Below are 55,015 nucleotides of genomic sequence, written 5' to 3'. Positions count from 1 at the left end.
ATCACTGGTCTACGCCTCGATTATCGGTGTGACGATCTATGACGAAACGCTCAGCCTCAACACGATCATCGGCTCGGTCATCGTCGTTGCCGCCGGCATCTTCACCATCTGGCGCGAGCATGTTGTGGGACGCAGGACGGCCGCCGCAGTCAAATGACGTTTCACTGCAATTTTAGCCAAGCCCCTAAAACCATTTCAATTTTCCGGCGCTATGCTCCCATCGCGATGTCCAAGGGAGATAGTATGACGCGCAACCTGAAAATTACGGCCCGGAAGGCCGACCGCAAAAACTGCCGTGTGTTCGGCAATATGAGATATCTGAACACCGAGGTGGATGTCCGCATCCTCAACCTCTCGGCAACAGGCGCCGCTCTGGAGACGAAGGGACCGGTTCACGCCGCCTCCGGCAGCAAGGTGCGGATCGAAGCGGAAAACCTCGGACTGCTGGAGGGCATCATCCGCTGGAAGCACAATGGCCGCGTCGGCATCCAGTTCGACGTGACCTCGAATGCACGCGCCCAGGTTTCCTCCTATTTCCGATTTTTCCATAAGGAAATACGGCCGGTGCTGGCGGTGCGTCCGCTGGTCAGACCGAATAGCGGCGGCGGCCGCCCGCCTCACTTGGCGACGTCGACGCTGAAATCATAAGGCTGCACCGTCTTGGCGCCGAAGGAGCGGCTGAGGTCGTTCCAGTAGCTGCGGTTGACGTTGACGTCGAGGGTGACCGGGCCTTGAGTCTGCGGCAGCTTGGCATCCAGATTCCTGACATCGATGGCGGCGCTGTTGGCGTTGGCGCCTGACAGCACGATCATCTCCGTGCCGAGGGGCACGTTGACGGCGCCGGGCGCCGGGCTTGCTGAAAGGGGCTCGCTGGCGATGATCTGGCCGTCGCTGCCAAGGAATTTGATATCGCAGGTCTGACATTCGCCCTCAGTCCAGCCCGGATTGACCCTCAGTTCGACACGGGGCGGCAGCGAGCGATTGCCGTCCTGGGCATAGGCGGCACCGGCAATGGAAAAGAGGCTGGAGACCGGTTTGACTTCGATCGGCTTTGGGTTGACCGAACTGCCTTGCGCGGCCGCCATGATGAGAGCCGGCGCGCCGATGCCGAGGAGAAGCGCCTTCTGCAGTTGCTGCTCGCGGTAGATCAGAGCGATCGCGGCGCCGATGACGAAGAAGACCGTGATGGCGCCGAGCGCACAGGCAACAGAGATCCACGGATTTGCGGTGCTTGTCAGCCATTTCTCCACGTCGCCGCTGTAGAGCGCCTGCGCCTTATCGACCAAACTGGGCGCGGTGCCTCCGAAACCTCCGACCATTGCGATGACGACCCGGCTCATGATCCAGTCCCCCGATGGATGTCAGCCCGACGACTTTACCATAAATTGTATTTTAAAACCACGCCGCCTTTCGCCCGGATTGTTTTGCCGTCCCGTCATTTTTGAAGTGTACTCCTCGCCAAATCGTCCTAATTCTGACGGGCCGGACGATGCATGATCTTTGAAGGAGAGGTTTCCATGTCTTCCATTTTCGATGTCGGCGTCATGAGCCGCCGTTCCCTGCTCGGCGGTCTCGCCGCGACTTCCGCTCTGGTGCTGCTGCACCCCTTCAGCGCGCGGGCCAGCGCCAACCAGGCGCATCTCCGGCTGATGGAAACGACCGACATTCACGTCAACGTCTTCCCCTATGACTATTATGCCGACAAGCCGAACGACACGATGGGCCTTTCGCGCACCGGAACGATCATCGACAATATCCGCGCGGAAGCCGTCAACTCGCTGCTGATCGATAATGGCGACGTGCTGCAGGGCAATCCGATGGGCGACTATATGGCCTATCAGCACGGCATGAAGGACGGCGACGTCCATCCCGTCATCAAGGCAATGAACACGCTCGGCTATTCGGTCGGCACGCTCGGCAATCACGAGTTCAATTACGGCCTCGACTTCATGTTCAAGGTGCTTTCAGGCGCGAATTTCCCCTTTGTCTGCGCCAACCTGACCAAGGGCCAGCTCGCCTCGGATCCGAAGCAGGACGACCTGTTCTTCAAGCCCTACGTCATCCTGGAAAAGCAGATCAAGGACGGCGCCGGCAAGGAGAGCCCGGTCAAGATCGGCTTCATCGGCTTCGTGCCGCCGCAGATCATGCTCTGGGACGTCAGGAATCTCGAGGGCAAGGCGCAAACGCGCGATATCGTCGAGGCCGCCAAGGCCTGGGTTCCCGCCATGAAGGAAGCCGGCGCCGATATCGTCATCGCGCTCTCCCATTCCGGCATCGACGGAGCCGCGCCCTCCGAAAAGATGGAGAACGCTTCGCTGCATCTTGCCGCCGTCGAAGGGATCGACGCGATCTTCACCGGCCATCAGCATCTCGTCTTCCCCGGCCCGAAGAGCTGGGACGGTATCGCCAACGCCGACCCCGTCAAGGGCACGCTGCATGGCAAGCCCGCCGTGATGGCCGGCTTCTGGGGCTCGCATCTCGGCCTCATCGATCTGCTGCTCGAAAAGGACGGCAACAGCTGGAAGATCGTCGCCTTCACCTCGGAAGCACGGCCGATCTATCACCGCGACGACAAGAAGAAGGTGGTGGCCGACTACGCCGACAAGAAGGAAGTGGTCGAGGCCGCCAAGGCCGAGCACGAGGCGACGCTCGCCTATGTCCGCACCCCTGTCGGCAAGACCTCCGCGCCGCTCTATTCCTATTTTGCACTCGTCGCCGACGATCCCTCCGTCCAGGTCGTCAGCCAGGCTCAGACCTGGTACATCAAGCAGATGCTCGCCGACACCGAGTATAAGGATCTGCCGGTGCTTTCGGCCGCGGCCCCCTTCAAGGCCGGCGGGCGCGGCGGCGCGGATTATTACACCGACGTTCCGGCCGGCGACATCGCCATCAAGAACGTCGCCGACCTCTATCTCTATCCCAACACGGTCCAGGCCGTGGCGATAACCGGCGCTCAGGTGAAGAACTGGCTCGAAATGTCGGCCGGCATGTTCAATCACGTTCTCGCCGGCTCGAAGGATGCGCCGCTGCTCAACACCGACTTCCCGTCCTATAATTTCGACGTGATCGACGGCGTTACCTACCAGATCGATCTGTCGCAGCCGGCGAAATATGATTCATCCGGCAAGGCGATCAATCCCGACTCCAACCGGATCCAGAACCTGGCCTTCAACGGCAAGCCGATCGATCCGGCGCAGAAATTCGTCGTCGTCTCGAACAATTATCGCGCCGGCGGCGGCGGAAACTTCCCTGAGATTACGGCTGACAAGGTGATTTTCCAGGCGCCGGATACCAATCGCGACGTCATCGTCCGCTATGTCCATGAGCAGGGCACGATCAATCCGTCGGCGGACGCGAACTGGACCTTCAAGCCGCTTCCCGGCACGACAGTGACTTTCGAAAGCGGCCCGAAGGCGAAGCAGTTTCTCGCCGCGGTCAAGAGCGTCAAGATCGAGGAGGCCGGCGAAGGAGCCGACGGCTTCTCGAAGTTCAGACTGGTTCTTTAATCAGAGTGAGATGAATGAGGGCGCGGCATCGCGCCTTCATCATTCGGCCGCGAGCGGCGGGACCGTATCCCGCAACTCCGCCATCTCGGCATGGAAATCGGCCTGGTTCGGGCACTGGGAGAGCCGCGTGCGGAAGGCGTCGATCATCCAGCTGGCGGCTGGCCCGGGCGGGTTGGCGAGCTGGCGCATCGAATAGATGGCGTATTCGCCCTGTTCATAAGCTTCCAGATCGAGATGGACGAGCGCGCCGCTGCGCAGATCGTCATGCATGATGGAAGCCGGAAGACCGCCCCAACCAAGGCCGGCCTTGATGAGCTGGTGCTTCGTGGCGATATCGCTGACACGCCACGTCTTATAGGACAGAACATTGAAATCCCGCCCCTTCGTCCGTCCCGACGCGTCGGTGACGACGAGCTGTACTTCCTCGCGCACGTCGCCGAGCGTCAGCGGCCGGCCGATCGCGGCAAGCGGGTGGTTGGGCGCGGCAACGGGCAGCATGAAGGAATGGCCGATCCGTTCCGTGACGATCGAATCCTCCTGCTTGAGGACCGCGCCGCCGATACCGATCGTCGCCTTGCCGCTCAGAACGAGATCCATCACCATTCCGAGTTCGCCGACATTGAGGTTCAACGAAACCGATGGGAATTTTTCGCGGAATTCGTGGAGCACATCGACTACGGCCCGCGAGGGCACCATGACGCTGATGGCGACGAAAACTTCCGCTTCAAGCCCTTCCCGCAGACTCTTCACGCGCGCCCGCATGACCTGCAGATCGCCAAGTATGCGACGCGCTTCCTCCAACATCGCCTTTCCCGCTTCCGTCAGCTTTGGCTGGCGCGCGCCGGAGCGCTCGAAAAGCGGCATTTCAAGCTGGGCCTCCAGATTGGCGATCGTATAGCTGACGACCGATTGCGCGCGGTTCAGCACACGCGATGCGGCCGAGAAGCTGCCGGTCTCGGCGACCGTCAGAAACACCTGCAACTGATCCAGCGTCGGGTTCGGAAGCATTTTCCATCCATTCCATCGATAGTTTCGATCGACATTATCACCGTTTTTTCGATAGCAGACCAGACATATTTTCCTCGTCGAAACTGCGGCTCACCTCCCAGCAAAGGGCCGTTAAATTCAATTCGAAAGGAAATGCACCATGTCGTCCATCCTTCTTCTGACGTCCAGCCCGCGTGCCGATTCGCTCTCGACCCCGATCGCAGTCGATCTCGCCGAAAAGCTGAAGAACCAGAAGCCGGGCAGCGTTGTCGTTCGCCGCGACCTCGCCGCCAATCCGCTGCCGCATATCGACGATCTCTTCACCGGCGCGATCCGCAAGCCGGCCGAAGCCCGCACCGCCGAGGAAACCGCTGCCGTTCAGACCTCTGACGAACTCGTCAACGAACTGCTTGCCGCCGACACGATCGTCATCAGCACCGGCCTCATCAACTTCAACATCTACTCGTCGCTGAAGACCTGGATCGACAACGTCGCCCGCGCCGGTCTGACCTTCAAGTACACGGAAAGCGGCCCGGTCGGCCTCGTCACCGGCAAGAAGGTCTATGTCGTGCTTGCTTCGGGTGGCGTCTATTCGCAGGGTCCGGCTGCCCCGCTGAACCATGCCGTGCCCTACCTGAAGTCAGTTTTCGGCTTCCTCGGCATCACCGATATCGAGACCATCTATGTCGAAGGCCTGGCCTTTGGTCCGGAAGCCGCTGAAAAGGCCATCGGCGCCGCCAAGTCGCGCGTCGAGGAAATCGCTCTCGCCGCCTGATCGGCTCTCGCCATCTCATCGAACGGCCGGCATTTGCCGGCCGTTCGTCATTTGTCGATACCGGCGACAAACTCCCGGATGGTCGCCAGGATTTCGGCCGAAAGGCCTTCATCCGCAGAAATCCTGGCAAGGCCGACGCCGCCTGCCATCATGGCAAAAGCCAAGATCGCCTTTCGCCGCCTTTCCCCATCATTGGTCCCCGCAGCCTTGCTGGCCAAAGCCTCGAAATTTCGTTCCAGCCGCTCGGTCGCAATGCCGCGCGCCGTCTCGCCGCTGCGCGCTATATCGGACGTCAGCGCCGCAAAGGGGCAGCCCTCGCCGGGATTGTCGCGGTGATAGGCGCTGACATAGCGATCGGCGATATCGGCCGCCGTCATCTCTGCCGGATCCACGCCCTCGGCCTCCAGCTTGCGCCCCCATGAATCGAAGGCGGACTGGATCGCCTCGGCAACGAGATCGTCACGGGAGGCGAAGTGCTTATAGAAGCCGCCGACGGTCAGTCCGGCCTCCTTCATCAGGTCGGCGACGCCGATGCCTTCCAGCCCCTCCTCGCGCAACCGCTTGGATGCGATCTCGACGATCTTTTCGTGCGTCTTTTGTTTTTCAAGCTGCGAACGACCCATCGCAATTCTCCGATATTGGCTCTTGACTCATGTGGATTACACTCATAATCCTTGTAGATAACGATCATAATCCAGATCGTTGCCATTTCCAAGAGGAGCATGAATCATGCGTCTAAGAAACAAGGTTGCGCTCATCACCGGCGGCAACAGCGGTATCGGTCTTGCGACAGCGAAAGTCTTCATCGACGAGGGCGCAAGAGTGGTGATCACCGGCCGCAACCCGGAAACGCTTGCGGCCGCCGAAAAGGCGCTTGGGGCCGGCGTACTGGCGCTGAAGGTCGATGTCACCGATGCCGCCGCGACCGAAAAGGCTTTTGCCGAAGCCGCGGCGAAGGTCGGCAAATTCGACATCGTCTTCGCCAATGCCGGGATCGGCGGCGCGACACCGCTCGGCGACACGTCGCCAGAGCAGTTCAACCAGATTATCAGCACCAATCTGACGGCGGTTTTCTTTACCGTGCAAGCGGCCCTGCCGCATCTCAATGACAGTGCTTCCGTCATCCTCAACGGTTCGGTGCATGCCGTGCTCGGCGCTCCCGGCTGGTCGGCCTATGCAGCGACGAAAGCCGCGGTTCGGGCGATGACCCGCAATATGGCCTCCGAACTCGCGCCGCGCGGCATCCGCGTCAATCAGGTGACGCCAGGCGGCACGAAGACGCCCATTTGGTCGCCGATGGCGCAGACCGAAGATGCGATGTCGGCGCTCGAGGCCCGCCTCGGCGGCCTGAGCCCGCTTGGCCGCATGAGCGAAGCCGAGGAAATTGCCAAGGCGGCGCTCTATCTCGCCTCGGATGACGCGTCCAATGTCACCGGTATCGAGATCACCGTCGACGGCGGCATGACGAGCGCGCCCTCCGGCGCCAAGATCTTCCGCGCCGCATAAACCAGCGAAGGCCGGGCAAACCGAGTTTGCCCGGCCTCGGTCAGCCATTCCTTGCACGGTAGACAATACGAAACAGGACGATTGCCACATTGACGACGGCAAGCAGCAGCAGGACGTGAAGCATGGCCTGGATGCCGGAGGAAACGATCAGGTTGCCGGCGATCAGCGGAAAGCCGAAGACGCCGATGAAATAGGACAGTGAGAACAGAAGAAGCGATTGCGGCATGAGGCCTGTGGGTGCCTCATTTGCGGCGAGCCCATTGATGACGGAATAGGTCAGCCCATATCCCACGCCTAGCATCGCCGCAGCTCCGAGATAGACCAGCTGACTTGATGTCACCAGCAGGAACAGCAGGATGGATGCCAGCGTCAGGCTTGTGAGCACGAGAAGCGAATAGAACGGATCCTTCTTGACCACATATCCGGCTGCGAATAGCCGGCTCAGGATGGCGGCGGACATGAAACCGATGAAGAACAGCGCATAATCGAAGCCGTGTGCCTTGGCGTAGCTGGTCTGAAAGCTGGACAGTCCGCCGAAGATTGCGCCGCCGACACCGACCATGGCGATGGAATAGATCGCCCGTGAAGCGATCACCCGACATGCTGTGGCGAACGAGATCTTGTTGACATGCGGCAGGATCTTGCCGGCAGAGGTCAGCCTGACATGGAGCAGGAAATAGAGCGCGCCACCGACAAGACTGGCCAGAAACGCAAAGGCGAAGGCCGTCTCTATCGGCAGAGACCAGCCGGTGACAATGCGGCCGATGATCGGTCCGGCGCCGATGCCCGACATCATCGATCCCGAAAGCAGAGCAAAGAACCTGATCCGGTGCTCCGATTCGGTAATCGCGGCGACCAGGATGGGGCCGAGCGCATAAAACGTGCCCCAACCGATGCCGAGGACGAAACCGACGGTCATCAGGCTCAGCCCGGCTGCGGAGACCGTGGCAAATCCCAGCCCCGATGCCGCCAGAAACAGTCCGGAAATCGCGACCGCCCGCGCCGAACCGATGGCATCGGCGATGTGGCCGGAGAAGATGACGATAATGACGGTGCTGATGGTCGCGGCCGAGATGATCAGGCCGGCGAGCGCTTCGTTGCCACCGCGCTGGCCGACCAGCATCGGGATCAGAAAGGTGACGCCATAGGCGATCGAAAGAAGAAATCCTCCGACACACAAGACGGCAAACTCGCCGCCATCGACCTTCGTTCGTGCAACCGTATCGCTCATGTCTCCGCGCCCCTCGCATGCGAAATGTCGAGGCAATGGAGATCATGTTTGCGTTATGCCAACAAGCCGTTTTTATCGTTCTTATAAGCCATTGAAAATAAATGATACTGGCATGAAGTGTTTCGATTTCGCAACATCACGAACACCGACAGCCGATCTGCTGCGCTGATCGGGTCAACCAAGCTTCACCACGCCGGAACGGCCGACGACGCAGTTGCGGCCGCTCTTCTTGGCTGCGTAGAGCCGGCCGTCGGCTGCCGAGAGCACGGCGGTGAAGCTGGCGCCGTCCTCGTCGGCTGTCGCTACGCCGATACTGACCGTCACCGGCTTGTCATCCGGTGTCTTGACGCTGGTCGCGATCATCCAGCGCAGGCGCTCGGCGAGCAACAGCCCTTCCTCATGGTCGGTGCCGGGGCAGACGGCGACGAATTCCTCGCCGCCGAAGCGGAAGATCCGGTCGCTGGACCGCAGCGTCGTACCGAGCCGCACGGCGATCGACTTCAACACCTCGTCGCCCTGAAGGTGGCCGTAGCCGTCATTGACGTCCTTGAAGTGATCGGCGTCGATGATGAGGACGGTGGCAAACAGCCCCTGCCTCAATGCTTCGTGCACCATCAGCGGCGCTTCCAGCTCCATGCGGGTGCGATCATAGACGCCCGTGAGCATATCGCGGCCGGTGCGTTCCAGAAGATCGTTGTAGCGCTCGCGGAAGGTCAGGTCGCCGAACACGTCGCTGATGGAGCGGGCGGATGCGTCGGCGCCGACACGGCGAATATGATATTCGTAGATCGCAAACATCGCCGCATAGAGGCAGACGGCGAGCATCTTGGCTTTCCAGCCGCCCCAGAAGACAGCAATCGGCACATCCAGGAAATAATGCAGCGCGGCGAAAAAGCCGACCTGGTCGAAGGTCAGGAGCGCAAAGCCCGAGATCATGAAACGCAGGACGACGCGCCGGCGGAAGAAATCGCCGAGCTTTTCGTAGAGCAGGATGATGCCGAGCGAATCGATATAGAGCAGCGCCGTTCCCCAGACCATCAACCAGCCCATCTCCTTGAGGAAATCGACATCGGGCCCATGCCCGGCCGACAGCTGCAGCGGCTGATGCAGCTGCAAAACCCAGGCGATGCCGACGGTCAAGAGGTTGCCGAGGAACAGGCCGTAGATCGGCTGGCGCACCGTCGCGGCATCCTCCTTGAGGTAGAGCATCAGGATCATCATCAGCTTGCCGGAGAAGAAGATGGATGAGCCGGGCGACACCTCTCCGAAGGGCAGCGAGACATAGAAAACCGCGGCCAGATAGGTTTCCATGAAATGCATGACGCCGAGGGCGGTCAGGAAGACTCCGAGGCCGAGCCGGTGGCGGAAATGCAGAAGCGTCACCATCAGCACGAAATAGGCGACCGCTTCGACGACGAAGAGAGCGAGGTTGAACATCGCCATCACGACACCCAGGCTTCCCGTCGATGACCGCGTCTCCCTGCCGGCGCGGCGATCGCGGCGGCGGATCCTGTGGTCGATCGTCCGAAAAAGTGAAACACGATGGCAGCCCTGCAAATCCTGCAGGCCATATCTTTCGCCGCAATCCTTTAAGATTGCGTGTGCAAGCTTACGCGGTTCGGATGAGCACTCGGCTCAGAGACTTGAAAAGCAAAGAAGTTTCCAGCCCAGTGTCCGATCCTCATCGGAGTGCCGATATCAGACCTGGCGAACCTTCTCGCCGTCGCCAAAAAGCGACGGACCGTGCTGATCGATGATTTGCTGCGCCTTGCGCACCGTGCATTCGATCGCATCGTCGGACGAGGAGAAGACATCGGCGCGGATGAAATTACGCACCAGCACCTCGTCGCCGACCTTCTTTTCGATGCGCCCTGCAAGGCGATACTGGCTGCCTTCCTTGCGCGGTTCGGCATAGATCGTGCAATCGGCATAGAGCTGCGGCTCGCCGGAAGGACCTGCCGCCTGCGCCGCCGGTTTGCCGCCGCCGGAGAACATCGAAATGATATTTGAAATGAACGAAGCCATGCTCCGCCTTTAGCACGACGGCATCGTTTCCGCCAAGTCAAATGATCAGGTTGGCGAGGATCTCGTTGTCGGTAATATCCTCGTAACCCATGCCGGCGGCTTCGAAATTCGCGATCAGCCGGGCGAAGTTGTCGGGCGCCTTGGTTTCGATGCCGATCAGGATCGAGCCGAAGTTGCGCGCCGATTTCTTCAGATATTCGAAGCGCGCGATATCGTCGTCCGGACCGAGCAGATTGAGGAAATCCCGAAGCGCGCCCGGGCGCTGGGCGAGCCGCAGGATGAAGTATTTCTTTAGCCCCGCGTAACGCATGGCCCTTTCCTTTACGTCAGGCAGGCGCTCGAAATCGAAATTGCCGCCGGAGACGACGGCGACGATCGTCTTGCCGCGGATCGTCTCCCGATCCATCGCGGCGATCGCCGTCAGCGACAGGGCGCCGGCCGGCTCCAGCACGACGCCTTCGACGTTCAACATCTCCTGAATGGTGACGCAGATAGCGTTCTCCGGCATCAGCCGCACCTGCTCGGCCGAGAAATCGCGAAGGGCGGCGAAGTTCAGGTCGCCGATGCGGGCAACCGCAGCGCCATCGACGAAATTGTCGACCTTGCCAAGCGTCGTCACCGCACCCGCCTCGATACTGCGTTTCAGGCTCGGCGCGCCGGCGGGCTCGGCGAAGACGAATGCCGATTTCGGCACGGTGCCGCCGAGATAACCTGTGATGCCTGCGGCAAGCCCGCCGCCGCCGACCGGCAGGACAACCATATCGGGCACGGTTCCCTCCGGCAGCTGCTGCATGATTTCGGCTGCAACCGTCGCCTGGCCTTCGATGATATCGGCGTGGTCGAAGGGCGGCACCATGACGCCGCCGACCGCTTCCACATGCTCGCGCGCCGCCTGATAGCACTGGTCGAAAAAGTCGCCGATCAGCCGGATGGTGATGAATTCGGCGCCGAACATGCGGGTCTTGTCAATCTTCTGCTGCGGCGTCGTTGCCGGCATGAAGACGACGCCCGGCACGCCGAAATGGCGGCAGACATAAGCGAAACCCTGGGCGTGGTTGCCGGCCGAGGCGCAGACGAAGGTTTTGCCGGCAGCCCCCTGCCCGATCGCCTTGCGGAAGAAATTGAAGGCACCGCGGATCTTGTAGGAGCGCACCGGCGACAGATCCTCGCGCTTCAGCCAGATATCGGCGCCGTAGCGGGCCGAGAGATGATCGTTGAGCTGCAGCGGCGTTGCCGGAAAGAGGCTGCGCATTGCCTGTTCGGCGCTTTCGACATCAAGTCTCGTCACGGGCGTGGTCCATTCTCAGATTTATCCACTGCGCTATCGCACGAGCGGGCCGGAAAATGAAAGCCCGTTTTGGCGGCTTCCGGTTCGCTCGCGAGCGGGCTCCATATTGCCCTTGGACAAGGTTTTCTTAAGCCAAATGCAAAATCGGCGGCACATGGACTGATTTTAACTGTCAATGAAAGCGGCGGCCATTAATATAGCGCGCATGACTATACTCAAATTCGCAAAGCCGCTTGCCTGGCTGCTGCTCGCTTTCATCCTCTTCGTGACAGTTTCGCCGATCGGGCTGAGGCCGGAGACCGTCACGACGGTCAATACCGACCGCGCAAGCGCCTATGTGCTCCTCGGCCTGGCCTTTGCGCTCGCCTATCCGAAACAATGGAAGACGGTTGCCGTGCTGGTGATCATAGGCGCAGTCGCCATCGAATATCTGCAATATCTCGTGCCGACCCGTCATGCGCGCCTGCACGATGCCGGCATCAAGGCCATGGGCGCCGCGATCGGACTTGTGGCCGGCTGGGTGATCAACAGATGGCGCGACGCAAAAGTATCGAACGCGCTTCCGCTGGCAGAACGGTGATTGTTGTCAGGAACAGGCTGCACATCGTCCCGAAAATCGATTTCGGGACGATGTGCTGATTGAATATCGATAGAGCGTCCTTAGCGCGTCATCTCGGACGCACTAAGGACGCTCTAAAATCCGCGCAATTGAACCGCCCAGAAGAACAGCAGTATCGCGGCCATCGCAGTTCCCAGAACAAGCGCGGCACTGGTTTTAAAGATCCGGATGCGCCGGGCCCTAGTCCCACTCCAATCGTAAACCATCGTCTTACTCCCAGAAGACAACACTTACTCCACCGTCGCGGCGCAATGCTTGCACCGAAAATGTCTTTGTCAAGCGACAACCAACCTTTATGCACAATATATGTGCATATTCAATAGCAGCGTATTCAAACCGGAGTATGAAGGTGGTGCGGGCGACGGGGATCGAACCCGTATAGCCAAGGCCGAGGGATTTTAAGTCCCTTGCGTCTACCAATTTCGCCACGCCCGCTTGCTGCGTTTTCAATATCTTGCGTCATTGGCGATGGGAAGAGCTGCGAGGCGTAAAAAATCACCTCTCAGTTGACGGCAACGACGATCGGTGGACGCCAGGCGTCATGGGGTAAAAGAAAAGACGCGGCGGGCTCGCACCCGCCGCGCCTCTAACATTCCGCAGCAAAGATCAGGCGAGCTTGGCGGCAAGCTTTGCGACATGGGCGCCCTGGTATTTCGCGCCTTCCAGTTCGATCTCGGAAGGCTGGCGGGAGCCGTCGCCGTTGGTGATGGTGGAAGCGCCGTAGGGGGAGCCGCCCTTGACTTCTTCGGTGCCCATCTGGCCCTGGAAGGCATAGGGAAGACCGGCGACGACCATGCCTTGGTGGAGGAAGGTCGGGATAAAGCCGAGGATGGTCGATTCCTGGCCGCCGTGCTGTGTTGCCGAGGAGGTGAAGACCGAACCGATCTTGCCGACCAGCTTGCCGGCGAACCAGAGGCCGCCCGTCTGATCCCAAAAATTACGCATCTGCGAGGCAACCGTGCCAAAGCGGGTGCCGGCACCGACGATAATGGCATCGTAGTCCGCAAGTTCGTCCACGGTGGCGATCGGAGCGGCCTGGTCCATCTTGTAATGGGAAGCCTTGGCCACCTCTTCCGGAACCAGCTCGGGCACGCGCTTGACGGTAACCTCTGCGCCGGCCGACTTCGCGCCTTCGGCAACGGCGTAAGCCATGGTTTCGATATGGCCGTAAGCCGAATAATAAAGGACGAGGACCTTCGCCATCTTCAATCTCCCTTGGAGCGCTGGTTAAAATTCATGGGTCGGGGGAGTTCTAGCAGCGAGCCCCGTTGAACACAGCCCTGCCGTCGGGAACGCACTGTTCAACGGCCGTAGACGAAAATTCACTTGCTTTGCTTCTCTGAGACGAAGCAACGCACCGGCGGCTGTTTGCAAAGTGGCGCAAGGGCGCTACCTATTTGCGAGCTTCACATCACGGAACATCCCATGAGCCATGACATCGTCGTCACCGCCGCCATGCTCGCCATTGGCGACGAACTTCTCTCCGGCCGCACCAAGGACAAGAATATCGGCCATCTCGCCGATCTGCTGACGCTCTCCGGCATCGACCTGAAAGAGGTGCGCATCGTTGCCGACGACGAGGAGGCGATCGTCGACGCGCTGAACGCGCTTCGCGGCAAATACGACTATGTCTTCACCTCGGGCGGCATCGGGCCGACGCATGACGACATCACCGCCGATGCCATTTCCAAGGCTTTCGGCCTGCCCTGCGAATATGACGAAGCGGCGATGGCCCTGCTTGCCGATATGTACAGGCGCCGCGAGATGGAATTCACCGAGGCGCGTCAACGCATGGCGCGCATGCCGCGGGGCGCTGCCCACATCGCCAATCCTGTTTCGACGGCGCCGGGCTTCATCATCGGCAACGTCTATGTCATGGCCGGCGTGCCGCAGGTCTTCCAGGCGATGGTCGATAATGTGCTGCCGACGCTGCGGACCGGTACGCCGGTGCTTTCGCTGGCGATCCCCTGCCCTTACGGCGAAGGCGAGATCGGCACTCCGCTGACGGCGATCCAGAAAGCGCATCCGGAAACCAGTATCGGTTCCTACCCCAGATATGTCGGCCAGAAATTCTTCACCGAGATCGTCGTTCGCGGCCGCTCGCAGACGGTGATCGATGCGGCCGGCGCCGAGGTGCATGCAATGATCGACGCCATCCGCCGGAGGAAGGACATCGCCGAAAACCATTCCGCCGAGGCTTAGGAGAGCCGGCCGTCCTTGATATCGGTCAAGGAACAGCAGAAGGAGCCGGTGCATTCCTCCCTCGCGCAAACCATTTCAGCGCAAGGAGAATTGATATGTCTTACAAAACCATTCTCGCCATTCTCGATACGACAGACAATAGCGGCGCCGTTGCCGATTTCGCCTTTGCCCTCGCCGCCGAAAACGACGCCCATGTGATCGGCCTGCATGCCGAAATCATCTCCGCCGTGCCACTCGTGGCGCCGATGGAAATTCCCGACCCTGTAGCCGTGCAGGCGCTGCAGGATATGGCGCATAGTGAAACGATCGCAGTCGAGCGCATCTTTCAAGAGAAAGCGGCGGCGGCAGGCGGCTCTTCCGAGTGGCGCAGCTTCGCCACATCGACCGGCTACGGCGCTTCGCCGCTGATCGAAAGCGCCCGCAGCGCCGATCTGCTCCTTGCGTCGCAGGCCGACCCCGCCAAACCCTCCGACAGCCATGTCGACGTCAACAGTTTCCTCTTCGAGACCGGCCGGCCGGTGCTGATGATCCCTTATATCATCCGCCAGCCCAAGCCGATCAAGCGCGTGCTGATCGCCTGGAATGGCTCGAAGGAGGCAGCCCGCGCGACCTTCGACGCGCTACCGATCTTGAAGGCGGCGGACGACGTGGAAATTCTTTCGGTTGATCCGGCCGATACGGCGCTGCAATCGCCTTTGACGTCAGGTGCCGAGATCGCCGCCACACTTGCCCGCCATGGCGTGAAGGCGACGCTTTCGACGGCGGAAACGATCGACAAGCACACGTCCGACATCATCGAGAACCGGCTTTCGGACCACAGCATCGATCTCCTCGTCATGGGCGCCTATACGCATTCCTGGCTCTGGCAGACGATCTTCGGCGGCACGACGAAAACTTTGTTGCAATCGATGACGGCGCTGACCCTGCTATCGCGCTAGCTGGTCGCTCTTGCCTTTTGCCGGCAAATCCCGCTAATTGCGGCGACCGATGACGGCTTTGAGCCTCGGCCACGTCGCGCGCAGTAGCAGCTCGCGCAGTTGCAGCTTACGCGTTTCTCGTCTGCCGATCGCCGTTTCAAACCCGTCCGGTCGCCGGCAAACGGCGTGTCATCTCTATCATGCCGCGGAGCAGCCCGATGTCCCTTCCCGATAAAGCCTTTCCCGTTTCCTGGGATCAGTTCCACCGTGATGCGCGTGCGCTTGCCTGGCGGCTTGCCGGCATCGGTCAGACTTTCAAGGCGATCGTCTGCATCACCCGCGGCGGCCTTGTTCCGGCCGCGATCATTTCGCGCGAGCTGAACATCCGGCTGATCGAAACCGTCTGCGTCGCCTCCTATCATGACTATGCGAACCAGGGCGACATGGTGCTGCTGAAGGGGATCACACCCGAGCTGACGGAAAATGACGGCGAAGGCGTGCTCGTCATCGACGATCTGACGGATACCGGCAAGACCGCGGCACAGGTGCGCGGCATGCTGCCGAAGGCGCATTTCGCCTGCGTCTACGCCAAGCCGAAAGGCGTGCCGACGGTCGATACCTTCGTGACCGAGGTGAGCCAGGATACCTGGATCTACTTCCCCTGGGATATGGGCTTCACCTATCAGGAGCCGATCGCCAAGGGCGCACGCTGAGCGCCGCCACGGCGGCGCGCGCTCCTTGTATTTACTACTTGAAATTGTTCCAGATTTTGTCAGCGGGATCTCCCGATTCCGCTATCGGCTTGCCCCCACCTATTTTAACTTATGCTCATAGACTCGGGCGGCGTGAGAATCGTGTCAGGTTGCGCCTAAAAGGTGCAGTTGGAAATATGGTACGAGGAAGCAAGATGGCGCAGTGGGGGCATCTCAGAGTGAGTATGGCTGTCGGGCTGGCGGCATGTCTTCTTCCGTTGCCCCCCGCCCGCGCCGAGCCTGCCTATGTGCCCCTCGTGCGCGACTATGTCGAACGACGGGTGAGGCCGATCGTCGAAACGCCCCTAGTGCTAAATGCCATTGCCGAGCAGAATACGGAATTCGGCAATGTCAGCGAAATGGATATGCGGGTTCTCGATGAGGCCTACCGGTCCGAGATCGGACAGCCTCACCCGCATATGGTCAAGCTGCTGCTCGACAAGTCGGTCTCGCACTATCTGAAATCCAAGCAGGACGCCTCGCAGGGCGCGATCGTCGAATTTTTCGTCACCGACAGTCATGGGCTGAATGTCGGGCAGAGTACGATCACCGCCGACTATTGGCAGGGTGACGAGGAAAAATATCTCAAGACCTTCGCCAACGGCTCCCGCGAGATCTTCATCGACCGGGCGGAACGCAACGAAACCACCCAGATGCTCGAAACGCAGGCGAGCTTCGTCGTCCTCGACGAGCAGGAAAAGCCGGTCGGCGTGGCGACCGTCACCATCGCCATCGATGCGCTCTGAAGGGTGTTTGCGCAGGCGCGAATCGGCATGCGCATTTGCACTGAAAATGCCATCACAAGATTTGCCTCGGGGCGCTTTTTTGCCGCCGCGCCGTTTTTCTTAGCCGGCATCACCTGCAAGCCCTTGTAATTTCAGGGCTCCCCGGCTTTCCCCAATCTCCACAGGCGCATCCACAAGATGTTGTGGTTAGCAATCAATTAACGGCCAGCCCTTGACGGAATCACCCGTTTCAAACTTTATTGTTACTGATGTTGCGGCGGCGACAGGACCGGAGGTAACGAGCCCGGTTCCCTTTGAAAAACAAGACGCAGAATCAAGGTTTTGCAACCGGGAACGGTTCAGACCCACTAGGGTTTTTGCGCGGTTTTCAGCCTCCAAAAAAAGTGACGTCGGGACTGGCGATAATAAGCTGTTAATACTATATTTAGCGTTTGCAGCCACCATCACCACAAGATACAGGAAGGACATCTCCGGATGACACCCCTGTGACAATACGGAAACGAGACTGGCTGCACGACGATAATGTGCCGCCGGATAGAAATTTTGCGCCCCGGTCGCGGGGACCGGGCGCCAACACGAGGTCAAGACCATGCGCATCGAACGTCGTTTCACGAAGGCCGGGCAAGGCGCCTATGCGGATATCGAATTCCGCAAGGCGACGAGCGAGATCAAGAACCCCGACGGTTCGATCGTGTTCCGCCTCGAGAATATCGACGTTCCCGCGCAGTTCTCCCAGGTCGCCACCGACGTTCTGGCGCAGAAGTATTTCCGCAAGGCCGGCGTCCCCACCCGGCTGAAGAAGGTCGAGGAAAACGACGTTCCATCCTTCCTGTGGCGCTCCGTTCCCGACGATGCGGCGCTGAAGACCCTGCCCAAGGATGAGCAGACCGGCTCCGAAATCGATGCGCGCCAGGTCTTCGACCGTCTCGCCGGCACCTGGACCTATTGGGGCTGGAAGGGCGGCTATTTCTCTTCGGAAGAAGATGCTGCCGCCTTCAAGGACGAGCTTGCCTATATGCTCGCCACCCAGCGCGTCGCCCCGAACTCGCCGCAGTGGTTCAACACCGGCCTGCACTGGGCCTACGGCATCGACGGCCCCGGCCAGGGCCATTTCTACGTCGATCCCTTCACCGGCAAGCTGACCAAGTCCAAGTCGGCCTACGAACATCCGCAGCCGCATGCCTGCTTCATCCAGTCGGTCGAAGACGATCTCGTCAACGAAGGCGGCATCATGGATCTCTGGGTGCGTGAAGCGCGCCTCTTCAAATACGGCTCCGGCACCGGCTCGAACTTCTCCATGCTGCGCGGCGAAGGCGAAAAGCTTTCCGGCGGCGGCCGTTCCTCCGGCCTGATGAGCTTCCTGAAGATCGGCGACCGCGCCGCCGGCGCCATCAAATCCGGCGGCACGACGCGCCGCGCCGCCAAGATGGTGGTCGTCGATATCGACCATCCCGATATCGAGGAATACATCAACTGGAAGGTCAAGGAAGAGCAGAAGGTTGCCGCCCTCGTCACCGGCTCCAAGATCGTCGCCAAGCACCTGAAGGCGATCATGAAGGCCTGCTTCAATTGCGAAGGCGACAACGGCGATTGCTTCGACCCGGCCAAGAACCCTGCCCTGAAGCGCGAAATCCGCGCCGCCAAGAAGGACCAGGTTCCGGAAAATTACGTCCAGCGCGTTATCCAGTTCGCCCGCCAGGGCTACAAGGATCTCGAATTCAAGACCTACGACACGGATTGGGATTCGGAAGCCTATCTCACGGTCTCCGGCCAGAACTCCAACAACTCCGTCTCGATCAAGGACGACTTCCTGCGCGCCGTTGAAAATGACGGCGAATGGAAGCTGACCGCCCGCAAGGACGGCAGGGTCATGAAGACGCTGAAGGCGCGCGACCTCTGGGAAACGATTTCCTACGCCGCCTGGGCCTCGGCCGATCCGGGCATCCACTTCAACACGACGATGAACGACTGGCACACCTCGCCGGCCGGCGGCCCGATCCGCGGGTCGAACCCGTGCTCGGAATACATGTTCCTCGACGACACGGCCTGCAACCTTGCCTCGCTGAACCTCCTGCAGTTCAAGGACAAGGCCACCAAGCGCATCAACATCGCCGACTACGAACACGCCGTTCGCCTGTGGACCGTCGTGCTCGAAGTCTCGGTCATGATGGCGCAGTTCCCGTCGAAGCGCATCGCCGAACTCTCCTACGAATACCGCACGCTCGGCCTCGGCTACGCCAATATCGGCGGCCTCTTGATGTCGTCGGGCATTCCCTATGACTCCACTGAGGCCCGCGCCATCGCCGGTTCGCTGACGGCAATCATGACCGGCATCTGCTATGCGACCTCGGCCGAAATCGCCGGCGAACTCGGGCCGTTCCCGAATTTCGCGCCGAACCGCGAGAGCATGCTGCGGGTCATCCGCAACCATCGCCGCGCCGCTTACGGCGAAACCTCCGGCTATGAGGCGCTGTCGATCGACCCGGTCGCGCTGATCCATTCGGAAAACCCGGACCAGGATCTCGCCGCACATGCCAAGTCGGCCTGGGACAAGGCGCTGGAACTCGGCGAAAAGCATGGCTACCGCAACGCGCAGGTCTCGGTCATCGCGCCGACCGGCACGATCGGTCTCGTCATGGATTGCGACACGACCGGCATCGAGCCGGACTTCGCCCTCGTCAAGTTCAAGAAGCTCGCCGGCGGCGGCTACTTCAAGATCATCAACCGCGCCGTGCCGGAAGCGCTGCGCACCCTCGGCTATTCGGAAAGCCAGATCGCCGAGATCGAGGCCTATGCCGTCGGCCACGGCAACCTGAACCAGGCGCCGGCGATCAACCCGTCGACGCTGAGGGCCAAGGGCTTCACCGACGAGAAGGTGGAAGCAGTCAACGCCGCGCTGAAGAGCGCCTTCGACATCAAGTTCGTCTTCAACCAGTGGACGCTCGGCGCCGACTTCCTGAAGGAGACGCTGAAGGTTTCCGACGAGCAGCTCTCCGACATGAGCTTCAGCCTGCTCGACCATATCGGCTTCTCGAAGAAGGACATCGAAGCCGCCAACATCCATGTCTGCGGTGCGATGACGCTGGAAGGCGCGCCCTTCCTCAAGGCCGAGCACCTGCCGGTCTTCGATTGCGCCAATCCCTGCGGCAAGATCGGCAAGCGCTACCTCTCGGTCGAGAGCCACATTCGCATGATGGCGGCCGCCCAGCCCTTCATCTCGGGCGCGATTTCCAAGACGATCAACATGCCGAACGAGGCGACCGTCGAGGATTGCAAGAACGCCTACATGCTCTCCTGGAAGCTCGGCCTGAAGGCCAACGCGCTCTATCGCGACGGCTCGAAGCTGTCTCAGCCGCTCAACGCCTCGCTGATCGAGGATGAGAGCGACGAGGACGCACTGGAGGAGCTGATCCAGCAGCCGCTCGCCGCCCAGGCCGTCACCATCACCGAAAAGATCATCGAGCGGGTGATCGAACGCGTCTCGCGCGAACGCGAGAAGCTGCCGAACCGCCGCCAGGGCTATACCCAGAAGGCCGCCGTCGGCGGGCACAAGGTCTATCTCCGCACCGGTGAATTCGGCGACGGCCGCCTCGGCGAGATCTTCATCGACATGCACAAGGAAGGCGCTGCCTTCCGGGCGATGATGAACAATTTCGCCATCGCCATCTCGCTCGGCCTGCAATATGGCGTGCCGCTCGAGGAATATGTCGAGGCCTTCACCTTCACCAAGTTCGAGCCGGCCGGCATGGTCATCGGCAACGATGCCATCAAGAACGCCACCTCGATCCTCGACTACGTCTTCCGCGAGCTTGCCGTCTCCTATCTCGGCCGTCATGACCTCGCCCATGTCGATACGTCGGACTTCTCCAACACGGCGCTCGGCAAGGGCATCCAGGAAGGCAAGACCAACCTGCTCTCCACGGGCTGGACCCGCGGCTACAAGCCGACGCTGGTCTCCGGCACCGGCGGCGAACGCCAGGCGGGCGAACCCAAGGGAGCGGCGACCGCCGCCCCTGCCCGCGCCGCTTCCACCGGCACCGTCACCGCCTTTGCCGGCGCCGCCGCCCGCAAGCTGGAGCCGGCCACCGCCATCTCCACCTCCGAAATCGTCGCCTTCAAGCGCGATTACGAGGAGCGCGCCAAGGAATTGGCCGAAGAGATCGCCGAAGAGGTGATCGAGGAAGTTACCAGCGACGCCACCGCCCTCTTCTCCGACAAGGCGGCAGCGGACGCCGCAACGGCGAAGACCGAAGCCAAGAAGATGGAAGCCGAACGCCGCCAGCGCTCGATCATGCAGGGCTATACCGGCAACATGTGCTCGGAGTGCCAGAACTTCACGATGGTGCGGAATGGGACCTGCGAGAAGTGCGACACGTGTGGGGCGACGAGTGGGTGCAGCTGAGCCGACCCTTCAGGTAACTGAGTGTGCTGAGAAACCTAACCGAGTATTGGCCAAAAGGCTTTAGAACTGGCCACTTTGGAAGGTAAAACTGGCCAACAACACATTCTATATTTCCGGGCGCTAAACAGTGCCCGGAAAATGCCCTGAGGAACAAAGGGGGAATTCGATAGTTTTCAGGGGGTTGTCTGTTGGTATCGGTCGCGAATGCTTCGGCCTAACGGGGAGTGGTTCAATCGGTAGCGGAGAGCGATATGGGGACAAGCGACGAACTGGATAATCCCGCCGTGCCGCGGAGAAGCGAACACGAGAATTTCGTCTTGTGGAACGCGCAGCAGTTCGCTTTTCCGCCGTCCGAATGGGAGGCGAAGACTCTCGCTGAGGTTCTTGCACTTCCCCGCGTCGCGGTGACCCGCCCACCGAAACACGATCTGCTGGCTGTGGGCATGGTACCGCATGACTGCCACGCGAACTGCGCCGCTCAGGAAGCGAACGATCCCGATGGCGAGAGCCGACACGTCTGGGGTTGGCTGATCAATGGCTCGGACGTTATCCTGCATTCCGTCGTGGAGATCCGCGGACAGTGGCTTTGCATGACACCTCAGCACCGTGAAGGCCCTGCAAGATTCCACTTCATTCCGGACGCGGCTATTGAATGGCGGGACACGGAAAACGGGAAAGAGCCTTTCCGCGGCGGCATGCAGGTTCCTCAGGGGCTTCGGAGCCATCCTGAACAACATATCCGGATGTGGGAGCAATTCCGAGACCTGGTTGCGTCGGGCGTGCCAGTGGCCGAGGCCAGGCAGCTTGTAGACGACACTCTCGGCGCCGAGCTTCGCCAGATGCCTCAACTGGTCTGACCTGTTGAGAAATCGAAGCTAATTCTGGCCAAACACCTTTAAAACTGGCCATTGACGGCGACAAAACTGGCCAACGCCATCTGTGGCACTCGCCCCTTCCGACTATCGATCGGCCAGTGCCTGCGGCATCTCTGGCGATCGACCTCCAGGACTTCGTTAGGGCAGTAGCCCGTCTGGCAGCAGGTCTGAAGGGTGCCTTTCGAGGTCCACCAGGAATTTCTCGGATTATGTAGCAGTACCACCGATGACCAGTTTGGGCCCATTCCGGAAATCGGAGGCTCGATCGCTGTTGCCCGTTCGAGAGACGCACCAGCGGAGGCTTTGGTCAAGAAATGACGCCGCTTGGATTCTGTTTCATCATCTCCGCATAGGCCTCTGCCATCCTCTCGGTCTCTTCGAGATACGGAGTAGCGGTCGCACGAGTGCGAACCAGATCATAAAGCTTAGCAATCGACGGAAATTGCATGCAGACGGATTTGCGGTCGAGGTACGCAACCCAAAAGCTCAAATAGAAATCTGCAAGAGAAAAGCGAGCTCCCAGGACGTAAGGACCCTTTCTTGCCAGTCTGGTGTTCATCACGCTCAATCGACTCAGCACGAGCGACTTTGCCAGATCCTGAATTCCGGCATTGTCTTCGCTTCTTAGGGAGAAGCGGTGGGGAAAATGGAAGCGCTTCGTCTCGGATTGTATGTCGCCCGCGATGTGGAATATCGCGGAGAGAAAATGCCCCCTGTCCGGATCGTTCGATGACGGAGCAAGTTCTGTGAGCTGGTGCCGGTCAGCCAGGTAAAGCATCAGTGCAGCTACCTCATATAGCGCGTCACCGTCTGGGGTGATCAGCACCGGGACCAAACCGGCCGGGTTTATGGCGAGGAATTCCGCCGAACGGTGCTCACCATTCAGAATGTCGATTTTTCTGAGTTCGTACTCAATCTTGCCTTCTTCAAGTACCCATTGAACGAGCGTTGCACGTGTGAAGTCACCGCCAAAAAGAATGTACATCGGGCTCTCCGTCGTTAACTATGCGTCTGCGAATGGTGAGGCGATCCCAAGTGCAGGGCCCACCCAGGGAGATCGTACAGGGATCACACCATATCCGCTTGCGGAGCAGATTGTCTCCTTGGAGACGGTGATGGACCGGATCGGCGAGATCATGCAGCCGATCGCGTCCGGCGCCATCGAACGCTCCCATATCAGGGGAGATCTCTATGACCTCGTGGCAGTGGGCACGACAAGCTGCCAGTCCCACCACCAGATCACGATCTTCAAGAATGGCGGCGGCGCGCATCTCGATCTGATGGTGGCCAGCTACGTCGTCGATGCGGTCAATGTCTAGCCACTGCCCTCGGTACTGACGGTTGCAGGCCGGGATCGTGGCATACCGAATATGCCAGTCCGGGATCGTCGGCGAGCGCTCCCGCAACTGCGGTCGAACGGTATCGACGGTGCGCCTGAAATCGGTCATATCAACTCCCGAGCGGCGGCTATCTAATCTGTGCAATGATATCGGCTATGTCGCGTGCATCGGCGCATTTGACCAACGAGGCACTTCGTGACTTTTGCCTATGACACTCCCTCCCTCGATCTGACGCTCGATCCCGATTTCTTCTCCCTCCTCACCGGAAGCTACGCGCGCCTCGTCCGCCGCCCTCTCGTCGGCGACGGCCAAGGCGCAGACTGGCTTTACAACCATGCCCCATTCGTGGTCCTCGCCCACAACACCGAGCCCGACCCGCGCTTCATCTACGCAAACCGGACCGCGCAAAACTGCTTCGAATATAGCTGGGACGAATTCATCGCGCTGCGTTCGCAGTTTTCAGCCGAGCAGCCTGATCGTGCCGAGCGGCAGCGGCTGCTGGATGCCGTCACGCGCGATGGGTTTGTGGAGAATGGGCGCGGTATCAGGATTGCGAAATCGGGGCGGCGTTTCTGGATCGAGGACGTGACCGTCTGGCAGTTGATCGATGAAAGCGGGCAGCGGTTGGGTCAGGCGGCGATATTCTCTTCATGGCGGGAATGCCTAGTCTTGCAGCCGGCCGCTGGGCCTCAGCCTGATATGGTGCGCACCGGCGATGAAGCTTCGGCGACGCGGTCGGGATGGGCGGCCTGGAAGGCCGGCAGTTCGGCGCATCGGGCGTCGATCGCGACGATGCGCTTGAAATCCGTGAGATCGACGCCCCAGCGGCGGGCGTTGTAGACTTGCGGGATCAGGCAGAGGTCCGCCAGTGTCGGCCGATCGCCATAGCTGAATTCTCCAGCGTATTCGCCGATCATAGCTTCCAGTTTCCCGAGCCCGGCGCCGATGAAGTGCTTCATCCATTCCTCGCGGGCGTCGGCCTTCTCGGTCATGGTCGTCAGATGAGCGGCGACATGCATGTTGCAGATCGGATGGATGTCCATGGCGACGGCATATGCGAGGGCGCGGACTTTCTGGCGATCGGCGATACCTGCCGGCAGCAATCCGGATTCCGGCCGAAGCTCGGCGAGATATTCGATGATTGCCAGCGATTGCGTCAGAACCTGCCCGTCGATCACCAGGGTCGGCACGAGCCCCTGCGGGTTGAGGGCCAGATAGTCCGGCTTCCGGTGCGCTCCCTCCAGCAGATTGACCGGTACGGTCCTATGGTCGATGCCCAGCATGTTGAGAGCGATGCGGACGCGATAGCTCGCCGACGATCGCCAGTAGTCGTAGAGAACGACCTCGCTCATTGCGGCTCAGTTCCTGCATATCGTTCCACGGTCTGCTCGATCGCGCCGAAGATCGAATGGCCGGCGCGATCCTTCATCTCGATGCGGACCTGATCGCCGAACCGCATGAATGGCGTCTTCGGCGAACCGGTTTCGATCGTCTCGATCATGCGTATCTCAGCGATGCAGGAATAGCCGTCACCGCCGTCTTCGACCGGCCTGCCCGCGCCGCCGTCGCGCTTGTTGGACACCGTTCCCGAGCCGATGATCGTTCCGGCCAAGAGGTTGCGGGTCTTGGCGGCATGGGCGATCAGCCGGCCGAAATCGAAGGTCATGTCGATGCCGGCATTCGCCTTGCCGAACGGCTTGCCGTTCAGGCTGACAAGCAGCGGCAGATGCAGCTTGGCGCCATCCCAGGCGTCTCCCAGCTCGTCCGGCGTCACCGCGACGGGAGAAAAGGCCGAGGCAGGCTTGGATTGGAAGAAGCCGAACCCCTTGGCCAGTTCATCCGGTATGAGGCCGCGCAGCGACACGTCGTTGACGAGCATCACCAGACGGATGGCGTCGCGAGCGGCTTGCGGGCCGGAACCCATTGCAACATCGCCGGTGATGACGGCGACCTCGCCTTCCATGTCGATCCCATAGGCCTCGTCGGCAGCAGGGATCGGATCGCGCGGCGCGAGGAAACCGTCCGAACCGCCCTGGTACATCAGCGGATCGGTCCAGAACGTCGCCGGCATCTCGGCACCCCTCGCCTTGCGCACCAGTTCGACATGATTGACGTAGGCCGAACCGTCGGCCCATTGATAGGCGCGTGGCAAAGGCGATGCGGCGTCGTGTTCGTGAAAGCGGATCGTCGGCTGGGCGCCGGTCTCGATGCCTTCGGCAACCTCCGCAAGCCTTGGCGCCACATGCTTCCAGTCATCGAGCGCCGCCTGCAGGGTGCGGGCGATGTGACCGACCTCGGAGCAGCGGGTGAGATCGCGGGAGACGACGACGAGCCGGCCGTCCCTGGTGGAGTCCTTCAGCGTTGCAAGCTTCATATCCGGTCCCCGACCTTCACTTGATACCGGGGGTTCCGTCGAACTTGCGTTCCAGACCGTCCCAGCATTTGAGGTAATCATCCTGCAGCGTTTCAAGCTCGGCTGCGTATTTCGTCAGTTGCTGCGGGTATCGGGTCTCGAACATGAAGGCCATCGTGTTATCCAGCTTCACGGGCTTGAGTTCGGCATTGGATGCCTTTTCGAAGGCGAGCGCGTCCGGCCCGTGGGCAAGCATCATGTTGTGCAGGCTCATGCCGCCGGGCACGAAGCCCTCCTCTTTGGCGTCATACTGCCCATGGATCAGGCCCATGAATTCGCTCATGATGTTGCGGTGGTACCAGGGCGGACGGAACGTGTGATCGGCCACCAGCCAGCGCGGTGGAAAGATCACGAAATCGACATTGGCCGTGCCGGCATCTTCGGTCGGAGCGGTCAGCACCGAGAAGATCGACGGATCGGGATGATCGAAGCTGATCGCGCCGACGGGAGAAAATGTCCTGAGGTCGTATTTGTACGAGGCATAGTTGCCGTGCCAGGCGACCACATCGAGGGGCGAATGGCCGATATCGGTGACATAGAATTTCCCGCACCATTTCACATGCACGCGGCAGGGCTTTTCCTTGTCCTCGAAGGCGGCGACTGGCGTCTTGAAATCGCGCGGGTTGGCCAGGCAGTTGGCACCGATGGGGCCACGGTCCGGCAGCGTGAATTTCGCGCCGTAATTCTCGCATATATAGCCGCGCCAGACGGGCTGCTCGCCGATGCGCAGGATCTTGAACATCATGCCGCGCGGGATCAGGCATATTTCCAGCGGCTCGACATCCATGATGCCCATTTCGGTGAACACCCTGATGGCGCCAAGCTGCGGCACGATCAGCAGTTCGCCGTCGGCGTTGAAGAAGTAGTCGTCGACCATGTCTTCGTTGAAGACATAGGCATGGGCCGACATGCCCACCTGGGTGGTGACATCGCCCGCCGTCGTCATGGTCCTCACGCCTTGAAGGAAAGTCAGCTTCTCCGCGGGCGCGGGCACGGGATTCCAGCGAAGCTGACCCAGGGGAAGCGAATGCTCGTCGAGGCAAGGCGCGGTTTTCCAGTGCGGATAGGAAGCATTCGAGAAGCGGCCCGTGTGGCGCACGCTTGGGCGGATGCGGTAAAGCCAGGACCGTTCATTCGTCCCGCGCGGCGCGGTGAAGGGCGAGCCGGAAAGCTGCTCGGCATAGAGGCCGTAATTGCATTTCTGCGGGCTGTTCTGGCCCTGAGGCAAGGCGCCCGGCAGCGACTCCGTTTCGAAATCGTTGCCGAAACCCGGCATATATTTCGGCCTGTTTGCCGTCGCGGCCTCAGCCTCGGCAGGCTGGATCGATGTCTGGTCCATTGCTCACTCTCCTCCCCGAAAACTGCCAGAATGCCCGCGCGCCTTCTTCGGGCGCGCGAGATCGCCTGGAGTTTACTCCGCTGCAGTGCCGATGACACCACGCTTGATCTGATCGGCCTCGATCGACTCGAAAAGCGCGCGGAAATTGCCTTCGCCGAAGCCCTCGTCGCCCTTGCGCTGGATGAATTCGAAGAAGATCGGGCCGATGACGGTTTTCGAGAAGATCTGGAGCAGGATCTTCGTCATGCCGCCATTCACGACGCCTTCGCCGTCGATGAGGATGCCATGCTTCTTCATGCGGTCGATCGGTTCGCTATGGCCGTTCACGCGCTCATAGGACATGTCGTAGTAGGTCTCCGGCGGACCCGGCATGAAGCGCAGGCCGTTATCGGCAAGCCTGTCGGTCGCCTTATAGATATCCTCCGTTCCAACGGCGATGTGCTGGATGCCCTCGCCCTTGTACTTCTTCAGATATTCCTCGATCTGGCTGGTATCGTCCTTCGATTCATTCAAGGGAATGCGGATCTTGCCGCAGGGCGAGGTGATGGCGCGGCTGACAAGGCCGGTGATGCGCCCATCAATATCGAAGAAATGGATCTGCTTGAAATTGAACAGGTTGCGGTAGAAATCCCACCACTTGTCCATGTTGCCGCGAAAGACATTGTGGGTGAGATGGTCGAGATAATAGAAGCCGATCCCTTCGGGGCGCGGATTGGGCTCGCCGAGCCAATCGAACTCGGCATCGTAAGCCGACCCCTTCGCGCCATAGATCTCGACGAAATAGAGCAGCGAGCCGCCGATACCGACGATGGCAGGGACGTCGAGCACCTTGTCATCCCCTTCATAGACAACCGCGCCATTCGACACCGCATGGTCGAATGCGTGCCTGGCGTCGACCACACGCCATGCCATCGACGGGGCGCAGGGACCGTGTTGTGCGACGAAGCGAGCGCCATGACTGCCGGCTTCGGCGTTCAGAACATAGTTGATGTCACCCTGGCGCCAGACGGTGATGTCTTTCGTCTTATGCCTGGCGACGGCGACGTAGCCCATGCGCGTGAAAAGCTCGCTGAGCTTCTCGGGCTCCGGGTGAGCGAATTCGACGAATTCGAAGCCATCGGTACCCGCCGGATTGTCGGCGGTGATTTCCGAGGGCGGCGCATCATGCGGAAAAGGGCCCATTTTCTCCTCCTTGAGGACTGAACTTTGACTGTGCAAAGTGTGGCCCAAAACGCATGCAAAGTTCTTGCATTCTTTATATCGGGGGAAGATATTATGCACGTTTCGTGAGCATATCGGAGATTTCGTGCAATGGATGAGCAGCTCGACAAATTGGATTTTCGCCTGCTTCAGGAGCTCCAAAAGGACGGGAGGCTGACGAACAACGAGCTGGGTGAACGGATCGCGCTTTCGCCCTCACAATGCTCGCGCCGGCGCACGCGATTGGAGGCTGAAGGTTACATCCGCAGCTATAGCGCTTACCTCGACCGGCAGAAACTGGGCCTGGATATGCTCGTGGTCATCTCCGTGACGCTCGCGACCCACAACCGTGACAATGCTCGCAGGTTCTCCCAGCTGATCAACGGTCTGCCGGAGGTTCTCGAAGCCTATGCGCTGACCGGCGAAATGGATTACCATCTCAAGGTCGCGACCCGCGGGCTCGCCGACCTCTCCAAATTCGTCAACGATGTTTTGCTGCCGCATGAATCCGTGCAGCACGTGAAGACATCGATCGTGCTCGATACGCTGAAGACATTCGAGGGCTTTCCAATCCATATGCCGGGCAGCGCACATGGCGACGCGCGGTAACGCCTGGCCTCGTTTCAAGCGTCAGATCGGCAGTTCGGTCGAGAATTTCAGCTCGCGCAGCACGAAGCTCGAGACGACGGTGCGCACATGCGGGTTGCGCATGAGATAGCGCGTCATGAAGGCTTCATAGCTTTCGACGTCGCGCGCCCGAATCTTCAGCATATAATCGAAGGCGCCCGACAAGGCGTAACATTCCATGATTTCAGGACGATCCAGCACTACCGACGCGAAGGAGGCGACCGCCTCTTCATGGTGATCCTCCAGGGTCACATGCGCGATCACGCAGAGCTTGAGATCGAGTTTACCGGGATCGAGCAGCGTCACCCGCTTGCGGATGACGCCGTCTGCTTCCAGTTCCTGGATCTTCCGCCAGGCCGAGCTCTGCGACATGCCGGCCTTTTCCGCCAGGTCCGCCAAGGAGAGGCTGCCGTCGGCCTGGATGAGCTGCAGAAGCTTGCGGCGAAAATTCCCAGTTTCTTTCATTTCTTGACCTATCTTCGGGAATATTTCCCAGCACTATGGCAATAGCCAGCACGAAAGAAAAGAAAATCCTCCAAAGCCGGATCATAATGGCAGCAATAGCGCCGTGCCTGGGAGGATCAGCCTATGACCAAGGAAAGCAGCTACACCGCCAAACTGCCCGCACCGGACGGTCTCTATGACTACACGCTCGAAGAGGATGCGATCTGGGGCGAACTCTACCGGCGCCAGATGAAAATCCTCGCCAACACGGCCTGCCGCGAATATCTGGATGGCGTGAAAATGCTGGGCCTCAGCCCGGACAAGGTTCCCCAGCTTCTCGACGTGAACAGGCGCCTGAATGACACCACCGGCTTCGGCGTTGAAGGCGTGCCGGCGCTCATACCGCCCTCGCGCTTTTATGAGCTTCTGTCGCAAGGCAAGTTCCCGCTCGCCACATTCCTGCGCCGTCGCGAGCATATCGACTATATCGAGGAGCCGGATCTGTTCCACGAGGTCTTCGGCCATTGCCCGATGCTGACCAACCAGAGCTACGCCAATTTCGTCCGACATTTCGGCGAAACCGCCCTGCGCCTCGGCAAGGGCTATTCATGGCATCTGTTCCGCATCTTCTGGTTCACCGTGGAATTCGGCCTGATCAATACGCCTCAGGGCCGCCGCTGCTTCGGCGCCGGCATCGTCTCGTCGCCCAGCGAAGCAAAAGCGGCGATGGAAGGCACGGCATGCGAATTCCGGCCTTTCGATCTCATGAGCGTGCTGAGAACACCCTATCGGATCGATATTCTACAGCCGATCTACTACGTCATCGACAGCTTCGCCGATCTGGAAGAGATCGTGGAGCAGGATATCGAAGGCATGATCCTCAAGGCAAAATCGCTCGGTGACTTCGCCCCAGCTTTCGAAGCCAAAGCTTCGTGAACCACTGACGATAGGCGGCGAGAAAGGCCGGCAACCGCATATGGATGCCGGCCTCAAAGCGTGAGCGCAGGCGCGTACGCCATCCGGCGCTACTCCTCCGGCAGGATAATCTTCTGATTGGTCGTGTTCTTGACCGGTTTTTCGCCGGGGACGTGGGACATGGTTCGGGTCGTGCTCTGCAGCGTGTCGCCGTCCACACTGGTCTTGGTTCGTGATTTGCTGAACGTGCCCTGATCGACCGCCTGCGCTTTCGTCTGCGCCTTCAGCTTGTCGCCGCCATCGTTGATATGGGTCTGGCTCTTGGCCTTCCCATCGACAGTCGCAGCACTTCCGCCGGATCCGATCGATGAGGTCGTTCCGCCATCCGTCCGGCATGTTCCGGCCGTACCTACCGAACTTGCCGAAGTGCCGCCGGCAGCGGCCGTTCCGCCGGTGCCGACTGTTCCGGCGGCATTGCATTCCTGCGCAGACACTGAGGCCGTGGAGGCCAGCAGTGCTATCGAGATGGCTCCGATCATATTCGAAAGTTTCATGGCGATCTCCTATTTGTTCGGTTTCATCACCGAGCAGGTTCCGTCGGAACGCTTGGTAATGATCGTGCCATCAGGGCGGGTGACGCTGGCCGTCGAGAAACTGTCGACGCTTCCAGATCCCGCCGAAGCGCCGGCCGAGGATGTCGATGAGGAACCGGAGCTCGTCGCTGCGCCACCTGTCGTCGTCGATGACGAGACGTGACCATTGCCTGCTGTCACCGTCGTGGAAGTACCGCCGCTTGCGGAAGCCTCGCCCTGGACCACCGTGCAGCTGGTGCCGTCATCGAGTTTTATCTCTTCGGACATCGCCTGCCCGGCGGCCAGGATAGTGGCGGCGGCCCATGCGGCTTTAGAAAAACGTGTCATTGTTCATCTCCTGGGTTGGCCGACGCCTGTCGAGGCGCCGGCCGGGACGTTCAGCAGGACTTGTTGTCTGCGCCGTCCTTCTTGAGCTGACCGGGGGCACAGCCCTTCTTGCCCTTGCTGTCGGACGAGCCGGCCGAGCTGGCGCCGGTGCCGACCGTGCTGCCGGTCTTGTCTCCGTCCGCAGACGAAGCACCTGTCCCGACGCTGGAGGCCGAATTGGCATCACCGGAGCCGGCTGCGGAGCCGCCCGTGCCAACCGAGCTGCTGGAGGTGCCGCCGCCCGCCGACGAGCCGCCCGTTCCAAGGGTCGAAGCCGAGCCAGAGCCAGAGCCGGCCGCGGAGCCGCCGGTGCCGACAGTGCTGCTCGAAGTACCGCCGCCGGCCGATGAGCCACCTGTGCCGACCGTAGAGGAGGAGCCGGACGGGCAATTGGTGGATCCTGCCGCGCAGTCGCCGCCGGCGGAGCTGCCACCAGTACCGATCGTGCTGCTCGCAGTTCCGCCGCCCGCCGTCGATCCGCCGGTGCCGACAGTGCTCGACGACTGTGCGAATCCCGACACCGCCGTACCTGCCAGAAGTGCTGCTGCAAGTGCTACATGCGTTACCTTCATCATCGTGTATTCCTCCGTTTGTCATGAGTGCCGTCGCATCCGTTCTGGATGGATAGCTCTTTGGCAAACTACGGTTTTTGCTGACTGTTCCTCTGATAGGCATTCAGTCGGAGGAGCATCGGACTTAGGTCCAGCGTGTCACATCTGTGGGCAAAGTATGCCCGTTTGACGCACCGCCACGGGCTGCGCCAAGTAGGAGATTCCTGCTCGTTTGCTGGGGTCGTCTCGGTCAGATCGATGGAGCACGCGCCTTCGCTCCTTTGGAGAATTGGGCCACGTCGCTCGCCGTTAGAGGGAATCCGCGGAGATTGCATGCCGGGGCAACCGGAAGTGCGCGGCGTCTCCTCTCAATGAACGGTCTTCGGCACCTTCCTCGCACGGGAAATGCCCTGGAGCGTCGCCATCAGTTTTTCAAACTCGTTCAGGACACGATTGAACTCGGCATCCTGCATTCCGGCAATTTCGGAGATCGTCGAGGAAACGGACGAGATCAGCGTGTCGATCCAGACGCAGTGGTCGGCTGGCACGTTTCCGAGAACCTCCTTCCGATGCGTTTTCAGCTCGTGAAGGATGCGCACGATCAGGGCACCTCGCTCCGCCCTGCTCAAAAATCTGAGCCTTGTCTGCGCCTGCTGGATTTCTGTTAACAGCGTCGTTGCCATTCCGATCTCCCGACCTGGAACACAACCGGTAACACAACCGCAGCGTTTGGAACATGGACCTTAGTCTGACCGTGCGGATCCGTCCGTTATGGTACGTCGACCGCCACCGTCACCTATGATCAGTTCCTGGCGGCGACGATCTCGGCCACGGCATCCGGAGCCTCGCAGACGCGTCTCGGCCCATCCCATGGCTGATAGGTGTTGTCTTCCGGCCGATAAGATCTGTACCGGGCGGCACACCAGGCTGCAGCCTGCGGGTTTAAATTCCCACCCATGTGTACATCGGCCGCAGCGACAGTCTGCTGGAACGGCGAGGAACATTCGCGCACCTCGCCGCTGTAGGCTCGGTAACTGTTGGTCTCGGGATCGAAGGACCGATAGCGCTCCCTGCACCAGGAAAGGTGCTGGACCGAGAGCTTCGGCTGCGATGTCTGAGGTTCAACTAGAGAATGCACGGGCTCTGGCGCCGCTCGCGACGCCACGACGGCCGGGGCCTCCGTGACATAACTGGAATAGAGGGGGGCAATACGTTCGTAACCCTGCTGCCGAGGGTCGACTTTCATTGGCTTCGTCGTCCACAAGTCGGGCGAGGCCAGATCTTTGAAGGTGTGAGGTCTGGTATCGGCCACGACATGCGATGCGATGGATGCGGCAGCTATGCAGGCTCCGACCGAACTGACGATGCCGAAGGCGACGGATGCGATGGCGTTCATTTTCCCGGCCCTTGCTGTTGAACCTGGGGGACCCAAACCCGGCCGGCCGTGCTGCTTTGACCTCCGGTGGCGACGAGTGCTGCGAGAATGCCGGCGATCGCCAGCAGGATGGCGATCAGCGGCATGGCCAGCCCGGTGGATTTTTCTTCGGAATAGATCATGCTTCCTCTCCTCGGTCCCGGCGGCGGAGATAGCCGCCGGGGCGCCGGCTGTTATGCCGAGATGATGTAGACGATCGTGAATGCAGAGGGATCGACGATGACGATCCGGCCATCCGCGAGGATGAAGAAGCGGTAGGCCTTGTACTGCGGTACGATCTCCACGATCCGCGGCGGCAACGGCTCGAGCCTGATCGTCTTCGGGATGCTCGTGCCGACAGAGACCGTGAAGTCTACTTCCCGAACCGGCTCGACCTGAACTTCCTTCACCACCTGACGGATTTCCGTCTGCTGCTCGACCGAAATGTTCACATTGGTGGTGTTGCCGGTTTCAGTCTTCGTGTTGCTGTCGACCGACGTGTTGCTGTTCTCGACATTCGTCTTGCTGTTCGTCTGGGTCTCGGTCGAGCCGCTGGAAGACTTGGTGTCCCCGGACTTCTGAGCGTCGCCGGACTTCTGGGTCTCGCCGGAACCGGTCGATGTGCCGGTGTCCTGGCTGCCGGCAGGCTTCTGGCCTTCCGTCGAGGACTGTCCCGACTCAGGCGTCTTCGAACTTCCGCCTGATGCATCGGTGCCGGTGTTACCGGAGTCGGTTTCGGTGGCAGTTCCGGACTGCTTCTTGGCATCCGGTTGGGTCCCGGTCTGGCCTGCAGAACTGTCCGAAGAGGTTCCAGTCGAAGTGTTCGGCGCGCTCGCGCCTGAGTCGGAAGGCTGTTGCGCTCCCTCGCCGCTCGATGTGGCTGCGCCGCCCGAGGAGGAAGCATCGCCGGCGTCGGGCTGCTTGGTCGCACCATCGCTGGACTGGCCGCTTTGTGCGGCGCCTTTTTTTGGAAGGATCGGCGCATCCTGAGCCGAGGCGGACATGATACCGATTGGCGAGACGCCGATCGACAATGCCGCCATGAGGACGGCGAGTGTCTTGATCTTCATAACAATCTCTCTGTTTTGGCCGCACGACGACTTCACCGTCATCGTGCGGCGGTTCTCAGGTTCTAACGGTGAGTTCCGGAGGGAGGACGCGGCAGGCCGCGTCGGGGATCAGGTCATTTGATAACCTGGATCACCTTGCGAGACGACGGTTCGACGATGACACGTTCATCATTGACCACCGCGTAAGCATAGGTCGGGTCATCCGGAATAGGCGTAACGACGACTGTTTCCGGCAGGGGCTGGCCGACCACGATCTTTTCCTTCACGACTACGCGGGCCGAAGGTGCCGGAGCCTCGCGGACATAGGTGACCACCTTTTCCGGCGGCGGATCGATCGCCGTACCAACGACCGCACCGGCAACACCGCCGACGGCAGCGCCGACAGGCCCACCGACGATCGCACCGGTGACCGCACCGCCGGCCGCGCCATTCACCGTCGAAGACTGGGCGAACGCCACGCCCGACATGAGGGTCGCGGCTGTTGCCGCACCGATGAGTAGCTTGGAGATCATATTTTCCTCCTTTTGTTTCGTTTGCGATCTTCGTAATCGCTGCCAACCCAACTAGTTAGAGCTGGCGTCGTTCCATGACTCAGACCTCAGTCTGATGTGCACCGGCCATAGGGCCTAATTCCATTTCAATAAGCGCGCCGGACGCTATCTCAGGATTCAGAGGCCCAGCCTCGCAATCCAGGAGGAGCCTGAAGAAAGATGTCACGATCCAATCGTCGGGAGGCTGGACGCAGACGGCTGGCGATGCGCCTACCAAAGATACGGAAACTGATCATGGAGGCGCGCGACCCATGGCAACTCGAGCTCTTTGAAGCCTACCAGATTGCGGTCGAAGCGCGCGAAGCCCTACGCGGACAATCGTCGCATGCGCACCAGGTCAGGGAGTATGATGAAACTTGCAGCGAAATCGAGCAGGACCTCATCCGCACGATGAGTGAGCCGTCTCGCGGGCAGATCTCCAGCGGATAGACCGCGCTTCCAAGCTGTCATCTCCCGGCGGATAAAAGCTTTTCCTCGCCCCATCTGGTCAGCATGGCAACGGGCTCGCCCGGTCTCCCGAAGAGATAGCCCTGCCCCATCCTGCATCCGAGCCGACGCAGCGCTTCTGCCTCCGGCTCGCTTTCGACGCCTTCGGCGATAACCTGCAGGTTCAGGCCGTGCGCCAGGGAAATGATCGCCCGCACGATCTCGAAGGCGCCCGTATTGCCGCTCATCCGCCTCACGAAGGACTGATCGATCTTGAGCTTGTCGAGGGGAAGATCGGCCAGATAGCTCATCGAGGAGTAGCCTGTGCCGAAGTCGTCCAAGGCAATGACGACCCCTCGCTCGCGGAGGGCGCGCATTTTTGCGATCGCAGGCCCGCCTTGGTCGATAAAGGCGGATTCCGTCAGTTCGATGCACAATCGCGAAGGAGGAAGCCCGCTCGAGGAGAGCGCGGCGCTCACGTCGGCCTCCAGGTCGGAGCGCTCGAATTGAAGCGCCGAGACATTGACGGAGACGCTGAGTCCGTCAGGCCAGACCGCCGCCTCAGTGCAGGCTTCGATCAGCGTCCAGCGGCCGATATCGCAAATGAGGCCGGAGGATTCGGCGATCGGTATGAACTCCGCCGGAGATATCAATCCGAACTCCGGATGGTTCCACCGGATCAAGGCTTCCGCGCCGATAAGACGGCCATCGGCAAGTTCGACCTGCGGCTGGAACAGCAGAAAGAACTGGCGGCTGCGGAGAGCCTCATGCATCTCCCGCTCCAGCCGGCGAGAGCGTGCCTGGCGAACGGCGGTAGAGGGATCGAAGGATGACCATCGCCGGCCAGGCGTCGCCTTGGCAGCATCCAGCGCCGATTGCGCGGCGCCCGGAAGAGCGCCCGGAGCAGCATCCCCCGAGCGCGCTATGCCAAGGTGGACGGAGATCGGCACAGCAACGTCTCTGATCAGGACAGGTTCTCCGAACAGCTGCAAAAGAGCATCCGCAAAGTCTTCGATCGGATGTGCGCCGGTTGCGGGGATGGCAATGCCAAAATGATCGCCATCTAGCCGCGCCAGCAGATCGCCGGCGAAGGCATTTTCCAATCTCGCCGCTACGGCCTCGATAAGCTCGTCCCCGGCATCGCGCCCAAGCGTGGCGCACAGCGAGGAGAAACGCTCGATATCCAGCACGCAGACGAGGATCTCGCCCTGAAGAGCGCCCAGCCGGGCGGCGAATTCCCGACGATTGAGCAGTCCGGTGAGTTCGTCCAGCTCGGACAATCTCTGCAACCGCTCTTCATAGTCATGCCGTGCGGTGACATCCCTTATGATCAGCCAACCGGCAAACCGCGAGCGCGCCGCCGCCCGATGCGCAATCGGCTGTTCGAGCGGCGAGACCGTGATCGAGGCTTCGTAGTGAGCGGGCTCCGAGCTTCTGCTGCTGGAGAACTCCACGCGGGCCATATGCACCTTGTCCGGCTCGGCATCGTGTTCGGAAACCAGTCTGCGCACAGCGTCGGTGATGGCGGCGCCAGCGTCACCGAGAAGAGACATGCCGACATCGGCTTGCAGCAGCGCCTTGGCGGATTGGCTCGCCTCGACGATCCTCAGATCACCGTCGAAGGCGACGACGCCGTCCGAACTGTCGGCGACAATCCGTTTCATGAGACGCCTTGTATTGCGCGTCTCGGTATTGGCCATGGCCACCAGCATCCGGCCAAGGTCGATACGCTCGTTGAGGGCAAGCATCCAGGCGAGCAACAGCATCGACCACGGAACCGCGGTTCCGATAAGGAGGCCGTATCGCCATTGCAGCTGGAATGCGGCGACCTCGCCGGTCACGGCGATGGCCAGTCCGGCCGCCACGAGCGTGATCATTCCGGCCGAACGGCTGCAGATCACGCCGAGAATGAGCAGGGCTGCAAACAGAAGCTCCAGCGGCGCCTGATCAAATGTCCTGAGAAAGCGGTTCTGAAGCAGCGTTTCGGCAGCGAGCACGTGAATGAGCGGACCGGCAATCGCTCCATGCACGGGCACGGCGAAAATGTCCTTCAGCTCAGCCGCAGATGCTCCCACCACGACAGAGCGGTCCTTGATCGCATCGGCCGGGACGGTTCCATCAAGCACGCCGGACAGGGAGAAGGTCGGAACGGTGTCGGGCCTGATCGAATGATCGATCAGCAAGGAACCGGCGCTGTCGTCGATCCTGCCGAGCGCGGCAGCCGCGGACTGGATGGGATTGCCATCAAACTGACCTCCCAGATCGAAGCGGCGAATGAACCCGTCCGCATCCATCGCGACATTGGCAAATACCGGCCAGGCATTCTGCAGGAACTTCGGAATCGGCTTTGTCACCGCCGTCTCAGACGATGACGCCGCCTCCTGCTGCCGGAACACCGGCAAGAGAACGCCGCCTCCCGACCTTTCCAGCGCCGCGGCGAGGAGATCGTCCTCCTGCTTGCTGGAAGATGCACTGAAATCGATGTCGAGGAAGATATCCCGAGCGCCCGACGCGATCAGCTTGTCGAGCAGTGTCGCATAGGTGCTGCGCGTCCAAGGCCACGTTCCGACGGCGTCGAGGGAACGTTTGTCGATGGCAATAAAGACGATGTTGCCGGTGGCTTGGCGGGGCGCCCATTCGAACCGCTTGGCAAATAGGCTGTTGTTCACCCCCCGGAGGATATCCGCCCCGGCCAGCGGCAGCGCCAGCATTGCGGCGATAAGCAGAATACGAAGCGTGACGGTGCTGATGCTACCGGAGAGATAATCTCCAGCCGCCTTAGCGATGGCTTTCACTTGTCCTTGCCTTTGCCGCTTCCGCCTGAATTGTCCTTACCCTTGCCGCCGCTATTGTTGTCGCCCTTCCCGCTGTTGCCGTGGCCGCTGGAACTGCCGCCGCTATCATTATCGCCCTTCCCACCGTTACCGTGACCGCTGGAACTGCTGTTACTTTTGCCGCCGCTATTGCTGTCGCCCTTCCCGCTGTTACCATTACCGTTGCTGCCGCTGTTGCCGTTTCCACCAGTGCCATTGCTGCTGCTTCCACTCCCCTTGCCGTTTCCGCCCACGCCGGCCTTGCTGGAGTTGGTGTTCTTGGCTGCTGCCGAAGGCGTATTCTTGGCTGCGGATGCTTCGACTGCGCCGGCAAGCTTGGTGGTGGCGACGGCCGGAACCTTGGCGACCGATGGAGCAACCGTGGTGATTTTCGGTTTGGACAGCTCGCCCTTCACCGTCATGCCCGCCTTGCTGTCGACGGTCGCGCTCTGGCGCGGCCCGACATTCGACAACTGGCCGCTCGCGAATGAAGTGACCTGGACGAGGCCGCGATCCACGGAGACGGACGCCTTCGTCTTGCCGACGGTTACGTGGAAGACGGTTCCTTTTACGACGGCCGCGAGGTAGGGCGTCTGGACCGTTGTATGAGGCTGGCTGCGCTTCTCGATTTCAAGATCCATAGATCCGACCTGCTGGACGACCTCGGTCTTCCTCGACATGACCCCGCTGGTGGTTATCGAGGCGAGCGTATTCGGCTGGAATGTGATGCTCTCGACGCCCCTGGCAAGCTGAAGGCGCCCGCGCGGACCAGTCGACACCCATGCCCGGTTCGGGACCACCTCGCCGACGTGTAGATCCAGCCAGTTCGCCCTATCGACGGTATATTTTGCTTGAGTAGTCGCCTTGACCACCCGCCAGTCATCGGCAGCCGCGAATGCTGCTGTCGTCAGCAAGATCGACGCCGCGAACAAAAGTCGGAATATTATCGACATGAAATGATCACCCCAGATTTCGCCTGAGTGAACCATGTTCGAATTAAGAATGATTATAAGAAAGAGCGTGGATTTTCGGTATCGCTGATTGGTACGCCGGCGTACGCAGCCAGCGCTATGCAATACGGCCGACGACCACGAAGGCGCTCATGCTGCCGCATGGCCGAACCCCGTAGCGCGATTCCACCTGCTCGGCGACCGTATCGACGATCTCGCCGATGCGCCCCGGCGCCCGCCCTTCGATTTCCGCCCTGAGCGGAGAGCCCAGGCAAAAGGCAGCAGCCACATCATGGGCGGCTGCGATGGAGGTCAGCTCGACTCGATCGCAGGATACTGCGTCAAACCCTGCCGAAGACACCTGCGCCTTGATCGAACGGGGTTCGAAATAGGAATATGGCAGGCGCCTCAGAAAGTCCGGCGGATCGGACGGGAAGAGATTTGCGAGACATTCGTCCACGCATCTTCCGAAATCGTTGGCTGCGATCGAATCCCACGTCGCGAATAGAAAATGGCCTCCGCTGCGCAGCACTCTTGCGGCCTCGCGAAAGGCCTTCGGCTTATCCGGAAAGAACATCACGCCGAACTGGCAGACGACAAGATCGAACATCTGGGGTGCGAAGGGAAGATCCATGGCATCCGCATGCATCCAGTGCGTTCTCGACAGCGTCAGCGTCGGCGCGCCGACGTCGATCATGGCCTGACTGAGGTCAGTCGCCACGATCTCCGCTGCCGGATCGAGCCTTGCCCGCAGAGCCCGCGTCAGAGCGCCGGTCCCCGCCGCGACCTCCAGAACGCTGGTCGGCTTCAACCGTTCGGCAATCGTCGCCAGCTCTAATGCATAAGGCTCGAAAAGTATCGGCACGAGAAGGCTCTCGTAAAAGTCGGCAACACCTTCTCCGAACGGCGCGGAAGACGCGGCGGGCGCGACGCCGGCGTCATATTCGATATCTGCGGAGATCGTCACTCAGAGGCCTCCAAACTCAGCTCATTCAACTTGAAATATGCCTGGATCTGCTGATGTCCACAGGGCTCAGACCATGGTCCTACCGCTGCCCGACCGAAGTCCATCGCGTGGAACGCGCAACGATTGGCTCCGTTTTCGAAAGAGACCGAAGGAGATCCTGATATGGCTCAGAGCAGCAGATCCAGAGTGAACAATGCCTGGAGCGCGTCCGTCGTCGCCCTCGTTATCGTTCTCGCCGCCCTTCTTTATATCTTCGGCGCAGCCATGTCGGGCGATACCGGTCGATTGACCGAGAGCGTCAAGGGCGCCGATATCTTCGATACCAGAAATATCCCATGACACTGTTTGGAAAAACTCTAAAGGCGCGATAGGTTAGCGGGAAATCCTTGCCGGTATCAAAATGAATTGGCTTCGCCGCTGGAATGCCCGCTCCCTCGCCTCCCAGTTCTTCATCACGGGTGGACTGATCTCGATTGCCGCCATGTTGCTGGTCGGCATTTTCGTCACTCACCTCATCGAGGAGGCCGTCATCCATAATTCCGGCGCGGCGACGGCGCTGTACGTGGATAGCGTGGTTGCGCCGCTGCTTCCCGACATGCAGAAGGAATCCATGCTGGACGAAGTCAGCGCTCAGGCGCTCGACGAGACGCTCGGCCAAGGGGCGCTCGGCAAGCGCCTCGTTTCGTTCAAGCTTTGGAGAAGCGACGGCACCATCCTCTATTCGAACGAAAAGGAGCTGATGGGGAAAAAGTTTCCGGTTAACGACAAGCTTCAAAGGGCGTTCGCGGGATCCCTCGTCGCGCGCTACGAGATCGCCGACGACCCGGAAAGCAGTAAGGAGCGCGCACTCGGCAAGCCGCTGATGGAAATCTATAACCCCGTGCTCCAGCCATGGTCCGGCCAGGCTGTCGCCGTACTCGAATTCTACGAGACGGCGGAAGGGCTCGGCGACAGCCTGGCGCACGCCAGGCTCCGGAGCTGGGCCGCCGTTGCCACCCTCACGGCAGTCTTTTTCCTTGTTCTGTCTATTTTGGTGTTTCGCAGCAGCCGCATGATCGAGGCGCAGCGCAAGGATCTGAGAGGACGGGTCCAGGAACTGTCAGCGCTGCTGGCGGAGAATCGCGGGCTTCAGCGGCGGCTGCAGCGCGCTTCCCAGCGGGCGGCGGCGCTCAACGAAACCTATCTGCGCAGCATCGGCGCCGACCTGCACGACGGTCCGGCCCAGCATATCGCCTATGCCTCGCTGCGCCTGGACAGCGACTTGCTGGTCAACCCCTCCACGCAGCCCGAGGCGCGGGAAAAAGAGCTTGCCTGGATCCGCTCCAGCCTTGCCGAGGCAATGACGGAGATCCGCAATATCTGCAGCGGGCTGGTGCTGCCGCAAATCGAAAAATCCTCGATCACCGAAATCGTCACCCGGGTCGTCGAAGTTCATCAGCACAAGACGGAAACCCATGTCGAGACTGATGTCGATGAGGATGGACCCGAACTTGCTACCGCCGTGAAGATCTGTATCTATCGCTTCGTCCAGGAAGCCTTGAACAACGCCTATCGTCACGGCGGCGGCATTCAGCAGGCTGTCAAGGCGGTCTCGCACAATGGTCACGTTCGCGTGGAGGTCAGCGATCGCGGCGACGGCTTCGACCCGAACGAGGTAAGGCCGTCAAGCCTTGGCCTGGTAGGACTTCGGGAGCGGATCGACAGCCTGGGAGGGTCCTTCGACGTGAGGACGGGCGAAGGAGGGACGACCGTGACCATGATCTTCGAGCCTATGGAAGTAGGAGATTAAAGATGGCATCAATCACTATCGGCGTCGTGGACGACCACCCGCTTTTTCGCGAGGGCGTAACGCGCAGCTTGTCCGAGATCAGCGACTTCGTCGTCGTGGGTGAAGGCGCCAGCAGCGATGACGCGGCCATGATCGCGGCGAATAACCGCCCCGACGTCATGCTTCTCGACGTCTCGATGCCCGGTGGCGGACTGTCTGCGATCGGCCAAGTTCTGACGCGCAGCCCCTCGACGAAAGTGCTCATGCTGACGGTGTCGGAGGAGGTGGACACGCTGGTCGGCGCTCTGCAACGCGGCGCGAAGGGCTATGTTCTCAAGGGTGTCGGCTCTCGCGGTCTCGCCGAGGCGATCCAGACCATCATGGGCGGAGCGCGATATATTTCGCCGACGATGTCAGCAAAAGTCATGGAGAAGTCGTTAAAGATCGAACCCTCCGAAAAAAACAGCCTGACGCCGCGGGAACGCGAGGTGATGGATCTGGTCGCGCAAGGCTTGTCGAACAAGCATATCGGCTTGCGTCTGGATCTGCAGGAAAAAACGGTGAAACACCATATGACACAAATTCTGAGCAAGCTCGGCGTCACAAACAGGACCGAAGCGGCCCTGCGGTGGCGTGAACAGAACTAGAGCCGGAGTTGCCTTAGCGGAAGAAGCGGCTCAGTCGCCTGGCATCGTTAGTGGTTGCCTGCCGGTTTATGATCGTCCTGCCTTTCGAGTCCTTCATGGTGTAGCGGCCGCTCTGGAGGGTTTCGGTGATACCGTTCGCATGACGGACATCGATCGAACCATCGGAATCCTCGGTTGCTCTCGCTGCTGACGATCCTTTCGACGAGGACGAAGATCCGGAGTTTCCGCTGCTGCTGCTGCCGGAACTGCCGCTTCCGCTCCCTCCTCCGTTGCCGTTGCCGTTGCCGCCGCCTCCGCCGTTGCCATTCCCCCCGCCGTTTCCTCCGCCATTGCCGTTGCCGCCGCCATTGCCGTTATTGCCGTCCTTTGCTTCGGCGCGTTTCGTTGTCACGACAGGAAGAAAGCCGGTAAGATTCAGTGTCGCTGGAGATGCGGCAGCCACAAGCGCGACGGCAGCGCCGCCGCTCAATCTCAGAAAATCGCGTTTCGAGATACTAATCACACAGCCTCACTCATGCGTACTCAGCCTTATTACAACTCTCTATATTTTCGTTTTTTTTAGCATCGAATGCAACCGGACCTAAGTGCCAAACATTGCAAGACTTTGGTCTGGTTTGCCTGATGGAGAGCCCCCGAGCCGGCAAAAACCGCCGGATATGCCGGCGACGATGGACAGCGTACGGGCACTTCGGCTGCCCCTCCGATAGCCGTTATCGTCGAAGGCGAAAATGCATTCTTCCGGAACTTCTTTCCTCGTCGTCGCTTTCATTGTCGAAGAACAATGGAGGAAACCCTGATGGCAAATCCCAACGAATCCCCGGCAGTCCAATCCCTGCGCAAGGAACAGGCAGAACAGCGGAGCCGGGCTCGAAAAGGTGAGCTCGACAGAGGAATCGAGGCCACTTTTCCGGCGTCCGACCCGGTGTCGGCCACTCACACGTCCATACCCGCCGGCCGCGCCGACACCGAGGCCGTTGATCGCGTGGCTCGGGAGCCGGATCTCTCTCAGCTCGACGAGGAATTCCCGCTCGTGGATCAAGCTTTGCGCTCCACCGGCGAGACCGATGGCTCCTCCGACGGTTTCAAAACCGATCATCAGGAGATGCGCGCGCTTCGAAAGGAAGCTGGGCGGATAGCAGAATCTGCTTCGGGGCTGGCTTCAGGAACTGCGCGCGTGGCAAAAGCTGAAGCGCGCAGCGTCGTGCGCGACATCGAAGACAGGATCCGCGAGCAGCCGCTGACGGCGGTCGCAATCGTCGCCGGCATCGCCTTCGTCTTCGGCGCAACGCGTTGAGCCCGGCTATGGCGATGCATTGGACCGGCGGCTGCCTGTGCGGCGCCTGCCGATACGAATTCGCAGGCGAGCCGGCGCACTCGGGATACTGCCACTGCGACATGTGCAAAAAGGCGACCGGCGGTCCCTTCGCGGTGCTCGTCCAAGCCAGGATCGCCGATCTTGTCTGGACACAGGACGCGCCGGCCTCCTATCGATCGTCGCCGATCGCGACCCGCGGTTTCTGCGGCAAATGCGGAACGCCGCTCTATCTCCAGTATGACGGCGACGAACTGATCCGGCTGACGGTCGGTTCCCTCGACACGCCGGAGAAAATCCGGCCGGCCGGGCATTACGGCGTGGAAAGCCGTCTGGATTGGGCCGATTGCGGGCGCGGGCTTCCGGAGGAAGAAACTCAGGAGCGTTTCTAGAGCGCGGGGCAAGGCGTCGACCGGCGGGGGTCACATGAGGATCGCGACATACAATGTCAACGGGATCAACGGCCGCCTCAACATCCTGCTGCGCTGGCTCAAGGAGGATACTCCCGATATCGTCTGCCTCCAGGAATTGAAGACGGACGACGCCAGATTTCCGCGCAATGAGATCGAGCGGGCCGGCTACGGCGCCGTCTGGCACGGACAGCGATCCTGGAACGGGGTCGCCATCCTTGCAAGAGGCCAGACACCGATCCTGACACGGCGCGGGCTTCCCGGCGATCCCGACGACACCCACAGCCGCTATATCGAAGCCGTTATCGACGGCGTCGTGATCGGGTGCCTGTATCTTCCCAACGGCAATCCGTTCCCGAGCGCGAAATTCGACTACAAGCTCCGCTGGTTCCGCCGCCTCGATGGCTATGCCGCCGAACTCCTCGACCTTGGCGTGCCGGCGATCCTGGCCGGCGACTTTAATGTCATGCCGACGGAGATCGACGTCTACAAGCCGGAGCGCTGGCTGGACGATGCCCTTTTCAGGCCGGAAGTCCGTAAGGCCTATGCTCATCTGGTTGCCCAGGGCTGGACGGACGCCGTCAGGCACCTGCACCCGGGCGAACGCATCTACACGTTCTGGAAATATTGGCGCAACAGCTTCGAACGCGACGCCGGGCTCCGGATCGACCACTTCCTGCTCAGCCCGACAGTCGCACCCTGGCTCCGGTCGGCAAGCGTTCGGAGAAAACCCCGGGGCTGGGACCATACGAGCGACCACGCGCCGGTTATGATCGAGCTCGACGTCTCCAAAGCTGAAGGCATGTGAGCTGCGCTGCCGCCGACAACAAGGGAGACAGGGAACCCACGATGGCGGCTGGAGTTACGCATGAAAGGAGATTGCCGATGCCAATCAATTCCACCCCAGATTCCGCGAAGCTCCCGCCGAAGTCACTGAATGAGGACACCCAGGACGACGAGCTGCCTGTAACCGATATAGACGACCAGCGTAAGCCGCCGATCGATATGGGCAGCAGCCGCCAGGCGGGCGAAGGTCCCACCGAGGCCGATCCTCGCACCGGCCGCGCCGATCAGAAGGGCCGCATCCCTGCCCCGCAATTCTCCAATCGGAAGTGACTGCCATGGCTGAGAGCAAAAATTATCTGAACACCGACGAGATCCAGGCCGACGACCAGCTTTCGCCGAAGCCGGTTGAAGGGAAGGATCCGCCGAGGCATGTGCGCAAAAGCGAGGAAGCCGTCGCCGAAGGTTCCGACGACACCGAACGTGTCCGGGTTCCGCCGCCGGTTTCCAATCCCGATTGATCGGCAGACGTCATTTATCCCTCGCAAGATCATAGGTGCGGCCAGTCAGCCAGGCCGGCCAGTCACGCTCGAAGAAGGATCTGGCCTTTTCATCGAAGGTCCTATTCGCACGGGTCGAAAGCCCGATTTGATCCCCATCCAGCCGAACGACGATCTGCTCCTCCCGATGCGCGGGGCGCTCCTTCCGGAACCGATAATCCTGCAGCGGGCCAGCGCGCGCCAGCGGAAGAGACTCGCCCTGCCCGTCGCATATCGCCCGCGCGCCGCGGCTGCCGCCGCCATTGCGGATGAAGAAGTCGAGCGCGCTGAGCACAGCTTCCGATGCCAACGCCATATGCCGCCATTGCACCCCTCGAACCGCTTCCGCTCCGCGGCTGTAGGCGACGCCTTTCTTGCGGATTTCAGCATTCAGCTTGCGCGCTTCGATCAAGGCGCCGCCGACGCTTTCCTGATCGCAGAGGATGCCGGCTTTCTCGCTCATGCGCGCCTGGATTTCCGTGCGGAGCGATTTGGCGGTCAGCGGGCTCTCGGCGCGGAGGGCGGCTAGAAGGCTGCCGATACCGGCCTCCGCGATCGCTGTTATATCCTCCGCAGCGGCCCGCTTCGCCCTGCCGCTCGCGCTGATGTGCTCGGCCGCCCGCGTGCCGAACACCTGCCCGGCATTCAGCGCCGCCCCACCGGGCCTCGTCACGCCATGCGTGCCTGCCGCTTCCCCGATCGCGTAACAGCCCCCGATATTGCTGCGGCCCCAGGTATCGACCATGATGCCGCCGTTCATGTGCTGATTGTTGACCGCAAATTCCAGCGGCTCCTCGGCAATATCGATCTTGTAACGGCGATAGAGTTCGATCGAGAGCGGGTTCATGTGCTTCAGCCGGTCGATCGGCATGGCCTGGCTCGCGCCGGCATTGCCGAGATAGGCTCGGACATCCTCGTCCAGCCTTTCCAGGCCGAACGGCAGGTCGCCCGGCACCGGCAGCGGGTTGCGGTTGAAGTCCATGAAGACGCGTCGGCCGGCGGCTGTCTCGCGGTAGATGGCGAGGTCGACCAGGCTCGATCCGAAATCGAGCATGCGCGTCGCGTGAAAAGGCCATTGGTAGCCTTTGCGGAAGACGTTCGACGCCAGCTCCTGCGTGCTGCGATAGTATTCGGCCAGAAAATGATGCTCGGCACCTTCGGCATCGACCGAATAGATATGCGGGATCGCCTGGACATAGGTGCCGGAGAGATTCCATGGGAACCCTTCCCTCCGGGTTCCGATGCCGAACTGGCTTTCGGTCAGGTTCACGAGCTCGACGCCAGCCTCCAGGGCGAGCCCCAGCGAGCCGAAACAGCCGTTTGGATAGACGCTGTCACGATAGAGCTCACCCGGTCCGCCGGCCGCAAGCACGATGACATCACTGACCAAGAGCGCGATGCCGAGCGGGTTTTCCTCGGTACGGTCGCCGGCGCGCATGGCGAGCATGCCAACGACATGACGGCCCGCTCCATCGCCCTCGGTGAGGATCTTGACGGCGGTGGTCTGGTTGTAGAACGGCACGCCCAGCCGGATCACCTCCTCGGCCAGCACCTTGACCATCAGCCGCGAGGTGCGTGGCCCACAACTCGTGGCGCGGCCAACCTCGTCATGGTCGGTTTGATATCTCAGCGTTCCGCCAAGCGGATCCTGCGGCAGCGGCAATCCCAGGAACTGCAGCGATGCCATCATGCGGGACGAGCCTACCGCCTCGACATAAGCCGTATCCTCGTCCATGGCGCCGCCACTGCGGATGGCCCGGGCCATAGCCTTGTAATTATCGCCCTGGTCGGCCGTGTTTGCAGTGTGGAGGGTCTGCTTGTCCGATCCCGAGCAGGCCGAGGTTCCACCCCATGCGCTCTGGCTGACGATGACGACATCATCGCCGCGCCGCTTCATTTCCACCGCCGCGCGCAGACCCGCCGCACCCGATCCGACGACGACGCAGCCGGCTCGATAGACCGGCACTTCGACGCAGGCGAGCCGGCTTACTTCCGAAGGCGCAGCCTCGGGAGGAAGCCGCGGCATGTCGACGTCGGTCAGCGCGTCAAGAATGTCTTGCGGAACGTCTATGGTCATCGGCGCGTCTCGATCAGTTGAGCGGGATATCGATCCAGCGTCTCTGCCGGGAGGATTCCATGCAGGCGTCGACGATCTGGCAGATGTAGTGGCCCGTATCGAATGTCGGCCACATCGGTTTCATGGCGACAATCGAGCGGATGACTTCGGCAACCTCGATGATCTTGCTTTCGTTGTAGCCTATGCCGAAATTCGGCAGAGGAAGGAAAGCACGGAACGTCGGATTCTCCGGTCCTACGTCGATCTCCCGGAAGCCGCGCCGTCCCGTCCGATCGTCATTCGAATAGAAGCGCAGCCGGTTTATCTCGTCATAGGCATAGGCGATGCTGCCTTTCGTTCCGTAGACTTCGTAGGTCTGCATGAACTTGCGGCCAGTCGCGACACGGCTGAAATCGACGATGCCGCCGGCGCCGTTTTCGAACCGGCACAGCACATTCGTTGCGTCCGGGTTGGTGATATCGGCCCAGGATTCGCTTCCCGTAAGCTTCACCTGCTCCCCATAGGCAAGTCCTTCGACAACAGGTCTGCGCGGGGTGACGATGAGATTGTCGGCGATCAAAGAGCTGACGCGGCCGACCAGGAAATCCATGAAGCTGAAGATATGCGAACCGGTATCGCCAACGATCCCCGTCGGCGCGAGCTTTCCATCGGCACGCCACATGAAGGGCGCCATGGGATCACCATACATGTCGACGTGTTGGCAGCCGCGAAACAGCTTGATCTCGCCGATCTCCCCTGAATCAATGATGTCTTTCGCCAGATCATGAACGGGGTTGCGGGGAAAGGCGTGTCCGACACGCGTGATGACACCCTTCTCTCGCGCGATATCGGCAAGCTCCCGCGCCTCATCGGCGGTGTTCGCCAGCGGCTTTTCGCAATAGACATGCTTGCCGGCCAGCAAGGCCGCCTTGGCCACGGGATAATGAAGATGATCAGGCAAGCAGATGTCGACCAGGTCGACATCTGGATCGGCAACGGCCGGGTGCCAATCCTGCAGAATTTTTGCACCCGGCGCCCTGCTGGCAAGGTCCTTTGCGACGTTCGGATTGCCGTCGACAAGGGACACGATCCGCGCCGTTCCATCCGACACGCCGAAGAAATGCGGAAAGGTCTGATAGGCCATGGTGTGGACCTTGCCCATCCAGCCCGAGGCGCCAAGCACTGCAACCGTCACTTCAGACATTGTCATACCTCCTCTCGAAAGGGTTTACTGGATTTCGGCACGGGCGCGCGGCCTCGTATCGTTGCGTTCGTGGGCGAAGATGGCGGACGGCAGCGGCGGCAGGCCCCGAATGAGATCGGAACCCTTTTCGCCGACCATGATCGTCGGCGCATTGGTGTTGCAAGAGGGCACGCGGGGCATGACCGAGGAATCGCAGACCCTCAGGCCTTCCAGGCCTTGGACCTTGAGATCGAGCCCGACAACGGCGTCCGGCCCCGTTCCCATCTTGCAGGTGCCGACGGGGTGGTGGTCGGTCTTGGCGTTGGCGCAGCCATAGTCGAAAAGCTGCTCGTCAGTGATGACCTTCGGTCCGGGCAGCCTTTCCGCCAGGACAAAGGGTTTCAAGGCCGCCTGCTGCATGATCTCGCGCGCAACCTTGAGCCCTTCCAAGGACATCTTCCTGTCGTGGGGATCGGACCAGTAATTCGGATCGATCAATGGAGCAGCACTCGGATCGGATGACGACAGGCGCACCGTGCCGCGCGAACGCGGATGCAGATAGGCGGAGTTGAGCGTCACGCCGGCATTCTTCAGCCGCTCGACGCCCGCTTCGATGCCGGAGCCCAGACCGAGATGGAACTGGATGTCGGGAGACCGTGCATCAGGATCGGCGTACCAGAAGCCGCCGGTCTCGAAGAGCGACGAGGCGACCGGACCGGTGCGGAACAGGACATATTGGATCCCCGCCCAAAGCGTGCGGTGGAGCTTTGCGACACCATCATAGGTGTGGTCGCCGGTGCATTCGGCAATGACGAAAAGATCCAGGTGATCCTGCAGGTTGCAGCCGACACCGGGCAGATCGTGCAGCACCTTGACTCCGGCCGACGTCAGATGATCGGCCGGCCCTATGCCGGATTGCAGAAGAAGCTTCGGCGATCCGATCGCGCCCGAGGAGACCAGGACCTCGCGTTCGGCGCGGACGATCTCCGAGCCGCTTGATGTTACGATTTCAACGCCGACCGCACGGTTTCCCTCCACGATGATCCGCGCGACCCGCGCGCCCATGCGCACCGTCAGGTTCTTCCGGTCCTTGATCGGCGAGAGATAGGCGAGCGACGCCGACGACCGGCGGCGGTTGCGCTGCGTCAGCTGATAAAATCCGACGCCTGCCTGCTGTCGACCGTTGAAGTCGTGATTATAGGGAATTCCGAGTTCCTGCCCCGCGCGGATATAGGCGTCGCAGATCGGCAGCGGCGCGGCAGGCATGGAGACGCCGAGCGGGCCGCCATAGGCATGGTAATCGTCGGCAAAACGCTGGTTGTCTTCGGCCCGTTTGAAATAGGGCAGGATCGAACGGTAATCCCAGCCCTCGCAGCCGTCTTCGCGCGCCCAAAGGTCGTAATCCGCCGCGTTTCCGCGGGTATAGAGCTGCGCATTGATGGACGAGCCGCCACCGATAACCTTCGCCTGTGTGTAGCGCAGCACCCTGCCCTTCATGTGCTTCTGGGGGACGGTTTCCCATCCCCAGCTGGCCACGCCCTTGGTCATCTTGGCGAAGCCGGCCGGCATGTGAAAAAGCGGACTCCAGTCGCCGCCGCCCGCTTCGAGCAGGAGAACGCGGATATCAGGGGCTTCGCTCAGACGGTTCGCAAGCACACATCCTGCAGGACCGGCGCCCGTGATGATGTAGTCGAATGCCATTTTACTGTCCTATTTGAGGCCGGCACGCGCCAGTGGATCGGCTCGCGCCTGCAAGTCTTTCGATGCGATATGGTCGGCCACTCTCAGCGCCTGGCTGGCAACGGTGAGCGCAGGATTGACCGCGGCCGACGTCGGCAGGAAACCGGCATCGACGACGAAGAGGTTCTCATGGTCGTAGGAACGGCAGTAGGGATCGAGCGGCGCGGTCGCCGGATCGTTGCCGATGCGGATCGTTCCGCATTGATGGGAAGGCGTGCGCTTGTCGAAGGGCCTCGACAGCACGATCGGAAATCCGATCGATTTCAGAATCGCCTTCAGCTTGGCAACAAGGGCGAGATGGGCGTCCCAGTTGGTTCGCTGCCACTGCAGGACGATCCGGTCTCCATCCACCATGACGCGGCTTTCGGGATTGGGCACGTCCTCGCTCATCGCATAGAAGTCGATGGCATGGTTCGTGATGAAGCGTAAGAGCCATTCCGGCGCTTGCGGCAGGGAGCCCTTGAGAACCCTTTCGGAGATGCGGCCCAAGAGCTGCACGTTGCCGAGCGGCGGTCCTCCCTCCCCGTCGGAGAGATAGAAGTCGTTGAAGGCAAAGGTCTTCTGGTAGACGGCGGTGTTCCTGAACTTCGGCGAGACCGCGATGACCGCGGATGCATTGTGGTTCATGAAGTTGCGGCCCACCTGATCGGAAGAGTTCGCCAGCCCTCTTGGGAAGCGGTCGTTTTTCGAGCGCAGGAGAAGCACGGACGACTGGACCGCGCCGGCCGAGAGGATCACGATGTCGGGTGAGATGGTCAGCGTCTGGCCGTTCCTGACGTAGGTCACGCGGTCGATCCGGCTCGCCGCTGCCGTCTCGAGCTTCGTCACGCGCGCATTGGTTTCGAGCCGCACGTTTTCGTGCTCCAGCGCCGCCGCCAGTGCTGCGGTTTCGGCATCCATCTTGCCATCCCGGGAATTCGGATGCGCGTCCCATGGCGTCCGCGCCTTCGAAAGCCAGGCATCGAGATCCAGGCCGAGCGGCAGGGAAGAGGGATGCAGGCCTTTCGCCTGGAGACGGGCCCTGACATCGGCAATCGGCTCCTCATCCGGAACAGGCGGGTATTCGTAAGGAGCCGAGTGATACGGCTCGGTCGGGTCTTCGCCGAGGCTGCCGCGGACATGGTAGAGGCGTTCGGCCTTCGAGTACCAGGGCTCCAATTCCTCATAGGGAAAGGGCCAGGCTGGCGAGACGCCTTCCCGGTGCTCGATGACGCCGAAATCCTCTTTGCGGTAGCGGGACAGGACAGCGCCGTAGAACTTCGAATTGCCGCCGACATTGTAGTAGTTGCCGGGGTTGAAGCCCTTGCCGTCCGCTTCGTACCAGGTCTCCTTCGGCCGGAAATGGCCACGCTGAAAGATTGCGCGCTGGTCGCGATTGACGGGAAGGTCGGCGATGTGGTCGCCCGCCTCAAGGATCAATATCCGGGCGCCGGTGGCGGCAAGGCCGGCGGCGACCGTGGCGCCGCCGACTCCCGAGCCGATGATGACGATGTCTGGTGCACTGCTCATATTCGTACCGATCGTCACGCGATCCGGGCCTGTGTCTCAGGATCGAAGAACACGGCCTTGTCGAGATTGAAGGCGAGCCGTGCCGTCTGGCCGGCGCTGATGCGCGCGTCAGCCCGCAGGCGGGCAACGACCTCCTTGCCGCCGAGCTTCGTCACCGCGAAGGTATCGGAACCCGCAGGCTCCACCACGTCGATCAGGCAATCGCTTTCCGCGAGGGTCCGGGCGTTCCGATCGGCGCCCTCCGGATCGGTGAGCGCCTCCGGCCGGATGCCGAAGACGATCTGCTTGCCGGCATAGGAGGTGAGGCCGTTATTGCCCGCCATGACGGGAAGCTTGAGCGGCGCGGCATTCGGCCGCTCCAGCGAAACCGTGAGCCCGCCCGCGCCGTTTTCAATTGTTCCGGCAAGCAAATTCATCGCGGGTGATCCCATGAAGTCGGCGACGAACATGTTTGCGGGATTGTTGTAGATCTCGGCGGGTGTTCCGAACTGCTGGACGATGCCGTCCTTCATGACGGCGATGCGGGTGGCGAGCGTCATCGCCTCGATCTGGTCGTGGGTGACATAGACGATGGTCTTGCCGGTCGCCTGATGCAGCCTTTTGATCTCGATGCGCATGTCGACGCGCAGCTTGGCGTCGAGGTTGGAAAGCGGCTCGTCGAACAGGAAGAGCTTGGGATCGCGCACCAGCGCCCGGCCCATGGCGACGCGCTGGCGCTGGCCGCCCGACAGCTGGCTCGGCTTGCGGTCGAGCAGATGACCGATCTGCAGCACCTTGGCGACCTTGTCGATCGCCTGCTTGCGCTCCTGTGGCGGCACGCCGCGCATCTCCATGCCGAAGGCGATGTTACCCGCCACCGTCATGTTCGGATAGAGCGCATAGGACTGGAATACCATGGCGATGTCGCGCTTGGAAGGATGCAGACCGTTGACCGGGCGCCCGTCGATCCGGATCTCGCCCGACGTGATCGTTTCCAGTCCGGCAATGGTGTTGAGCAGGGTCGACTTGCCGCAGCCGGACGGGCCGACCAGCACCAGGAAGCCGCCCTTTTCGAGTTCGAGGTCGATCCCCTTGAGGATGTCGACGGCGCCGAAGCGCTTTCTGAGGCCGGAGATTTCGAGGAAAGCCATGGGTTACCCTTTGACTGCGCCCGCCATCAGGCCACGCACGAAGTAGCGGCCGGCGAGGATGTAGACGATGAGCGTCGGCACGGCGGCGATCATCGCCGCCGCCATGTTGACATTGTATTCGACCACCCCGGTCGAGGTGTTGACGACATTGTTGAGCGCCACCGTCATCGGCATGGAATCGCCGGTGCCGGCATAGGCCGAGGCAAACAGGAAGTCGTTCCAGATATTGGTGAACTGGTAGATGACGGTGACGACGATGATCGGCAGCGAGTTCGGCAGCATGATGCGGCGGAAGATCTGGAAGAAGCTGGCGCCGTCGACCTGGGCGGCCCGCACCAGCTCGGTCGGAAAGGCCTCGTAGAAATTGCGGAAGAACAGCGTCGTGAAGCCGAGGCCGTAGACGACATGGACGAAGACCAGATTGGCCGTCGGATTGCCGAAGCCGAAGGTAAAGCCGGTGGCGTTCTGCAGCGTCATGCCGAAGCGGCCGAGCGAACCGAGGATGGTCGCCATCGGCAGCAGCACCGACTGGAACGGGATGAAGCAGGCAAACAGCATCAGCCCGAACACCAGCGTGTGGCCGGGGGAGCGCCACTTGGTCAGGACATAGCCGTTCAGCGCCCCCATGATGGTGGAGATGGCCACCGCCGGCACCACCATCTTGATCGAGTTCCAGAAGTAGCCCTTGATGCCGGCGCAGGTCAGCCCGACGCAGGTCTCGCCCCAGGCCTTGATCCAGGGATCGAAGGTCGGGGCCTCAGGCAGCGCCAGCATGTTGCCGCCCTGGATCTCGTCCATCGTCTTGAACGAGGTGGTGAGCATGACGAAGAGCGGCATCAGATAGAGGACGGCGAAGATGACCAGCAGGCTATAGATGACGATGCGGCCGATAACGCGTCCTGCATTGCCGGAGGCGGCGGGAGAGGCAGCGGAGATGCTCATCGGGCCTTCTCCTTCAGTTCGGAATAGAGATAGGGCACGATGATCGCCGAGATCGTCATCAGCATGATGATGGCGCTGGCCGAGCCGACGGCCATCTCATTGCGCTTGAAGGTGTATTCATACATGAAGTTGGACGGCAGCCAGGCCGAGCCGCCCGGCCCGCCGGAGGTCAGCGCCACCACGAGGTCATAGGACTTGATCGCCATATGGGCGAGCACGATGAAGGCGGAGAGAAAGACCGGGCGCAACAGCGGGATGATGATGCGGCGATAGAGCTGCAGGGTCGAGGCGCCGTCGATCTCGGCCGCCTTCATGATCTCGCTGTCGATGCCGCGAAGCCCGGCCAGAAACATCGCCATGACGAAGCCCGAGGCCTGCCAGACGCCGGCGATGACGACGGTGTAGATGACGAAGTCCTTGTTCTTGATCCAGTCGAAGTGGAAGCTCGTCCAGCCAAAGTGATGCAGCGTCTGCTCGAGCCCGAGGCCGGGATCGAGGAACCATTTCCAGGCCACCCCGGTGACGATGAAGGAGAGCGCCATCGGATAGAGGAAGATCGGCCTCAGCAGCCCCTCGCCGCGGATCTTCTGGTCGAGCAGGATGGCAAGCAGCAAGCCGAGCGCCAGACAGATGCCGACATAGAGGAAGCCGAAGATCGCCATATTGGTGATCGAAGTATACCAGGAGGACGGCGGATCGCTCTCGAAGGTCCAGCGCCACAGCCGCTGATAGGCCCGCGCCCCGGTCAGCTGATAGGAGGGGAAGGTCTTGGAATTGGTAAACGACAGATAGGCCGTCCAGACGATGAAGCCGTAAACGAAGACGAGCGTGATGACGAAGCTTGGCGCCAGCACGATCTTCGGCAGCGCATCCTGCAGCCGGCCCCTCAGCGAGATCGGCGTCGCTTGCCCGGGGGTCAGAACCGGATCGGTGGTGGCAACTGTGCTCATGGATATCTTCTCCCTTCCCGCAGGATCGGCCTTGCCGATCGTCTCCACTCAATCGTCGCGGAGCCTGACGCTTCCCCGCAAAAGACGCGGGGAAGCGTATTCATCGGCTGGTCTCAGCGGGCGTCGTCGATCGCCTGGACGAGCTGAGTGACGGCTTCGTCGGAGCTCTTGATCTGGCCGTGGACGAACTTCGAGACGACGTCCTTATAGGCATTGGCGATCGCCGGCGGCGCGCC

Annotated in this window: 57 protein-coding genes, 1 tRNA gene and 2 pseudogenes (1 of these 60 cut by a window edge); 24 read left to right on the top strand and 36 right to left on the bottom strand. The window is 61.0% G+C overall.

Features of this window, described 5'->3' with window-relative positions; all coding sequences use genetic code 11:
• Positions 1-157, top strand: partial view of a DMT family transporter gene (locus ATY77_RS09740; RefSeq protein ID WP_088687156.1) — the end only. 728 nt of this gene lie to the left of the window's left edge; 157 of the gene's 885 nt are visible here — the last part of the coding sequence; the start codon falls outside the window, past its left edge; it ends in the stop codon at positions 155-157.
• A gap of 86 nt (positions 158-243) precedes the next feature.
• The gene (locus tag ATY77_RS09735; RefSeq protein WP_088687155.1) at positions 244-648 is read left to right on the top strand and encodes a PilZ domain-containing protein; all 405 of its coding nucleotides are present in this window, start codon (positions 244-246) and stop codon (positions 646-648) included.
• Here the strand turns inward: ATY77_RS09735 and ATY77_RS09730 are convergent.
• Positions 618-1,340 carry a hypothetical protein gene (locus tag ATY77_RS09730; protein WP_088687154.1) on the bottom strand — a complete coding sequence of 241 codons (723 nt, stop codon included), beginning with the start codon at positions 1,338-1,340 and terminating at the stop codon, positions 618-620. The two genes, ATY77_RS09735 and ATY77_RS09730, sit on opposite strands and share 31 nt — an antisense overlap.
• 177 nt (positions 1,341-1,517) lie before the next feature.
• Between ATY77_RS09730 and ATY77_RS09725 the strand changes: the two genes are divergently transcribed.
• Complete coding sequence (locus ATY77_RS09725) at positions 1,518-3,506, top strand: bifunctional 2',3'-cyclic-nucleotide 2'-phosphodiesterase/3'-nucleotidase (protein ID WP_088687153.1); 1,989 nt, start codon at positions 1,518-1,520, stop codon at positions 3,504-3,506.
• Between the two features lie 39 nt (positions 3,507-3,545).
• On the opposite strand, the gene ATY77_RS09720 is transcribed toward ATY77_RS09725, so the two are convergent.
• Entirely contained in the window at positions 3,546-4,514 is a 969-nt protein-coding gene (locus tag ATY77_RS09720; RefSeq protein WP_088687152.1) for a LysR family transcriptional regulator, read from the bottom strand.
• 139 nt (positions 4,515-4,653) lie between these two features.
• Here ATY77_RS09720 and ATY77_RS09715 point away from each other — a divergent pair, with 139 nt between their 5' ends.
• The gene (locus ATY77_RS09715; protein ID WP_088675238.1) at positions 4,654-5,268 is read left to right on the top strand and encodes an FMN-dependent NADH-azoreductase; all 615 of its coding nucleotides are present in this window, start codon (positions 4,654-4,656) and stop codon (positions 5,266-5,268) included.
• Between the two features lie 47 nt (positions 5,269-5,315).
• Here ATY77_RS09715 and ATY77_RS09710 read toward each other — a convergent pair whose 3' ends face one another.
• Complete coding sequence (locus ATY77_RS09710; protein WP_088687151.1) at positions 5,316-5,891, bottom strand: TetR/AcrR family transcriptional regulator; 576 nt, start codon at positions 5,889-5,891, stop codon at positions 5,316-5,318.
• A 106-nt stretch (positions 5,892-5,997) separates the two neighbouring features.
• Between ATY77_RS09710 and ATY77_RS09705 the strand changes: the two genes are divergently transcribed.
• Positions 5,998-6,774, top strand: a complete 777-nt coding sequence (locus tag ATY77_RS09705; protein ID WP_088687150.1) for an SDR family oxidoreductase — start codon at positions 5,998-6,000, stop codon at positions 6,772-6,774.
• Between the two features lie 40 nt (positions 6,775-6,814).
• Here ATY77_RS09705 and ATY77_RS09700 read toward each other — a convergent pair whose 3' ends face one another.
• From ATY77_RS09700 to ilvA, 4 genes are all read right to left on the bottom strand, one after another.
• Positions 6,815-8,005, bottom strand: a complete 1,191-nt coding sequence (locus tag ATY77_RS09700; RefSeq protein WP_088687149.1) for an MFS transporter — start codon at positions 8,003-8,005, stop codon at positions 6,815-6,817.
• A gap of 174 nt (positions 8,006-8,179) precedes the next feature.
• Entirely contained in the window at positions 8,180-9,451 is a 1,272-nt protein-coding gene (locus ATY77_RS09695; protein ID WP_190237612.1) for a GGDEF domain-containing protein, read from the bottom strand.
• A gap of 252 nt (positions 9,452-9,703) precedes the next feature.
• Entirely contained in the window at positions 9,704-10,030 is a 327-nt protein-coding gene (locus tag ATY77_RS09690; protein ID WP_088687147.1) for an HlyU family transcriptional regulator, read from the bottom strand.
• Positions 10,031-10,067: 37 nt separating this feature from the next.
• On the bottom strand, positions 10,068-11,318 hold the full coding sequence (gene ilvA, locus ATY77_RS09685; protein ID WP_088687146.1) for a threonine ammonia-lyase: 1,251 nt from the start codon (positions 11,316-11,318) through the stop codon (positions 10,068-10,070).
• 205 nt (positions 11,319-11,523) lie between these two features.
• Here ilvA and ATY77_RS09680 point away from each other — a divergent pair, with 205 nt between their 5' ends.
• Positions 11,524-11,898, top strand: coding sequence for a VanZ family protein (locus ATY77_RS09680; RefSeq protein WP_088675232.1), 375 nt, complete (start codon positions 11,524-11,526; stop codon positions 11,896-11,898).
• A 389-nt stretch (positions 11,899-12,287) separates the two neighbouring features.
• Here ATY77_RS09680 and ATY77_RS09675 read toward each other — a convergent pair.
• Both ATY77_RS09675 and wrbA read right to left on the bottom strand, forming a co-directional pair.
• Positions 12,288-12,372, bottom strand: a tRNA-Leu gene (locus ATY77_RS09675).
• Between the two features lie 171 nt (positions 12,373-12,543).
• Positions 12,544-13,140 carry an NAD(P)H:quinone oxidoreductase type IV gene (wrbA, locus tag ATY77_RS09670; RefSeq protein ID WP_088687145.1) on the bottom strand — a complete coding sequence of 199 codons (597 nt, stop codon included), beginning with the start codon at positions 13,138-13,140 and terminating at the stop codon, positions 12,544-12,546.
• Between the two features lie 222 nt (positions 13,141-13,362).
• On the opposite strand from wrbA, the gene ATY77_RS09665 reads away from it, so the two are divergent.
• The 6 genes from ATY77_RS09665 to ATY77_RS09635 all read left to right on the top strand — a co-directional run bounded on the left by ATY77_RS09665 (position 13,363) and on the right by ATY77_RS09635 (position 21,813).
• Positions 13,363-14,139 (top strand): competence/damage-inducible protein A, encoded by a 777-nt coding sequence (locus tag ATY77_RS09665; RefSeq protein WP_088675230.1) that lies wholly within the window; start codon positions 13,363-13,365, stop codon positions 14,137-14,139.
• Positions 14,140-14,234: 95 nt separating this feature from the next.
• Entirely contained in the window at positions 14,235-15,077 is an 843-nt protein-coding gene (locus tag ATY77_RS09660; RefSeq protein WP_088687144.1) for a universal stress protein, read from the top strand.
• 197 nt (positions 15,078-15,274) lie between these two features.
• Positions 15,275-15,769: a xanthine phosphoribosyltransferase gene (gpt, locus tag ATY77_RS09655; RefSeq protein WP_088687143.1), complete on the top strand. Its 495-nt coding sequence runs from the start codon at positions 15,275-15,277 to the stop codon at positions 15,767-15,769.
• A 194-nt stretch (positions 15,770-15,963) separates the two neighbouring features.
• Positions 15,964-16,554: a hypothetical protein gene (locus ATY77_RS09650; protein ID WP_088687142.1), complete on the top strand. Its 591-nt coding sequence runs from the start codon at positions 15,964-15,966 to the stop codon at positions 16,552-16,554.
• A gap of 589 nt (positions 16,555-17,143) precedes the next feature.
• The gene (locus tag ATY77_RS09640) at positions 17,144-20,956 is read left to right on the top strand and encodes a vitamin B12-dependent ribonucleotide reductase (protein ID WP_088687140.1); all 3,813 of its coding nucleotides are present in this window, start codon (positions 17,144-17,146) and stop codon (positions 20,954-20,956) included.
• Positions 20,957-21,207: 251 nt separating this feature from the next.
• Complete coding sequence (locus ATY77_RS09635; protein ID WP_245314316.1) at positions 21,208-21,813, top strand: hypothetical protein; 606 nt, start codon at positions 21,208-21,210, stop codon at positions 21,811-21,813.
• 325 nt (positions 21,814-22,138) lie between these two features.
• On the opposite strand, the gene ATY77_RS09630 is transcribed toward ATY77_RS09635, so the two are convergent.
• Positions 22,139-22,816 carry a glutathione S-transferase family protein gene (locus ATY77_RS09630; protein WP_088687139.1) on the bottom strand — a complete coding sequence of 226 codons (678 nt, stop codon included), beginning with the start codon at positions 22,814-22,816 and terminating at the stop codon, positions 22,139-22,141.
• A 130-nt stretch (positions 22,817-22,946) separates the two neighbouring features.
• On the opposite strand from ATY77_RS09630, the gene ATY77_RS09625 reads away from it, so the two are divergent.
• Together ATY77_RS09625 and ATY77_RS33145 are read left to right on the top strand one after the other, a co-directional pair.
• Positions 22,947-23,150 (top strand): hypothetical protein, encoded by a 204-nt coding sequence (locus ATY77_RS09625; protein ID WP_245314315.1) that lies wholly within the window; start codon positions 22,947-22,949, stop codon positions 23,148-23,150.
• Between the two features lie 216 nt (positions 23,151-23,366).
• Positions 23,367-23,831 (top strand): annotated as a pseudogene (locus tag ATY77_RS33145) (MEKHLA domain-containing protein); the annotation flags it as partial.
• A gap of 29 nt (positions 23,832-23,860) precedes the next feature.
• Here the strand turns inward: ATY77_RS33145 and maiA are convergent.
• From maiA to hppD, 4 genes are all read right to left on the bottom strand, one after another.
• The gene (gene maiA / locus ATY77_RS09615) at positions 23,861-24,523 is read right to left on the bottom strand and encodes a maleylacetoacetate isomerase (protein WP_088687137.1); all 663 of its coding nucleotides are present in this window, start codon (positions 24,521-24,523) and stop codon (positions 23,861-23,863) included.
• Complete coding sequence (locus ATY77_RS09610; protein ID WP_088687136.1) at positions 24,520-25,545, bottom strand: fumarylacetoacetate hydrolase family protein; 1,026 nt, start codon at positions 25,543-25,545, stop codon at positions 24,520-24,522. The genes maiA and ATY77_RS09610 overlap by 4 nt, the downstream gene beginning before the upstream one ends.
• 16 nt (positions 25,546-25,561) lie before the next feature.
• Positions 25,562-26,923 carry a homogentisate 1,2-dioxygenase gene (hmgA, locus tag ATY77_RS09605; protein ID WP_088687135.1) on the bottom strand — a complete coding sequence of 454 codons (1,362 nt, stop codon included), beginning with the start codon at positions 26,921-26,923 and terminating at the stop codon, positions 25,562-25,564.
• 72 nt (positions 26,924-26,995) lie between these two features.
• The gene (gene hppD / locus ATY77_RS09600) at positions 26,996-28,105 is read right to left on the bottom strand and encodes a 4-hydroxyphenylpyruvate dioxygenase (RefSeq protein ID WP_088687134.1); all 1,110 of its coding nucleotides are present in this window, start codon (positions 28,103-28,105) and stop codon (positions 26,996-26,998) included.
• A gap of 129 nt (positions 28,106-28,234) precedes the next feature.
• On the opposite strand from hppD, the gene ATY77_RS09595 reads away from it, so the two are divergent.
• On the top strand, positions 28,235-28,732 hold the full coding sequence (locus ATY77_RS09595) for an Lrp/AsnC family transcriptional regulator (protein WP_088687133.1): 498 nt from the start codon (positions 28,235-28,237) through the stop codon (positions 28,730-28,732).
• Positions 28,733-28,753: 21 nt separating this feature from the next.
• On the opposite strand, the gene ATY77_RS09590 is transcribed toward ATY77_RS09595, so the two are convergent.
• Entirely contained in the window at positions 28,754-29,215 is a 462-nt protein-coding gene (locus ATY77_RS09590) for an Lrp/AsnC family transcriptional regulator (RefSeq protein WP_088675331.1), read from the bottom strand.
• A 123-nt stretch (positions 29,216-29,338) separates the two neighbouring features.
• Between ATY77_RS09590 and ATY77_RS09585 the strand changes: the two genes are divergently transcribed.
• Positions 29,339-30,130 (top strand): phenylalanine 4-monooxygenase, encoded by a 792-nt coding sequence (locus tag ATY77_RS09585; RefSeq protein ID WP_088687132.1) that lies wholly within the window; start codon positions 29,339-29,341, stop codon positions 30,128-30,130.
• Between the two features lie 89 nt (positions 30,131-30,219).
• Here ATY77_RS09585 and ATY77_RS09580 read toward each other — a convergent pair whose 3' ends face one another.
• The 8 genes from ATY77_RS09580 to ATY77_RS09550 form a co-directional block, all read right to left on the bottom strand.
• A complete protein-coding gene (locus ATY77_RS09580; protein WP_088687131.1) occupies positions 30,220-30,663 on the bottom strand; it encodes a hypothetical protein in 444 nt (147 codons plus the stop codon).
• A gap of 9 nt (positions 30,664-30,672) precedes the next feature.
• Positions 30,673-31,029, bottom strand: coding sequence for a hypothetical protein (locus ATY77_RS33140; protein WP_088675215.1), 357 nt, complete (start codon positions 31,027-31,029; stop codon positions 30,673-30,675).
• Positions 31,030-31,079: 50 nt separating this feature from the next.
• Positions 31,080-31,643, bottom strand: coding sequence for a hypothetical protein (locus ATY77_RS09570; protein ID WP_088687130.1), 564 nt, complete (start codon positions 31,641-31,643; stop codon positions 31,080-31,082).
• A 344-nt stretch (positions 31,644-31,987) separates the two neighbouring features.
• Positions 31,988-32,302, bottom strand: a complete 315-nt coding sequence (locus ATY77_RS09565; RefSeq protein ID WP_088675213.1) for a hypothetical protein — start codon at positions 32,300-32,302, stop codon at positions 31,988-31,990.
• A gap of 119 nt (positions 32,303-32,421) precedes the next feature.
• Entirely contained in the window at positions 32,422-33,015 is a 594-nt protein-coding gene (locus ATY77_RS09560; RefSeq protein ID WP_088687129.1) for a BA14K family protein, read from the bottom strand.
• A complete protein-coding gene (locus tag ATY77_RS32805) occupies positions 33,012-33,176 on the bottom strand; it encodes a hypothetical protein (protein ID WP_190237611.1) in 165 nt (54 codons plus the stop codon). Before ATY77_RS32805 ends, ATY77_RS09560 begins: the two co-directional genes overlap by 4 nt.
• Positions 33,177-33,227: 51 nt before the next feature.
• Positions 33,228-34,103, bottom strand: a complete 876-nt coding sequence (locus ATY77_RS09555) for a DUF1236 domain-containing protein (RefSeq protein ID WP_088687128.1) — start codon at positions 34,101-34,103, stop codon at positions 33,228-33,230.
• 113 nt (positions 34,104-34,216) lie between these two features.
• Positions 34,217-34,615 carry a DUF1236 domain-containing protein gene (locus tag ATY77_RS09550; RefSeq protein ID WP_088675210.1) on the bottom strand — a complete coding sequence of 133 codons (399 nt, stop codon included), beginning with the start codon at positions 34,613-34,615 and terminating at the stop codon, positions 34,217-34,219.
• A 198-nt stretch (positions 34,616-34,813) separates the two neighbouring features.
• Here ATY77_RS09550 and ATY77_RS09545 point away from each other — a divergent pair, with 198 nt between their 5' ends.
• A complete protein-coding gene (locus ATY77_RS09545; RefSeq protein ID WP_088687127.1) occupies positions 34,814-35,083 on the top strand; it encodes a hypothetical protein in 270 nt (89 codons plus the stop codon).
• A gap of 17 nt (positions 35,084-35,100) precedes the next feature.
• Here ATY77_RS09545 and ATY77_RS09540 read toward each other — a convergent pair whose 3' ends face one another.
• From ATY77_RS09540 to ATY77_RS09530, 3 genes are all read right to left on the bottom strand, one after another.
• Positions 35,101-37,875, bottom strand: coding sequence for an EAL domain-containing protein (locus ATY77_RS09540; protein ID WP_088687126.1), 2,775 nt, complete (start codon positions 37,873-37,875; stop codon positions 35,101-35,103).
• Positions 37,872-38,846, bottom strand: a complete 975-nt coding sequence (locus tag ATY77_RS09535) for a FecR domain-containing protein (RefSeq protein WP_088687125.1) — start codon at positions 38,844-38,846, stop codon at positions 37,872-37,874. Before ATY77_RS09535 ends, ATY77_RS09540 begins: the two co-directional genes overlap by 4 nt.
• Before the next feature lie 115 nt (positions 38,847-38,961).
• Complete coding sequence (locus tag ATY77_RS09530) at positions 38,962-39,810, bottom strand: methyltransferase domain-containing protein (RefSeq protein ID WP_088687124.1); 849 nt, start codon at positions 39,808-39,810, stop codon at positions 38,962-38,964.
• A gap of 162 nt (positions 39,811-39,972) precedes the next feature.
• On the opposite strand from ATY77_RS09530, the gene ATY77_RS32800 reads away from it, so the two are divergent.
• From ATY77_RS32800 to ATY77_RS09520, 3 genes are all read left to right on the top strand, one after another.
• Entirely contained in the window at positions 39,973-40,149 is a 177-nt protein-coding gene (locus ATY77_RS32800) for a hypothetical protein (protein ID WP_190237610.1), read from the top strand.
• Positions 40,150-40,210: 61 nt separating this feature from the next.
• A complete protein-coding gene (locus ATY77_RS09525; protein ID WP_088687123.1) occupies positions 40,211-41,599 on the top strand; it encodes a sensor histidine kinase in 1,389 nt (462 codons plus the stop codon).
• A 2-nt stretch (positions 41,600-41,601) separates the two neighbouring features.
• On the top strand, positions 41,602-42,225 hold the full coding sequence (locus tag ATY77_RS09520) for a response regulator transcription factor (protein WP_088687122.1): 624 nt from the start codon (positions 41,602-41,604) through the stop codon (positions 42,223-42,225).
• Between the two features lie 13 nt (positions 42,226-42,238).
• Here ATY77_RS09520 and ATY77_RS09515 read toward each other — a convergent pair whose 3' ends face one another.
• On the bottom strand, positions 42,239-42,724 hold the full coding sequence (locus ATY77_RS09515; protein WP_088687295.1) for a hypothetical protein: 486 nt from the start codon (positions 42,722-42,724) through the stop codon (positions 42,239-42,241).
• A gap of 297 nt (positions 42,725-43,021) precedes the next feature.
• Between ATY77_RS09515 and ATY77_RS09510 the strand changes: the two genes are divergently transcribed.
• From ATY77_RS09510 to xth, 3 genes are read left to right on the top strand one after another with little or no spacing between them, the layout of a single operon-like run.
• A complete protein-coding gene (locus ATY77_RS09510; protein ID WP_088687294.1) occupies positions 43,022-43,519 on the top strand; it encodes a hypothetical protein in 498 nt (165 codons plus the stop codon).
• Between the two features lie 8 nt (positions 43,520-43,527).
• Positions 43,528-43,929, top strand: a complete 402-nt coding sequence (locus ATY77_RS09505) for a GFA family protein (protein WP_088687121.1) — start codon at positions 43,528-43,530, stop codon at positions 43,927-43,929.
• Positions 43,930-43,963: 34 nt separating this feature from the next.
• Complete coding sequence (gene xth, locus ATY77_RS09500) at positions 43,964-44,755, top strand: exodeoxyribonuclease III (RefSeq protein WP_088687120.1); 792 nt, start codon at positions 43,964-43,966, stop codon at positions 44,753-44,755.
• Positions 44,756-44,877: 122 nt separating this feature from the next.
• On the opposite strand, the gene ATY77_RS32795 is transcribed toward xth, so the two are convergent.
• The gene (locus ATY77_RS32795) at positions 44,878-45,045 is read right to left on the bottom strand and encodes a hypothetical protein (protein ID WP_190237609.1); all 168 of its coding nucleotides are present in this window, start codon (positions 45,043-45,045) and stop codon (positions 44,878-44,880) included.
• Positions 45,046-45,068: 23 nt separating this feature from the next.
• On the opposite strand from ATY77_RS32795, the gene ATY77_RS09490 reads away from it, so the two are divergent.
• On the top strand, positions 45,069-45,251 hold the full coding sequence (locus ATY77_RS09490) for a hypothetical protein (protein ID WP_088687118.1): 183 nt from the start codon (positions 45,069-45,071) through the stop codon (positions 45,249-45,251).
• 10 nt (positions 45,252-45,261) lie between these two features.
• Here the strand turns inward: ATY77_RS09490 and ATY77_RS09485 are convergent, their stop codons facing one another.
• The 8 genes and pseudogenes from ATY77_RS09485 to ATY77_RS09450 all read right to left on the bottom strand — a co-directional run.
• Complete coding sequence (locus tag ATY77_RS09485) at positions 45,262-47,346, bottom strand: FAD-binding protein (RefSeq protein WP_088687117.1); 2,085 nt, start codon at positions 47,344-47,346, stop codon at positions 45,262-45,264.
• A gap of 13 nt (positions 47,347-47,359) precedes the next feature.
• A complete protein-coding gene (locus tag ATY77_RS09480; protein WP_088687116.1) occupies positions 47,360-48,529 on the bottom strand; it encodes a Gfo/Idh/MocA family oxidoreductase in 1,170 nt (389 codons plus the stop codon).
• 24 nt (positions 48,530-48,553) lie between these two features.
• Complete coding sequence (locus tag ATY77_RS09475; protein ID WP_088687115.1) at positions 48,554-50,209, bottom strand: GMC family oxidoreductase N-terminal domain-containing protein; 1,656 nt, start codon at positions 50,207-50,209, stop codon at positions 48,554-48,556.
• A 9-nt stretch (positions 50,210-50,218) separates the two neighbouring features.
• On the bottom strand, positions 50,219-51,757 hold the full coding sequence (locus ATY77_RS09470) for a GMC family oxidoreductase (protein WP_088687293.1): 1,539 nt from the start codon (positions 51,755-51,757) through the stop codon (positions 50,219-50,221).
• A 14-nt stretch (positions 51,758-51,771) separates the two neighbouring features.
• The gene (locus ATY77_RS09465; RefSeq protein ID WP_088687114.1) at positions 51,772-52,887 is read right to left on the bottom strand and encodes an ABC transporter ATP-binding protein; all 1,116 of its coding nucleotides are present in this window, start codon (positions 52,885-52,887) and stop codon (positions 51,772-51,774) included.
• Between the two features lie 3 nt (positions 52,888-52,890).
• On the bottom strand, positions 52,891-53,829 hold the full coding sequence (locus ATY77_RS09460; RefSeq protein WP_088687113.1) for a carbohydrate ABC transporter permease: 939 nt from the start codon (positions 53,827-53,829) through the stop codon (positions 52,891-52,893).
• Positions 53,826-54,779 carry a sugar ABC transporter permease gene (locus tag ATY77_RS09455; protein ID WP_088687292.1) on the bottom strand — a complete coding sequence of 318 codons (954 nt, stop codon included), beginning with the start codon at positions 54,777-54,779 and terminating at the stop codon, positions 53,826-53,828. Before ATY77_RS09455 ends, ATY77_RS09460 begins: the two co-directional genes overlap by 4 nt.
• A gap of 113 nt (positions 54,780-54,892) precedes the next feature.
• Positions 54,893-55,015 (bottom strand): annotated as a pseudogene (locus tag ATY77_RS09450) (sugar ABC transporter substrate-binding protein); the annotation flags it as partial.

Source organism: Rhizobium sp. R634, assembly GCF_002211305.1.
In the GTDB taxonomy this organism is placed as follows: Bacteria; Pseudomonadota; Alphaproteobacteria; order Rhizobiales; family Rhizobiaceae; genus Rhizobium.
The sequence above is the reverse complement of the archived record's forward strand: the minus strand, read 5'-3'. Positions and strand labels throughout refer to the sequence as shown.

Bases quoted from the DNA above. Each gene is read 5' to 3' on its own strand.
- ATY77_RS09735 (WP_088687155.1), top strand. From the start codon at position 244: ATGACGCGCAACCTGAAAATTACGGCCCGGAAGGCCGACCGCAAAAAC.
- ATY77_RS09730 (WP_088687154.1), bottom strand. From the start codon at position 1,340: ATGAGCCGGGTCGTCATCGCAATGGTCGGAGGTTTCGGAGGCACCGCG.
- ATY77_RS09725 (WP_088687153.1), top strand. From the start codon at position 1,518: ATGTCTTCCATTTTCGATGTCGGCGTCATGAGCCGCCGTTCCCTGCTC.
- ATY77_RS09720 (WP_088687152.1), bottom strand. From the start codon at position 4,514: ATGCTTCCGAACCCGACGCTGGATCAGTTGCAGGTGTTTCTGACGGTC.
- ATY77_RS09715 (WP_088675238.1), top strand. From the start codon at position 4,654: ATGTCGTCCATCCTTCTTCTGACGTCCAGCCCGCGTGCCGATTCGCTC.
- ATY77_RS09710 (WP_088687151.1), bottom strand. From the start codon at position 5,891: ATGGGTCGTTCGCAGCTTGAAAAACAAAAGACGCACGAAAAGATCGTC.
- ATY77_RS09705 (WP_088687150.1), top strand. From the start codon at position 5,998: ATGCGTCTAAGAAACAAGGTTGCGCTCATCACCGGCGGCAACAGCGGT.
- ATY77_RS09700 (WP_088687149.1), bottom strand. From the start codon at position 8,005: ATGAGCGATACGGTTGCACGAACGAAGGTCGATGGCGGCGAGTTTGCC.
- ATY77_RS09690 (WP_088687147.1), bottom strand. From the start codon at position 10,030: ATGGCTTCGTTCATTTCAAATATCATTTCGATGTTCTCCGGCGGCGGC.
- ATY77_RS09680 (WP_088675232.1), top strand. From the start codon at position 11,524: ATGACTATACTCAAATTCGCAAAGCCGCTTGCCTGGCTGCTGCTCGCT.
- wrbA (WP_088687145.1), bottom strand. From the start codon at position 13,140: ATGGCGAAGGTCCTCGTCCTTTATTATTCGGCTTACGGCCATATCGAA.
- ATY77_RS09665 (WP_088675230.1), top strand. From the start codon at position 13,363: ATGAGCCATGACATCGTCGTCACCGCCGCCATGCTCGCCATTGGCGAC.
- ATY77_RS09660 (WP_088687144.1), top strand. From the start codon at position 14,235: ATGTCTTACAAAACCATTCTCGCCATTCTCGATACGACAGACAATAGC.
- gpt (WP_088687143.1), top strand. From the start codon at position 15,275: ATGTCCCTTCCCGATAAAGCCTTTCCCGTTTCCTGGGATCAGTTCCAC.
- ATY77_RS09650 (WP_088687142.1), top strand. From the start codon at position 15,964: ATGGCGCAGTGGGGGCATCTCAGAGTGAGTATGGCTGTCGGGCTGGCG.
- ATY77_RS09640 (WP_088687140.1), top strand. From the start codon at position 17,144: ATGCGCATCGAACGTCGTTTCACGAAGGCCGGGCAAGGCGCCTATGCG.
- ATY77_RS09635 (WP_245314316.1), top strand. From the start codon at position 21,208: ATGGGGACAAGCGACGAACTGGATAATCCCGCCGTGCCGCGGAGAAGC.
- ATY77_RS09630 (WP_088687139.1), bottom strand. From the start codon at position 22,816: ATGTACATTCTTTTTGGCGGTGACTTCACACGTGCAACGCTCGTTCAA.
- ATY77_RS09625 (WP_245314315.1), top strand. From the start codon at position 22,947: ATGGACCGGATCGGCGAGATCATGCAGCCGATCGCGTCCGGCGCCATC.
- maiA (WP_088687137.1), bottom strand. From the start codon at position 24,523: ATGAGCGAGGTCGTTCTCTACGACTACTGGCGATCGTCGGCGAGCTAT.
- ATY77_RS09610 (WP_088687136.1), bottom strand. From the start codon at position 25,545: ATGAAGCTTGCAACGCTGAAGGACTCCACCAGGGACGGCCGGCTCGTC.
- hmgA (WP_088687135.1), bottom strand. From the start codon at position 26,923: ATGGACCAGACATCGATCCAGCCTGCCGAGGCTGAGGCCGCGACGGCA.
- hppD (WP_088687134.1), bottom strand. From the start codon at position 28,105: ATGGGCCCTTTTCCGCATGATGCGCCGCCCTCGGAAATCACCGCCGAC.
- ATY77_RS09595 (WP_088687133.1), top strand. From the start codon at position 28,235: ATGGATGAGCAGCTCGACAAATTGGATTTTCGCCTGCTTCAGGAGCTC.
- ATY77_RS09590 (WP_088675331.1), bottom strand. From the start codon at position 29,215: ATGAAAGAAACTGGGAATTTTCGCCGCAAGCTTCTGCAGCTCATCCAG.
- ATY77_RS09585 (WP_088687132.1), top strand. From the start codon at position 29,339: ATGACCAAGGAAAGCAGCTACACCGCCAAACTGCCCGCACCGGACGGT.
- ATY77_RS09580 (WP_088687131.1), bottom strand. From the start codon at position 30,663: ATGAAACTTTCGAATATGATCGGAGCCATCTCGATAGCACTGCTGGCC.
- ATY77_RS33140 (WP_088675215.1), bottom strand. From the start codon at position 31,029: ATGACACGTTTTTCTAAAGCCGCATGGGCCGCCGCCACTATCCTGGCC.
- ATY77_RS09570 (WP_088687130.1), bottom strand. From the start codon at position 31,643: ATGATGAAGGTAACGCATGTAGCACTTGCAGCAGCACTTCTGGCAGGT.
- ATY77_RS09565 (WP_088675213.1), bottom strand. From the start codon at position 32,302: ATGGCAACGACGCTGTTAACAGAAATCCAGCAGGCGCAGACAAGGCTC.
- ATY77_RS09560 (WP_088687129.1), bottom strand. From the start codon at position 33,015: ATGAACGCCATCGCATCCGTCGCCTTCGGCATCGTCAGTTCGGTCGGA.
- ATY77_RS32805 (WP_190237611.1), bottom strand. From the start codon at position 33,176: ATGATCTATTCCGAAGAAAAATCCACCGGGCTGGCCATGCCGCTGATC.
- ATY77_RS09555 (WP_088687128.1), bottom strand. From the start codon at position 34,103: ATGAAGATCAAGACACTCGCCGTCCTCATGGCGGCATTGTCGATCGGC.
- ATY77_RS09550 (WP_088675210.1), bottom strand. From the start codon at position 34,615: ATGATCTCCAAGCTACTCATCGGTGCGGCAACAGCCGCGACCCTCATG.
- ATY77_RS09545 (WP_088687127.1), top strand. From the start codon at position 34,814: ATGTCACGATCCAATCGTCGGGAGGCTGGACGCAGACGGCTGGCGATG.
- ATY77_RS09535 (WP_088687125.1), bottom strand. From the start codon at position 38,846: ATGTCGATAATATTCCGACTTTTGTTCGCGGCGTCGATCTTGCTGACG.
- ATY77_RS32800 (WP_190237610.1), top strand. From the start codon at position 39,973: ATGGCTCAGAGCAGCAGATCCAGAGTGAACAATGCCTGGAGCGCGTCC.
- ATY77_RS09525 (WP_088687123.1), top strand. From the start codon at position 40,211: ATGAATTGGCTTCGCCGCTGGAATGCCCGCTCCCTCGCCTCCCAGTTC.
- ATY77_RS09520 (WP_088687122.1), top strand. From the start codon at position 41,602: ATGGCATCAATCACTATCGGCGTCGTGGACGACCACCCGCTTTTTCGC.
- ATY77_RS09510 (WP_088687294.1), top strand. From the start codon at position 43,022: ATGGCAAATCCCAACGAATCCCCGGCAGTCCAATCCCTGCGCAAGGAA.
- ATY77_RS09505 (WP_088687121.1), top strand. From the start codon at position 43,528: ATGGCGATGCATTGGACCGGCGGCTGCCTGTGCGGCGCCTGCCGATAC.
- xth (WP_088687120.1), top strand. From the start codon at position 43,964: ATGAGGATCGCGACATACAATGTCAACGGGATCAACGGCCGCCTCAAC.
- ATY77_RS09490 (WP_088687118.1), top strand. From the start codon at position 45,069: ATGGCTGAGAGCAAAAATTATCTGAACACCGACGAGATCCAGGCCGAC.
- ATY77_RS09485 (WP_088687117.1), bottom strand. From the start codon at position 47,346: ATGACCATAGACGTTCCGCAAGACATTCTTGACGCGCTGACCGACGTC.
- ATY77_RS09480 (WP_088687116.1), bottom strand. From the start codon at position 48,529: ATGTCTGAAGTGACGGTTGCAGTGCTTGGCGCCTCGGGCTGGATGGGC.
- ATY77_RS09475 (WP_088687115.1), bottom strand. From the start codon at position 50,209: ATGGCATTCGACTACATCATCACGGGCGCCGGTCCTGCAGGATGTGTG.
- ATY77_RS09470 (WP_088687293.1), bottom strand. From the start codon at position 51,757: ATGAGCAGTGCACCAGACATCGTCATCATCGGCTCGGGAGTCGGCGGC.
- ATY77_RS09465 (WP_088687114.1), bottom strand. From the start codon at position 52,887: ATGGCTTTCCTCGAAATCTCCGGCCTCAGAAAGCGCTTCGGCGCCGTC.
- ATY77_RS09460 (WP_088687113.1), bottom strand. From the start codon at position 53,829: ATGAGCATCTCCGCTGCCTCTCCCGCCGCCTCCGGCAATGCAGGACGC.
- ATY77_RS09455 (WP_088687292.1), bottom strand. From the start codon at position 54,779: ATGAGCACAGTTGCCACCACCGATCCGGTTCTGACCCCCGGGCAAGCG.